This window comes from Apilactobacillus apinorum (assembly GCF_001281175.1).
Taxonomy (GTDB): domain Bacteria; phylum Bacillota; class Bacilli; order Lactobacillales; family Lactobacillaceae; genus Apilactobacillus; species Apilactobacillus apinorum.
On the sequence record NZ_KQ440395.1, the window covers coordinates 563,312 to 620,982 of the forward strand.

At 33.1% G+C, this 57,671-nt stretch carries 59 protein-coding genes and 2 other annotated features (1 of these 61 cut by a window edge); of the genes, 53 read left to right on the forward strand and 6 right to left on the reverse strand.

The genetic code is table 11. From position 1 onward, the window contains the following. The 9 genes from RZ74_RS02305 to RZ74_RS02345 all read left to right on the forward strand — a co-directional run. A partial coding sequence (locus RZ74_RS02305; RefSeq protein ID WP_413813625.1) for a methionine ABC transporter ATP-binding protein occupies positions 1-1,008 on the forward strand: 1,008 nt, incomplete at its 5' end. 49 nt (positions 1,009-1,057) lie between these two features. Beyond that, on the forward strand, positions 1,058-1,693 hold the full coding sequence (locus RZ74_RS02310) for a methionine ABC transporter permease (RefSeq protein ID WP_187291390.1): 636 nt from the start codon (positions 1,058-1,060) through the stop codon (positions 1,691-1,693). Positions 1,694-1,705: 12 nt separating this feature from the next. Continuing rightward, positions 1,706-2,530 (forward strand): MetQ/NlpA family ABC transporter substrate-binding protein, encoded by an 825-nt coding sequence (locus tag RZ74_RS02315; RefSeq protein ID WP_053949839.1) that lies wholly within the window; start codon positions 1,706-1,708, stop codon positions 2,528-2,530. A gap of 100 nt (positions 2,531-2,630) precedes the next feature. After that, positions 2,631-3,014 (forward strand): GntR family transcriptional regulator, encoded by a 384-nt coding sequence (locus tag RZ74_RS02320; RefSeq protein WP_053949840.1) that lies wholly within the window; start codon positions 2,631-2,633, stop codon positions 3,012-3,014. After that, positions 2,995-3,861 (forward strand): ATP-binding cassette domain-containing protein, encoded by an 867-nt coding sequence (locus RZ74_RS02325; RefSeq protein WP_053949841.1) that lies wholly within the window; start codon positions 2,995-2,997, stop codon positions 3,859-3,861. Before RZ74_RS02320 ends, RZ74_RS02325 begins: the two co-directional genes overlap by 20 nt. Continuing rightward, on the forward strand, positions 3,861-4,631 hold the full coding sequence (locus RZ74_RS02330) for a hypothetical protein (protein WP_053949842.1): 771 nt from the start codon (positions 3,861-3,863) through the stop codon (positions 4,629-4,631). The genes RZ74_RS02325 and RZ74_RS02330 overlap by 1 nt, the downstream gene beginning before the upstream one ends. Positions 4,632-4,705: 74 nt before the next feature. Next, the gene (locus RZ74_RS02335) at positions 4,706-5,803 is read left to right on the forward strand and encodes a D-alanine--D-alanine ligase family protein (RefSeq protein ID WP_053949843.1); all 1,098 of its coding nucleotides are present in this window, start codon (positions 4,706-4,708) and stop codon (positions 5,801-5,803) included. Positions 5,804-5,979: 176 nt separating this feature from the next. Then, entirely contained in the window at positions 5,980-6,525 is a 546-nt protein-coding gene (locus RZ74_RS02340; RefSeq protein ID WP_053949844.1) for a DNA-3-methyladenine glycosylase I, read from the forward strand. A gap of 32 nt (positions 6,526-6,557) precedes the next feature. Beyond that, on the forward strand, positions 6,558-7,370 hold the full coding sequence (locus RZ74_RS02345) for a helix-turn-helix transcriptional regulator (RefSeq protein ID WP_053949845.1): 813 nt from the start codon (positions 6,558-6,560) through the stop codon (positions 7,368-7,370). Positions 7,371-7,407: 37 nt separating this feature from the next. Here RZ74_RS02345 and RZ74_RS02350 read toward each other — a convergent pair whose 3' ends face one another. The 5 genes from RZ74_RS02350 to RZ74_RS02375 form a co-directional block, all read right to left on the reverse strand. Then, a complete protein-coding gene (locus tag RZ74_RS02350) occupies positions 7,408-7,869 on the reverse strand; it encodes a universal stress protein (protein WP_053949846.1) in 462 nt (153 codons plus the stop codon). A 313-nt stretch (positions 7,870-8,182) separates the two neighbouring features. After that, positions 8,183-9,436 (reverse strand): replication-associated recombination protein A, encoded by a 1,254-nt coding sequence (locus RZ74_RS02360; RefSeq protein ID WP_053949922.1) that lies wholly within the window; start codon positions 9,434-9,436, stop codon positions 8,183-8,185. A 33-nt stretch (positions 9,437-9,469) separates the two neighbouring features. Continuing rightward, a complete protein-coding gene (locus RZ74_RS02365) occupies positions 9,470-9,940 on the reverse strand; it encodes a YueI family protein (protein ID WP_053949848.1) in 471 nt (156 codons plus the stop codon). A gap of 117 nt (positions 9,941-10,057) precedes the next feature. After that, complete coding sequence (rpsD, locus tag RZ74_RS02370; RefSeq protein WP_053949849.1) at positions 10,058-10,666, reverse strand: 30S ribosomal protein S4; 609 nt, start codon at positions 10,664-10,666, stop codon at positions 10,058-10,060. 197 nt (positions 10,667-10,863) lie between these two features. Continuing rightward, positions 10,864-11,328: a GAF domain-containing protein gene (locus RZ74_RS02375; RefSeq protein WP_053949850.1), complete on the reverse strand. Its 465-nt coding sequence runs from the start codon at positions 11,326-11,328 to the stop codon at positions 10,864-10,866. 158 nt (positions 11,329-11,486) lie between these two features. Here RZ74_RS02375 and RZ74_RS02380 point away from each other — a divergent pair, with 158 nt between their 5' ends. From RZ74_RS02380 to trxA, 37 genes are all read left to right on the forward strand, one after another. Continuing rightward, positions 11,487-13,196 (forward strand): septation ring formation regulator EzrA, encoded by a 1,710-nt coding sequence (locus tag RZ74_RS02380; RefSeq protein WP_053949851.1) that lies wholly within the window; start codon positions 11,487-11,489, stop codon positions 13,194-13,196. Positions 13,197-13,295: 99 nt separating this feature from the next. Continuing rightward, complete coding sequence (locus tag RZ74_RS02385) at positions 13,296-14,444, forward strand: cysteine desulfurase family protein (protein WP_053949852.1); 1,149 nt, start codon at positions 13,296-13,298, stop codon at positions 14,442-14,444. Positions 14,445-14,459: 15 nt separating this feature from the next. After that, entirely contained in the window at positions 14,460-15,677 is a 1,218-nt protein-coding gene (gene thiI / locus RZ74_RS02390) for a tRNA uracil 4-sulfurtransferase ThiI (protein ID WP_053949853.1), read from the forward strand. Between the two features lie 105 nt (positions 15,678-15,782). Next, positions 15,783-16,280: a peroxiredoxin gene (locus RZ74_RS02395; protein WP_053949854.1), complete on the forward strand. Its 498-nt coding sequence runs from the start codon at positions 15,783-15,785 to the stop codon at positions 16,278-16,280. A gap of 45 nt (positions 16,281-16,325) precedes the next feature. Beyond that, positions 16,326-16,538: a binding site (T-box leader), on the forward strand. 38 nt (positions 16,539-16,576) lie between these two features. Continuing rightward, positions 16,577-19,237 carry a valine--tRNA ligase gene (locus tag RZ74_RS02400; protein ID WP_053949855.1) on the forward strand — a complete coding sequence of 887 codons (2,661 nt, stop codon included), beginning with the start codon at positions 16,577-16,579 and terminating at the stop codon, positions 19,235-19,237. A 63-nt stretch (positions 19,238-19,300) separates the two neighbouring features. Continuing rightward, positions 19,301-20,611 carry a bifunctional folylpolyglutamate synthase/dihydrofolate synthase gene (locus tag RZ74_RS02405; protein ID WP_053949856.1) on the forward strand — a complete coding sequence of 437 codons (1,311 nt, stop codon included), beginning with the start codon at positions 19,301-19,303 and terminating at the stop codon, positions 20,609-20,611. 179 nt (positions 20,612-20,790) lie between these two features. Then, entirely contained in the window at positions 20,791-21,792 is a 1,002-nt protein-coding gene (locus RZ74_RS02410) for a rod shape-determining protein (RefSeq protein WP_053949857.1), read from the forward strand. Positions 21,793-21,849: 57 nt separating this feature from the next. Continuing rightward, entirely contained in the window at positions 21,850-22,695 is an 846-nt protein-coding gene (gene mreC / locus RZ74_RS02415) for a rod shape-determining protein MreC (protein ID WP_053949858.1), read from the forward strand. Between the two features lie 17 nt (positions 22,696-22,712). Continuing rightward, on the forward strand, positions 22,713-23,231 hold the full coding sequence (gene mreD / locus RZ74_RS02420; RefSeq protein ID WP_053949859.1) for a rod shape-determining protein MreD: 519 nt from the start codon (positions 22,713-22,715) through the stop codon (positions 23,229-23,231). Positions 23,232-23,264: 33 nt separating this feature from the next. Beyond that, the gene (locus RZ74_RS02425; RefSeq protein WP_053949860.1) at positions 23,265-23,936 is read left to right on the forward strand and encodes a septum site-determining protein MinC; all 672 of its coding nucleotides are present in this window, start codon (positions 23,265-23,267) and stop codon (positions 23,934-23,936) included. Next, positions 23,936-24,739: a septum site-determining protein MinD gene (gene minD, locus RZ74_RS02430; protein WP_053949861.1), complete on the forward strand. Its 804-nt coding sequence runs from the start codon at positions 23,936-23,938 to the stop codon at positions 24,737-24,739. Before RZ74_RS02425 ends, minD begins: the two co-directional genes overlap by 1 nt. 43 nt (positions 24,740-24,782) lie before the next feature. Next, positions 24,783-25,006 (forward strand) — a binding site (T-box leader). 43 nt (positions 25,007-25,049) lie between these two features. Next, a complete protein-coding gene (locus RZ74_RS02435; protein WP_053949862.1) occupies positions 25,050-25,688 on the forward strand; it encodes an amino acid ABC transporter permease in 639 nt (212 codons plus the stop codon). Positions 25,689-25,703: 15 nt separating this feature from the next. Next, positions 25,704-26,342 carry an amino acid ABC transporter ATP-binding protein gene (locus RZ74_RS02440; RefSeq protein ID WP_053949863.1) on the forward strand — a complete coding sequence of 213 codons (639 nt, stop codon included), beginning with the start codon at positions 25,704-25,706 and terminating at the stop codon, positions 26,340-26,342. Positions 26,343-26,346: 4 nt separating this feature from the next. Beyond that, positions 26,347-27,207 (forward strand): amino acid ABC transporter substrate-binding protein, encoded by an 861-nt coding sequence (locus RZ74_RS02445; protein ID WP_053949864.1) that lies wholly within the window; start codon positions 26,347-26,349, stop codon positions 27,205-27,207. An 11-nt stretch (positions 27,208-27,218) separates the two neighbouring features. Beyond that, on the forward strand, positions 27,219-28,493 hold the full coding sequence (yfmF, locus tag RZ74_RS02450; RefSeq protein ID WP_053949865.1) for an EF-P 5-aminopentanol modification-associated protein YfmF: 1,275 nt from the start codon (positions 27,219-27,221) through the stop codon (positions 28,491-28,493). Beyond that, positions 28,483-29,739 carry an EF-P 5-aminopentanol modification-associated protein YfmH gene (gene yfmH / locus RZ74_RS02455; protein WP_053949866.1) on the forward strand — a complete coding sequence of 419 codons (1,257 nt, stop codon included), beginning with the start codon at positions 28,483-28,485 and terminating at the stop codon, positions 29,737-29,739. The genes yfmF and yfmH overlap by 11 nt, the downstream gene beginning before the upstream one ends. Before the next feature lie 78 nt (positions 29,740-29,817). Continuing rightward, positions 29,818-30,663 (forward strand): helix-turn-helix domain-containing protein, encoded by an 846-nt coding sequence (locus RZ74_RS02460; RefSeq protein WP_053949867.1) that lies wholly within the window; start codon positions 29,818-29,820, stop codon positions 30,661-30,663. A 49-nt stretch (positions 30,664-30,712) separates the two neighbouring features. Further along, positions 30,713-31,300, forward strand: a complete 588-nt coding sequence (gene pgsA, locus RZ74_RS02465; protein ID WP_053949868.1) for a CDP-diacylglycerol--glycerol-3-phosphate 3-phosphatidyltransferase — start codon at positions 30,713-30,715, stop codon at positions 31,298-31,300. 44 nt (positions 31,301-31,344) lie between these two features. After that, positions 31,345-31,809, forward strand: coding sequence for a nicotinamide-nucleotide amidohydrolase family protein (locus tag RZ74_RS02470; protein WP_053949869.1), 465 nt, complete (start codon positions 31,345-31,347; stop codon positions 31,807-31,809). A 92-nt stretch (positions 31,810-31,901) separates the two neighbouring features. After that, positions 31,902-32,954, forward strand: a complete 1,053-nt coding sequence (recA, locus tag RZ74_RS02475) for a recombinase RecA (RefSeq protein ID WP_053949870.1) — start codon at positions 31,902-31,904, stop codon at positions 32,952-32,954. Between the two features lie 149 nt (positions 32,955-33,103). Continuing rightward, a complete protein-coding gene (rny, locus tag RZ74_RS02480; protein ID WP_053949871.1) occupies positions 33,104-34,669 on the forward strand; it encodes a ribonuclease Y in 1,566 nt (521 codons plus the stop codon). A 78-nt stretch (positions 34,670-34,747) separates the two neighbouring features. Further along, on the forward strand, positions 34,748-35,548 hold the full coding sequence (locus tag RZ74_RS02485) for a TIGR00282 family metallophosphoesterase (protein WP_053949872.1): 801 nt from the start codon (positions 34,748-34,750) through the stop codon (positions 35,546-35,548). Between the two features lie 11 nt (positions 35,549-35,559). Next, complete coding sequence (gene mutS / locus RZ74_RS02490) at positions 35,560-38,172, forward strand: DNA mismatch repair protein MutS (RefSeq protein ID WP_053949873.1); 2,613 nt, start codon at positions 35,560-35,562, stop codon at positions 38,170-38,172. Between the two features lie 15 nt (positions 38,173-38,187). Further along, complete coding sequence (mutL, locus tag RZ74_RS02495) at positions 38,188-40,110, forward strand: DNA mismatch repair endonuclease MutL (RefSeq protein WP_053949874.1); 1,923 nt, start codon at positions 38,188-38,190, stop codon at positions 40,108-40,110. Positions 40,111-40,122: 12 nt separating this feature from the next. Beyond that, entirely contained in the window at positions 40,123-40,737 is a 615-nt protein-coding gene (gene ruvA / locus RZ74_RS02500) for a Holliday junction branch migration protein RuvA (RefSeq protein ID WP_053949875.1), read from the forward strand. A 15-nt stretch (positions 40,738-40,752) separates the two neighbouring features. Then, positions 40,753-41,763, forward strand: a complete 1,011-nt coding sequence (gene ruvB, locus RZ74_RS02505; protein WP_053949876.1) for a Holliday junction branch migration DNA helicase RuvB — start codon at positions 40,753-40,755, stop codon at positions 41,761-41,763. A 65-nt stretch (positions 41,764-41,828) separates the two neighbouring features. Beyond that, entirely contained in the window at positions 41,829-42,146 is a 318-nt protein-coding gene (gene yajC / locus RZ74_RS02510; protein ID WP_083437137.1) for a preprotein translocase subunit YajC, read from the forward strand. 160 nt (positions 42,147-42,306) lie between these two features. After that, positions 42,307-43,257, forward strand: coding sequence for a DHH family phosphoesterase (locus tag RZ74_RS02515; RefSeq protein ID WP_053949924.1), 951 nt, complete (start codon positions 42,307-42,309; stop codon positions 43,255-43,257). Position 43,258: 1 nt separating this feature from the next. Then, on the forward strand, positions 43,259-44,620 hold the full coding sequence (locus RZ74_RS02520) for a DEAD/DEAH box helicase (RefSeq protein WP_053949877.1): 1,362 nt from the start codon (positions 43,259-43,261) through the stop codon (positions 44,618-44,620). 268 nt (positions 44,621-44,888) lie between these two features. After that, complete coding sequence (alaS, locus tag RZ74_RS02525) at positions 44,889-47,531, forward strand: alanine--tRNA ligase (RefSeq protein ID WP_053949878.1); 2,643 nt, start codon at positions 44,889-44,891, stop codon at positions 47,529-47,531. 78 nt (positions 47,532-47,609) lie between these two features. Next, positions 47,610-47,882, forward strand: a complete 273-nt coding sequence (locus tag RZ74_RS02530; RefSeq protein WP_053949879.1) for an IreB family regulatory phosphoprotein — start codon at positions 47,610-47,612, stop codon at positions 47,880-47,882. Between the two features lie 3 nt (positions 47,883-47,885). Further along, positions 47,886-48,317 (forward strand): Holliday junction resolvase RuvX, encoded by a 432-nt coding sequence (gene ruvX / locus RZ74_RS02535; RefSeq protein ID WP_053949880.1) that lies wholly within the window; start codon positions 47,886-47,888, stop codon positions 48,315-48,317. 19 nt (positions 48,318-48,336) lie between these two features. Then, positions 48,337-48,645 (forward strand): DUF1292 domain-containing protein, encoded by a 309-nt coding sequence (locus RZ74_RS02540; protein ID WP_053949881.1) that lies wholly within the window; start codon positions 48,337-48,339, stop codon positions 48,643-48,645. Between the two features lie 111 nt (positions 48,646-48,756). Then, the gene (locus RZ74_RS02545) at positions 48,757-49,026 is read left to right on the forward strand and encodes a cell division protein ZapA (protein ID WP_053949882.1); all 270 of its coding nucleotides are present in this window, start codon (positions 48,757-48,759) and stop codon (positions 49,024-49,026) included. After that, positions 49,026-49,511, forward strand: a complete 486-nt coding sequence (locus RZ74_RS02550) for a CvpA family protein (protein ID WP_053949883.1) — start codon at positions 49,026-49,028, stop codon at positions 49,509-49,511. Before RZ74_RS02545 ends, RZ74_RS02550 begins: the two co-directional genes overlap by 1 nt. Before the next feature lie 12 nt (positions 49,512-49,523). Then, on the forward strand, positions 49,524-51,881 hold the full coding sequence (locus tag RZ74_RS02555) for an endonuclease MutS2 (protein WP_053949884.1): 2,358 nt from the start codon (positions 49,524-49,526) through the stop codon (positions 51,879-51,881). 90 nt (positions 51,882-51,971) lie between these two features. Beyond that, a complete protein-coding gene (trxA, locus tag RZ74_RS02560; RefSeq protein ID WP_053949885.1) occupies positions 51,972-52,283 on the forward strand; it encodes a thioredoxin in 312 nt (103 codons plus the stop codon). 40 nt (positions 52,284-52,323) lie between these two features. Here trxA and RZ74_RS02565 read toward each other — a convergent pair whose 3' ends face one another. Continuing rightward, a complete protein-coding gene (locus RZ74_RS02565; RefSeq protein WP_053949886.1) occupies positions 52,324-52,812 on the reverse strand; it encodes a YslB family protein in 489 nt (162 codons plus the stop codon). Positions 52,813-52,975: 163 nt separating this feature from the next. On the opposite strand from RZ74_RS02565, the gene racE reads away from it, so the two are divergent. The 7 genes from racE to comGA form a co-directional block, all read left to right on the forward strand. Continuing rightward, on the forward strand, positions 52,976-53,788 hold the full coding sequence (gene racE, locus RZ74_RS02570; RefSeq protein ID WP_237756913.1) for a glutamate racemase: 813 nt from the start codon (positions 52,976-52,978) through the stop codon (positions 53,786-53,788). Next, the gene (locus RZ74_RS02575; protein WP_083437139.1) at positions 53,781-54,380 is read left to right on the forward strand and encodes an XTP/dITP diphosphatase; all 600 of its coding nucleotides are present in this window, start codon (positions 53,781-53,783) and stop codon (positions 54,378-54,380) included. The genes racE and RZ74_RS02575 overlap by 8 nt, the downstream gene beginning before the upstream one ends. 80 nt (positions 54,381-54,460) lie before the next feature. Then, positions 54,461-54,838, forward strand: a complete 378-nt coding sequence (locus RZ74_RS02580) for a DUF948 domain-containing protein (protein ID WP_053949888.1) — start codon at positions 54,461-54,463, stop codon at positions 54,836-54,838. A gap of 15 nt (positions 54,839-54,853) precedes the next feature. Continuing rightward, a complete protein-coding gene (locus tag RZ74_RS02585; protein WP_053949889.1) occupies positions 54,854-55,273 on the forward strand; it encodes a YtxH domain-containing protein in 420 nt (139 codons plus the stop codon). Between the two features lie 152 nt (positions 55,274-55,425). Continuing rightward, positions 55,426-56,427 carry a catabolite control protein A gene (gene ccpA, locus RZ74_RS02590; RefSeq protein WP_053949890.1) on the forward strand — a complete coding sequence of 334 codons (1,002 nt, stop codon included), beginning with the start codon at positions 55,426-55,428 and terminating at the stop codon, positions 56,425-56,427. A gap of 99 nt (positions 56,428-56,526) precedes the next feature. Continuing rightward, complete coding sequence (locus tag RZ74_RS02595) at positions 56,527-57,261, forward strand: YebC/PmpR family DNA-binding transcriptional regulator (RefSeq protein WP_053949891.1); 735 nt, start codon at positions 56,527-56,529, stop codon at positions 57,259-57,261. 86 nt (positions 57,262-57,347) lie between these two features. Next, positions 57,348-57,671, forward strand: partial view of a competence type IV pilus ATPase ComGA gene (comGA, locus tag RZ74_RS02600; RefSeq protein ID WP_053949892.1) — the 5' end (the start) only. 525 nt of this gene lie beyond the right edge of the window; the window shows 324 of its 849 coding nt (coding positions 1-324); the start codon lies at positions 57,348-57,350; its stop codon lies off the right edge, out of view.

The window sequence follows — 57,671 nt, forward strand, 5'->3', positions numbered from 1 at the left end:
AAGTACAAGCTGGACAAGAGTATATTAACCGCCGTAAAGGATGTTAACTTAGAAGTTAACGATGGGGAAATTTACGGAATTATCGGATACTCAGGTGCTGGTAAGAGTACATTAGTTAGAATGCTAGATGGTTTGGAAGCTCCAACATCTGGTTCAATTGAAATTAATGGTAAGGATATTGCTAAGTTAAGCAATAGAGAATTACGTGAACAACGTAAAAAGGTTGGAATGATTTTCCAACACTTCAACCTATTATGGTCTAGAACCATTCTAGAAAACGTTGAATTACCTTTAGAAATCGCTGGAGTAAGTAAAAGTGATCGTCGTGAAAAAGCAACTAAGTTAATTGAACTTGTTGGTTTACATGGACGTGAAAATGATTACCCATCAGAATTATCAGGTGGTCAAAAACAAAGAGTTGGAATTGCTAGAGCACTTGCTAACGACCCAGAAATTTTAATTTCTGATGAAGCAACTAGTGCTTTGGATCCACAAACAACTGATGAAATTCTTGATTTATTATTAGAAATAAACCAAAAACTAAACTTAACTATTATGCTAATTACTCATGAAATGCATGCAATTAGAAAAGTAGCTCAAAAAGTTGCTGTTATGCAAGAAGGTCAAGTTGTTGAAACTGGAAACGTATATGACATTTTCCAAAACCCACAACAAGCTATCACTAAACGTTTCGTTAATGAAGACGGTGCTCCTAATGCTAAGGATCTAAGTATGACTGTTGATGAAATTATTAAGAACTATCCAAATGGAATGGTAATTAAGCTATTGTTTAAGGGAACTCAATCTCAAAAACCAGTGGTTTCTCAACTAATTAGAGAATTCGATTCATTAGAATTAAACATCGTTGAAGGAAGTATTCATCAAACTCAAGGTGGTTCAATTGGATCACTAGTTCTTCAACTTCTAGGTACTGCTGAAGATCAAAATAAAGCAGTTGAATACTTGAAATCATTAAACGTGGAAGCAGAGGTGATTAACCGTGGCTAATCAAGGAATTCAATCGTACTTCCAATTTAACAACGTTAATTGGGATGCAATGAGACAAGCAACATGGGAAACAGTTTGGATGACAGCATTATCAATGATTATTGTTTCCGTATTAGGAATTATTTTGGGACTATTATTATTCGAAAGTAGAAATAAATCTGGTTTCGGTTGGAAATTAGTTAACTGGATTGTGTCACTATTAGTTAACATTTTTAGATCAATTCCATTTATTATTTTAATCGTATTATTATTACCATTTACTAAGGACATCGTTGGTACCATTATTGGTCCAAAAGCTGCGATTCCTTCACTAGTTATTTCTGCTGCACCATTCTATGCAAGAATGGTTGAAGCTGACTTTAGAGAAGTTGATAGTGGAGTAATTGAAGCCGTTAAATCAATGGGTGGAACTAACTGGGATGTTATCTTTAAAGTACTATTACCTGAAAGTACACCTGCATTAATTGCTGGTGCAACAGTTACAGCTATTTCATTGATTTCATACACTGCTATGGCTGGTGCTATTGGTTCAGGTGGTCTAGGTTACTTAGCATACCTAGATGGTTTCCAATCAAATAACAACACTGTTACTTTAGTAGCGACTGTAATTATTTTAATTATCGTGTTAATTGTTCAAACAGTTGGAGACTTATTAGTTAAAAGAATTGATAAACGAACACTATAAGGAGGATTTAAAATGAAAAAAGTATTATCCTTTGGTGGTATCGTAGTATTATTCATCGTTCTATTATTATTAGGACCTGGTAATTATAAGGCTAAGAATACTATTAGAATTGGTGCTTCAAATATTCCACATGCGGAAATTTTGAGACATATCGAACCAGAATTAAGAAAAAAAGGAATTAAGTTAGATATCGTAACTTTCCAAGATTATGTGTTACCTAACCGTGCACTAGCTGGTAAGCAATTGGATGCCAATTACTTCCAAACTCCTGCATTTTTAGATCAATGGAATAAGGAATATGATGGTCATCTAGTAAACGTTGGTGCCGTTCATTTGGAACCAATTGGTATTTACTCAAAGAAGTACAAAAAGCTATCTGATTTGAAAGATGGGGCTCATATCCTAGTAAGTAGTAATACACCTGACTACGGTCGTATTCTTCAATTATTCCAACAAAATGGATTAATTAAGATTAAGAAGGGTGTTAATATTACTCAAGCTAACTTTAGTGATATCGCTTCTAATCCTAAACACTTGGTCTTCCAAACTGGTTATGAACCAAAGATTATGCCTTTGATTTATAACAACGGCGAAGGGGATGCAGTTGCAATTAACTCTAACTACGCTGTTCAAGGTGGATTGCAACCTGATAAGCAAGCAATTGCGCTACAAAAGCCAGAAAAGAATTCACCATACTTTAATATCGTTGCCGTTAGAAACGGTGATCAAAACCGTAAGGATATTAAAGAGCTAGTAAAAGTATTACAATCAAAATCCACACAAGAATGGATTAAAAAACATTATAAAGGATCAGTATTACCAGCAATGGATTACTAATAAAAAGGCGTTTTTAAACGCCTTTTTTTGTTGACATTTTTTATAATTACAAGTATAGTTAGTTGCATAAGTAATTAACCTAAAACAAGGTGGTGAAAAAATGCAATTTGATTTCAACAGTCCGGAACCAATTTTTATTCAAGTTGCAACTCAATTAGAAGATGCGATTTTCACGGGAGCTTTCCAAGAAGGAACACAAATTCCTTCAACAACCGAAATATCAAAACAATTTAAGATTAATCCTGCAACAGTATTAAAAGGGATGAACATGTTAGTTGATAATGATCTATTGGAAAAGCGTCGAGGAAGAGGCACCTTTGTTTCTAATGGAGCTCAAGAAGCCATCATTAAGAAACGTCAAGAGCATTTCTATAATGATTACATTTTAAACTTAATTAACGAATCTAAAAAATTACAATTATCAGAAGACGATATACTAACACTTGTAAAGAGAGGGTACGATAATGAGCAAAATAGAAATTAAACATTTAAAAAAGCGATTTAAGTTTTCAAAAGAACCTCTATTTACTGATATCAACATTACGTTTGAAGAAAATCAAATTTATGGATTATTTGGTGAAAATGGAGCTGGAAAATCAACATTAATGAGTTTGATTGCAGATTATAATTTTGTTACTGCTGGTGAAGTATTATACGATGGCGAACCTGTTCACGATAATTCTAAGGCATTACAAAATATCTATTACATGAGTCAAAATAATATGTATAACAAGAATGATAAAGTGAAGAAAATATTCGACTTTGTTAGTAAGTTATATGTAGACTATGATGTTGAACTACAAAATCGATTAGTTAAGAAGTTCAGATTAGATGAAAGTCAAAAGTTTAATAAACTATCCACAGGATACAAATCAATTGTCCGAATTATTATTTCATTGTGTGTACCTTGTAAGTTTATTTTTATGGATGAACCAACACTTGGTTTAGATGCTCGTAATAGGGAAGTTTTTTACACTAGCTTAATTGAAACTTACAGTGAAAATCCAAGAACTTTTGTACTATCAACTCATATCATTGAAGAAATTGATCAAATCATTAATCATTTCATATTATTACAAGATGGTGAAATTAAGATGGATAGTTCTATTGATGATATTTCAGAAAAATCATACAGTATTTCTGGGCCTAGTGAAGATGTGGATAAATACATTCAAGGAATCAATGTTTTAGATTCTGATCAATTAGGAAGATATAAGACAGTTCATTTTATGGATGAACTTCCAAATAGAGAAAAACCAGAATCAGTGGATATTGAAAAAATGAAATTACAAAAATTACTAATCTACGTTATGGAAAAGGAGGGTAAATAATGAGAACTAAAGAACTAGTTAAAATGTATGTAAAAGAATTTTTACCATTCCTGGAATACGCGTTAATTGTTTCAGTGGTCTTATTATTATTCTCTGTCCTTGAAAGTGAACAGAAGTTTAGATTGAATGATTTCCAAAACCAATTTATTTCTATTCCATATATTTTTGATTTCTTTGCTTTGTTATGCGTAAGCATGAACCACAATCGTTTTAAATTAGCAATTCAACATGGAATTGATCGAAAAGATTTCTGGAAGGCTAAGCTAATGCTTATGGCTAAAGCCAGTTTAGTGGTAAACGTAATTAACTTGGTATTTGTATTAATTATCATGAAAATGCACGGGATGAATTCTCTAGCGTATACTAGTACGTATTTTGGATTTTTCCATAGTTACTTTATTGACGTTATTTTTATGTTTATTACTGATTATATAGCGTTGTTATTATTGATGGTATGCGTCAATTGTTTTGGAACATTTGCTTCCTTATTTAATCGTTACGGTAAAATTTGTTTTTACTTAATTTTAGCAGCAATGTACTTTTTCGTCGGCTCAATTTTGGCTAAATACAGTGTTGTTGCTTCATTTACACATTTCTTGGGTAGAATTCATACTGAAGTGTTTTTAAACCTTGTTTTTGGTTTATATGAAAATCAAAAGCTTCACCCATATAGCAATCCGATTCATATAATCATTTCGATGCTAATTATGTTAGCAATAGCAGCAGCTTTCAATCTATTGTTTACTAAATTAGTTCAAGTAAAAAGATAAAAAAGCATCATGTAAATAATAAAAACATGTTATAATGTAGTTTCTAAGTTTTATTGATAGGACGGTATAAAAAGATGAAAAAGACTCATTTAGCTTTACTTTTTGGTGGAGATTCATCAGAACATGATGTTTCAAAACGTTCAGCTCATAACATTTATGACGCAATGGACAAAGATAAGTATGATATTAGTTTGTTTTTAATCACAAAGACAGGAATTATCTTAGATGACGAAGCATCTCATCGTGTCTTTGATGGTGAACCTGAAGACCAAGTCGTTGAAGAAGTTGTTAAGGATTTAGATTTCTCAGATCCATTAGCACCTATTAAGAACCTTTCAAAGACTAAGAATATTGACGTATTCTTCCCAATCGTTCACGGTAATTTGGGTGAAGATGGAACTATTCAAGGTTTACTACGTTTAATGCACAAGCCTTATGTAGGTAGTGGTATCCTAGAATCTGCTATGGGATTTGATAAGGATATTACTAAGAAGATGTTGAATTTAGCTGGTGTTAGAAACACTAACTATTACTTAATTACTCCTGATAACAAGGATGAATTTAGTTACGCTAAGTTACAAGCTGAATTTGGTGATGTTATCTTCTTGAAGCCTGCTAACCAAGGTTCTTCAGTTGGTATTCACAAGGTTACTAACGAACAAGAATTTGAAGAAGGTCTAAAAGACGCATTCAGATATGATTACAAGATTTTAGCTGAACAAGCAATCAACGGTCCAGAAGAACTAGAAATTTCTATTTTAGGCAATGAAAAACCAATTGCATCACAAGTTGGTGCCATTAGAGTTCCTAAAGAAGATAAATTCTATACTTACGATAATAAATTCGTTGATGCTAGTCAAGTTCAATTTGATATTCCTGTGGATATTCCACAATCATTATCAGATGAAATTACTGACCTAGCTCTCCGTGGATACAAAGCATTGGGTCTAAAAGGACTTGCTCGTATCGACTTCTTGGTATCTAAGGAAGGTGTTCCTTACCTAGGGGAAGTTAATACTTTACCAGGTTTTACTAACATTAGTCTATACCCACAATTATGGGAAGCTTCAGGTATTAGTTACACTGAACTAATTGATAGATTAATTGACCTAGCATACAAAGAATTTGATCGTAGAAACAACATCATTCACGATTTCAAACCATTATCATAATTTTTAAAAGACGATAGCCTTTAATTAGGTTATCGTCTTTTTTTGATGAAAAGGTTAAGAAATTATTAAGAAAGGCTTCTCAATTTGGTTTTTTTAAAGTTTGTAATATTCTAGTAAGTAACAAACACCATTTTGCGTATGTAATATTGTATGAGAAATGAAAGGAATTTATAAAGATGAATAGATGTAGCTGGGCTAATGAAGATACTAATATGTTAATTTATCACGATAATGAATGGGGAGTTAAGAAATTCGATGTAAATGATTTATTCGAAAGTTTAACATTAGAAATATTTCAAGCTGGATTATCTTGGCAGACGGTTTTAAATAAGAGAGATGCTTTTAGGAAATCATTTTGTAATTTTGATATTGAATCAATTAGTAAGTTTAATGATGAAGATATTGAAAGGTTATTGCAAAATCCAAAAATAATAAGAAATCGTGCAAAAATAATTGCTACGATTGAAAACGCTAAATGCTGTCTTGAAAATGATTTGTGTCAGTTAACATGGCAACCGTTTGAATTTCAATCCCTAGATGGTTTAAATAATGGAGATAAAATTGGAACTCCTGATTTTGTAAACGATTATGTTAAATCATTTAAAAAGATTGGATTTAAAAGAGTAGGACCTACTACTATGTATTCATATTTACAGTCTGTAGGGGTTGTAAATGACCATGATATGAATTGCTTTAGACATGATCAATTAATAGAAGAATAGATTTGGGATAATCTTAAAAAGGGGGGATAATGATGAAGTTTAATAGTAATTTGATTAAGAAAAGACGAAAAGAACTAAAATTAACACAAGCAGATTTAGCCAGAATGGTTAATTGTAGTCAACCAATTATCTGTCAAATGGAAAAAAACAATTATAAGCATGATATTGATGAATCAATCATTAAATCAATTTGTGATGTTTTACAATTAAAAATTGATGATGTGATTGAACAATATAATGATCCCGATATCATGGATGTTGATATTTTCGAAACGATTGTTGAAGCTTCAACATCAATTGACTCCCTTGATAGATATAAACCATTCTTAGATAGTGCAGATTCTTATATCCGCTTTTATATTTTAAACTCAATAAAAAAATGGAAATTGTCATATCACGAAGAAGCAATTCATGATCTTGAAATAGCCAACAAACTATCAATTAATAATGACAACAAGATTACTTTAGATAGAATGTTTCTTTTAACGTTATTATCACTTGAATATTGTGAGGTCAATGAGTATCAATTTGGATTCGATGCAATGATGGAATTAATAAGGTTATACTATGAGTTTAACTTTAAAGATAAAAATTTTAAGTATTGTACATTGTTATGGGATGAATTGTTGGATATTTGCATACAGGAGAGCAATACTTGCCTTTATAAACATTTATTCAGAATTAGATATGTTACAATATATTACGCATCTTATAAGAATTATAACGGGATGCCAAGTTATGAAAAGCTCATGGAAATGATCGAGGATGACAATATTTTCGCAGCACAAGATAACTATGAAAGAAAAATGGTTGATGAGTATATAAAAAAGAGACATTGGAAATAACCAATGTCTCCAAAGGATTCTTTAATTAGAATCCTTTTTATTTTTGTACTTTATTTTCTAGGTCTGATTTTACGATTAACACGTCACATTCAGCAACTCTAGTTACGTATGAAGCAACTGAACCGATTAGAAGTCTTTCAGCTGCACTTTGACCGTTAGCACCGATAATAATTAAATCAGTATCAAAACGATCAACAAGATCTCTTGAGATGATTGATTTAGGTGCACCGTATTCAATAGTGTAATCAACATTTGTTAATCCGCTGTCCTTAGCTTTTTGTAGATACTTTTCTAAGGAATTTTTGACTCTAGCTGTTACATCATCAAGCATAGATGAGTCAAAGTTAGCAAGGTTAGTGAATGATCTAGTATCGATTACGTGAACGATGTGTAAGTCAGCTTCGTTATGTTTAGCGACTTCCAAAGCTTTTTCAAAAGCTAATTTAGAATTTTTTGAACCATCGATTGGAATCATAATTTGATTGTAATCTTTTAACATATTCTGCCACCTCAAACTATTTTTTTGTAATGAAAGTAACTAATAATAGTTCCATTACCAATATCATTATACAACTTATTACCATGATGATTGTAACAAAAATTAACGTGGTTAAGAAAACTGCTACCGCAGCTAGTAAAGCGAGAACTAAATATACAATACCAAAAAACTTAACAATCTTGGATAAAGCGGTATTGTTTTCTGGGTGTAAAAGCATGAATGGCTTATCAGTATGCTTTAGTAAATAGGTACCAATAACGAATAAGATAATGGTAGCTAAAATTAAAAGAACTTTTATTAACATTGTGTGCTCCTATTTATCACGTTGAGCGTGAATTAGTTTTTCATATTGTTGTTTAAAACTGGCTTCGATTTTTCCGTTAGTTTTAGGTTCATAGTAGCTATCAGATTTAATTTTATCAGGTAGATACTGTTGTTTAACCCAATCGTTAGGATAATTATGAGCGTACTTATAATCAACACCATGGCCCAATTTTTTAGCGCCCGAATAGTGGCTATCTTTAAGATGATTAGGTATTTCCCCATAGTTACCAGTTCTAATTCGACTAATTGCTGCGTCAATGGCTTTCATTGCAGAGTTAGATTTAGGGGATAAGCATAGCTCAATAATCGCATTTGCAAGAGGGATGCGTGCTTCTGGGAAGCCAACCTTATTTGCAGCTTCAATTGCAGATACAGTTCTTGAACAAGCTGCAGGATTTGCTAATCCAATGTCTTCATATGCGATAACCATTAATCTACGACTGAGGGAATTTAAATCACCGGATTCAATTAGTCTTCCAGCATAATGAAGTGCAGCATTTACATCTGATCCTCGAATTGATTTTTGGAATGCCGAGACAACATCATAATGAGCATCACCGTTTTTATCTTGAGTTAGTGCTTTTCGTTGTAAACAAGATTCGACGTCTTCTAATTTCAAATGAATTAAACCATCTTTATCTGGTTCGGTGGAATTAGCTGCTAGTTCAAGTGCATTTAATGCGCTTCGTAAATCACCGTTAGTGCTTGTAGATAAGAAATCAATAGCATTGTCATTGATTTTAATATCCATGTTTCCTAAGCCATTTTCTTTATCATCTAATGCTCTTTGAACAGCAGTTTGAATGTCATCTTGACTAAGTGGATGAACCTCAAAAATTTGAGTACGACTTCTGATGGCCGGATTAATATTGATATATGGGTTCTCAGTTGTAGCACCAATTAGAATAATGTTTCCACTTTCTAAAAGGGGAAGTAAGAAGTCTTGTTTAGTTTTATCTAATCGATGAATTTCATCCAGTAATAGGACAACCGTTCCAGACATCTTTGCTTCTTCAGCGACGATTTGTAAATCTTTCTTGGTATCGGTAGCAGCATTTAGTTGTCTAAATGCATATTTAGTGGATCCAGCAATAGCACTTGCGATACTAGTTTTACCAGTACCGGGTGGTCCGTATAAAATCATTGAAGATAGTATTTTTGCTTTAACCATTCGATTAATGATCTTACCAGAACCGACTAAGTCTTGTTGTCCTACAATATCTTCGATTTTTTTGGGCCTCATACGATATGCGAGAGGTTGCAAATTATCACTCCCTTATTTGAATAAATTTTTTAGCTTAGATAGTACGGATGAACTTTGTGTATTATCTTCTGTTGTGCTTTCTGTGTTTGAAACTTGACTGTATTTATCTTCAAAATCAATTTGTTCTACATTGATAGATTGATTGTTAGCATAAACGATTCCGTAATCATCATCGGATGTGCGATAGAAAGAATCGGTTCTAATAATGAATTTGACGTTATTAGAAGATGCGGTCTTTAAGTAGGGGGCAATCAAGTCATGATCCAGATTTCCATTAATAATAACTTGATAGTCATGATTTTTATCTATTTCAGTTTGTAATGCTTTTATAGCTTCAGGATTTTTTAAATCTTTAATCTTAATACATAGTGCAACGCGTTCTTTAAATGTTCCTAGATATTCACGTTGTTCGTCCGGATTCACTTTAGGGGTTCCGCCCATAGTAGACTGTTCTAAACGGCTACTAACATCATCTTGACTCATAATTAACACTCCTTAAAATGATTTTAATTCTATTTTATCATTAATTACAGTAGGGTAGAAAAAAAGCGTTTTGCAAATGCAAAACGCTTTTGGATTCCAACAGGCAATAATCAGAAATTATAGCTTGTTGTAGTATTCAACGATTAGTGAAGCATCAATATCAGCATTCATTTCGTCACGTTGAGGTAATCTAGTTAAAGAACCTTCTAGCTTGTCAGCATCGAATGATACGTATTGTGGACGACCAACAACAGCATCAACTGATTCTTTAATAATTTGTAGGTCTTTTGATTTTTCGCGAACTGAAATCACTTGACCGATTTTAACTTCGTATGAAGGAATGTCAACACGTTTACCATCAACAGTAATGTGACCGTGGTTAACTAATTGACGAGCTTGACGACGAGTAGTTGCTAAACCTAAACGGTAAACAACGTTGTCTAGTCTACGTTCTAGTAATACCATGAAGTTATCACCGTGACGACCTTCTCTAATTTTACCCGCACGAGTAAATAGCTTTGAGAATTGACGTTCAGTTAAACCGTACATGAAACGTAGCTTTTGCTTTTCCTTCAATTGGATACCGTATTCTGAAAGCTTACCGCGACGACCTTGACCGTGGTCACCAGGTGCGTATGGGCGACGAGCTAATTCTTTACCAGTACCTGAAAGTGAAATACCAAGACGACGAGAAATTCTCCAACTTGGACCTGTATATCTAGACATAAAAATATCCTCCAATAAAAATAATTATTTGGAGTAAAATAATCACTGTATACTTAGTATTCGTGCATATTGCTTTGCAATTTTCACCTCAGCAGCCGTGAGGGTACTAGTTGAACCTAATAGGCATCAATATGTTGACGAGCTTACCGTATACTGCTGCATTATTTTACACAAAGACTATTTTATGATTAATAGTCTTAATTGTCAATTGTTATATGGTTTTCAAAGACTTTTATGAACTCTTCTAATAGTTTTTGATCATCTTCTGAAAAACGATTCAAAATAGGAGCATCGATGTCTAATACACCAAAGGAAATTCCATCTTTAGAGATTGGAATAACGATTTCAGACTTGCTGTTTGAATCACATGCGATGTGACCAGGGAATTGATTAACGTCTTCCACTCTAATTGTTTTGTTTTCTTTGAATGATGTACCACAGACACCATTTCCAACAGGGATGTGAACACAAGCGACTTTACCTTGAAAAGGGCCAAGAATTAATTCGTTCTTATCATCTACGTATGTATAAAAGCCTGCCCAACTAACATTTTCAAGTTCTTGCATAAGTAATGCTGAAGCATTTGCCATGTTGGCGACATTATTATGTTCATCGGTTAATAATGCGTCTAATTGTTGTGCTAACATTGAATTGATTTCCATCTCTGAAAAACTCCTTTATATATTGGTAATAGGTATTTTAATAATTATCACGTATGATATAATTAAGTAATGTAAATTAGTTTATTATTAAAACATTAAAAATTCAAACAATTAATATAAAAAATACGATAATAAAAAATAAGGGGATAGATATAAAGATGATTGATTTAGTAATTCTGGGGATAGTAGTTGTCTTAATTATAGTAGTAGCTTCATTTATATACAAAAATAGTCTAATTAAAAAAATAGATGATGTTGAATCACGTAAAAATCTTATTGCTGAATCAACAGTAGGTGATTCACTTGAAGCTACCTCTAAAATCAAGCTTAATGGTGAATCATACAATCATTTTAATCAGTATAAAGATGAATACAATAAAATTTTTAATACTGAATTATTATCTATTCAACGTGATTTAGATGAAGCAAGAAGAAGTGCAAGCAGTTTTAAGTTACTATCCGCAAACGTATTATTAAGCGACATTGATGAAGATCTTAAACGAACAGAACAAGTTCTTGAAAATGTTGAAAAAGGATTAGTACAACTACAAACTCTTGATTCTGAACACAGAGAAGCTGTTGATAACATTGAATCAACTTTAAGAGAAGTTAATCAACAATTATTAGCACAAAATTATTCATTTGGTCCAAGTAGTGAAAAGCTTGAAGATAAGTTAAACTCAATCAAACAAGTATATGATGAATTTGTTGAATCCACTGAAAATGGTGATCAAGATAAGTCTGAAAAATTACTAGATCAAATTAATGCTTCAATTAAAGAATTAGCCGAGTTAATGAAGTTAATCCCTGATACATACGCTGCTTTATCAAAGGAATTCCCTAGACAGTTGGATGAAATTGATCGTGGACATAGTACTATGATTCAAACAGATTACAACTTTATTGATGATGAATTTGATGAAACACTAACAGCACTTAAGGAAGCTTGCCAAGATGGATTAAATTCTCTAAGTACGTTAGATATTCCTGAAACTAAGAAAACTAGTAGATATATTGAAGATACAATTGATTCATTATATGAAATCATGGAAAAGGAAATTGTTTCAAAGCGTAAAGTTAAAAAGAATCTTAGTTTAATTCATGACTATATTTTCCATGCTAAGAATCAAAATAGAATCTTGCTAGAAGAATTAGATGGATTAAGTAAGAACTACAATCTAGAACATAACGAACTAGAAGATGCTAATGAGCTATCTGATAAGATTGAAAAGATTGAAAGTATCTACAATGAAGATGCTGAAACAATTACTAACAAGAAAGCAGTTTATTCAGTCATTCAAAGACATCAACAAGATGCTAAGCAAGAATTAAGTGCAATTGAAAAACGTCAAAAAGACATTAACGATTCTGTTGCTGACTTGAGCGAGGAAGAAAGAGTGGCTAGAGATAGCTTACAAAAATTTGATTTACAGTTATTAACAATCAGAAGAAGAATTGATAATTTAAATCTTCCAGGTTTAACAGAAGATTTTCTAGAACGTTATGACTATGTATATAATGATGTTCAAAAGTTATCTTCATCAATTAACCAAGTTAAAATTAGCATGGATGAAATTAACCAAAAGCTTGCTAACATTTCTGACTCAATGAATGATTTAATTCGTGATACAGATAATATTGTAGACAGTGCTATGCTGGCCGAAAGACTTATGCAATATGCTAATAGATATCGTAATGATAATGCAGAAATTGATGAAGCTTGTGCTAAAGCGAAAGAATATTTTGATATTCGTTATCAATATGAAAAGAGTTTAGCAACAATTGCTGCTGCAATTGAAAAAGTTAATCCAGGTGCATATAAGCAAATTGAAACAGAATATTACGATGAAAAGAGTAATACTAAATAAGAAGAAGTAACGCGTTTAGATTTAAACGTTACTTCTTTTTTTCTGTTATAATGTCTAATATAGCTAAGTCGGACAAATAGAAAATGAGGAAGGGTAATAATGATATACTTTGACAATAGTGCAACTACTAAACCAGATGATTCTGTAGTAGCTACTTATGATAAAGTAAGTAAGGATTTTTGGGGAAATCCATCTAGTTTACATCAATTTGGTGAACAATCATTTAACTTATTGGAACAATCTAGATCACAAATTGCTAAGTTACTAGGGGTATTACCAAGTGAAATATTATTCACGAGTGGTGGTACTGAAGGTGATAACTGGGCCATTAAGGGAACCGCAATGGAAAAAAGAGCATACGGTAATCACATTATCACTAGTTCAGTTGAACATCCTGCCGTCAAAAATTCCATTGAGCAATTAACACAATTAGGGTTTGAAGCAACTTACTTACCCGTTGACGATGAAGGTAGAATATCAGTAGAGGATTTACGAAATGCAATTAGACCTTCAACCATTTTAGTAAGTATTATGGCTGTTAATAATGAAATTGGAACAATTCAACCAATCAAAGAGGTTGCTGAACTCTTAAAAGATTACCCTAATATCAGTTATCATATTGATGCTGTGCAGGGAATTGGTAAGGGTATTCATGACTTAATCTTTAATGATCGTGTAGATTTTGCTACCTTTTCTGGCCATAAGTTCCATGCTCCTAGAGGAGTCGGCTTTATGTACAAGAGAAGCGGCAAGAAGATTGCGCCACTTATTACTGGTGGTGGTCAAGAAAGAAACTTAAGAAGTAGTACTGAAAACTTGCCTGCAATTGCTGCAATGGCAAGAGCGGTTCGTTTACTACTAGATGATCAAGATAAAAAGGTTGCAAAACAACTTGAAATCAAGCAAAATATTCTAAGTCATATTTCTCAATTTGATAAAGTAAAAATATTCTCAAAAGATAACGATGGATTCGCTCCGCACATTCTCTGCTTTGCAATCTTAGGTGTTCGTGGTGAAACCGTAGTTCACGCATTTGAAAGTTTTGGAATTTATATTTCAACTACGAGTGCTTGTTCTTCTAAAAGACATGTTGCTTCAGGTACCTTATCAGCTATGAAAGTTGATGAGGATGAATCAACAAGCGCTGTTAGAATATCTTTGGATGAACATAATTCGTTAGAAGAAGCTAATAAATTTAACGAAGTATTTGATGAATTATATGAAAGATTTAAAAAGATTAACTCTTAGAAAGGAAATCCGTTAATGCAATACACTGAAATAATGGTTAGATACGGTGAATTATCCACAAAGGGTAAAAACCGTAAAGACTTTATTAAGCAATTAGGTAAAAACGTTGACAGAGTATTACATGATTTTGAAAACTTGAAGGTTTCAGCTAAACGAGATCGTTTACATGTTACTTTAAACGGGGATGACTCTGATAAAGTAATTGAAAGATTAAAAGACGTGTTTGGAATTGAAAACTTCTCACCATCAATTAAAGTTGATAAAGACATTGAAGCTGTTAAGGAAATGGCTGTAAAGATGATTAGTAATCAATTTAAGGATGGGATGACATTCAAGATTGATACTCGTCGTCAAGACAAGCATTTTCCTATGGATACTCATGACATCAATGATGCCTTGGGTGGATATATTTTAGAAAATGTTAAGGGAATTAAAGTACAAATGAAAGATCCTGACATTAAGCTTCGAGTTGAAGTTAGAATGAATGGAATCTTCTTATCAAGTGAAACAATTCCCGGAGCAGGAGGTCTTCCAGTAGGTACTGGTGGACGTGCGACAATGATGCTTTCTGGGGGGATTGATTCTCCAGTTGCAGCTTACATGGGGATGAAACGTGGAGTTAAATTAGACATGATTCATTTCTACAGTCCTCCATATACTAGTGAACAAGCACTAGCAAAGGCAAAAGAATTAGCTGGTAAGTTAACTCGCTTTGGCGGAAATATTCAATTTATTCAAGTTCCTTTTACTGAAATTCAAGAAGAAATTAAAGAAAAGGTTCCTGAAGGTTACTTGATGACCATTCAAAGAAGAATGATGCTAAGATTAGCTGCTAAGCTAACTTTAGATAGACATTGTAAAGGTGTCTTCACTGGTGAATCACTTGGTCAAGTGGCTTCACAAACATTGGAAAGCATGATGGCTATTAATGACGTTACAACTGTACCAGTATTAAAACCATTAATTTCAATGGATAAGACTGAAATCATCAAGATTGCTGAAAAAATTGATACTTATGATTTATCAATTATGCCTTTTGAAGATTGTTGTACTGTCTTTACACCACCTGCACCAAAAACTAAACCTGATTTGGAAAAAACCAGAGCTTGTGAAAAGTTAATTGATGTTGAAGCATTAATGCAAAGATCATTAGAAAAAGTACAAATCATTGATATTAAACCAGGCGAAGAATTCTTGAATGCTCAAGAAGATGTGTTCGCTGAACTACTATAATTAATAAAAAGCTATCTAAATCTTTAGATAGCTTTTTTGCTTGCAATTTAATCGTGTAAGTTGTATTTTATTTAACTAGTAAGTCATAACTAAGGAGAATTTAAAATGGAATTAAAATTTTTAGAAAAACCAGTTCAAACAATTAAAGAACCAATGGCAAAAGGGGAAGCGTTACCAGAATTTACTGTATTAGATGCAAAGGGTAACTCATTTACTAATGTTGATTTTAAGGGTAAACCAGCATTGATTTTAACTGTTCCTGATGTGAACTCACGTGCATGTAGTTTAGAAGCAAAGAAATTTAACAGAAAATCAGATAAGTACGAAAACGTTGATTTTTATACTATTTCAAAAAACACTGTTGAAGAACAAAGCGAATGGTGTGCCGCTAAAGGTGTAGAAAGCATGCATTTACTTTCAGATGCTGACAACAACTTTGGAATGGTTTCAGGAACATACGTTAAGGATATCGACGCACTTGCAAGAATGATTTTTGCAATCGATGAAAATGGTGAAATCGTATACCGTCAAGTTGTAGAAGAAATTGGTTCACAACCTGATTTTAACGAAGCACTTGATGTAGTTGAAAATTTAAATAAATAGAGTTGACGGTTGGCTAAAAATTGTCTAATATAATCAGTATAGAGTTTAAATGCGAAGATCAAGAGAGTAATCTAAGTTCTGTGATTTAGAGAAAAGATGATTAGGTGAAACATCTTTCCAGTAATTTAGATGAAGGTAACTTGTGAGCATTCATATTGATTTTGATAATTTAGATATGAACGGGCCATCGTTAACTGGTTAAGAGAAAGTATGTAAATACTTTAAATTAGGTGGTACCGCGAGCACTTCGTCCTATTGGGATGAGGTGCTCTTTTTATTTACTGGAGGGAAAGAAAATGGCAAAAGAAACAGAAATGTCAACTAAATATGACCATAATGACGTTGAAACTGGACGTTATGAAAAGTGGTTAGAACAAGATGTCTTTAAACCAAGTGGTGATAAAAAGGCTAAACCATATTCAATTGTTTTACCACCACCAAACGTTACTGGTAAGCTACATTTAGGACATGCTTGGGATACTACATTACAAGATATGTTAATTAGACAAAAGAGAATGTTAGGATATGACACTCTTTGGGTTCCTGGTATGGATCATGCTGGTATCGCTACACAAGCTAAGGTTGAAGCTAAGCTAAGAGAACAAGGAGTTTCACGTTACGACTTAGGCCGTGAAAAGTTTGTTGATAAAGTATGGGAATGGAAAGATGAATATGCTGCAACTATCAAGAAACAATGGGCTAAAATGGGATTATCACTAGACTATTCTCGTGAAAGATTTACTTTAGACGACGGTTTATCAGACGCCGTTCGTAAAGTCTTTGTTGATTTATATAACCAAGGTTTAATTTACCGTGGTGAATATATCATCAACTGGGATCCACAAGCTCAAACAGCTTTATCAGATATCGAAGTTATTCATAAGGATGACCAAGGTGCCTTTTACCATGTTAAATACCCATTTGTTGATGGAACTACTTTTGACGGTAAAGACTACATTGAAATTGCTACTACACGTCCTGAAACTATGTTTGGTGACGTTGCAGTTGCAGTTAACCCTAGTGATGAAAGATATAAAGATATTGTTGGTAAGAAGATTATGGTTCCTCTAGTTAAGAGAGAAATTCCAATTATTGCTGACCAATACGTTGATCCTGAATTTGGAACAGGGATGGTTAAGATTACACCAGCTCATGATCCTAATGACTTCAAGGTTGGAAATCGTCATGACTTGAAACGCATTAACACCATGAACGGTGACGCGACAATGAACGAAAATGCCGGTAAGTATGTAGGTATGGACCGTTTTGATGCCAGAAAAGCAATGGTAGCTGACCTAGAAGATGAAGGATTTATGCTAAAGATTGACCCAATTGTTCACTCTGTTGGTCACTCAGAAAGAACCGGAGTTCAAGTTGAATCAAGACTATCAACTCAATGGTTTGTTAAAATGCAACCACTTGCTGATAAAGCAGTTAAAAATCAATCAACAGATGACAAGGTTAGCTTTGTTCCTGAAAGATTTGAAAATACATTTACCCAATGGATGGACAATATTCATGATTGGGTAATTTCTAGACAATTATGGTGGGGTCACCGTATTCCAGCTTGGTATCACAAAGAAACTGGTGAAATGTACGTTGGAATGGAAGCTCCTAAAGACGCTGAAAATTGGGAACAAGATCCTGATGTATTAGATACTTGGTTCTCATCAGCGCTATGGCCATTCTCAACTTTAGGTTGGCCAGATGAAAATTCAGAAGATTTCAAACGTTACTTCCCAACTAATACTTTAGTTACTGGATATGACATTATCTTCTTCTGGGTATCAAGAATGATTTTCCAAAGTCTTACATTTACTGACCGTAGACCATTTAAGGATGTTTTACTTCACGGATTAATGCGTGATGCTCAAGGTCGTAAGATGAGTAAGTCTCTAGGTAATGGTATTGACCCTATGGACGTTATCGACAAGTATGGTGTTGATGCTTTACGTTGGTTCCTAGCAACTGGTAACACAGCAGGTCAAGACGTAAGATTTAGTTACGAAAAGATTGAATCTGCTTGGAACTTCATTAACAAGTTATGGAACGCTAGTCGTTATGTAATTATGAATTTAGGAGATATGGAAAAACCAGAACTTCCAGATTCATCAGAATGGAACTTAGCAGACAAATGGATTTTAAGTAAGTTAAATAGTGTTGTAAACCAAGTTACTGACCAATTTGAAAAGTACAACTTTGGTGAAGCAGGACGTGCACTATATGACTTCATTTGGAATGACTTCTGTGATTGGTACATTGAAATGAGTAAGGAAACACTTACTGGTGATGATGCCAAAGCTAAGGACAACACTAGAAACATTCTTGCATACACATTAGACAAGATTCTTAAGTTAATGCACCCAATGATGCCATTTGTTACTGAAAAGATTTGGTTAACAATGCCTCATGAAGGTGAATCAATCGTGGTTTCACAATACCCCGTAACCCATGATGAATTTAATGATGCAAAAGCTGAAAAGGATATGTCTGCTTTGATTGAATTAATTAAGGTGGTAAGAAATATCAGATCACAAGCTAATGCACCAATGTCATCATCAATTGACTTATTAATCAAGACTGATAACGAAGACTTGAAGAATATTTTCAATGAAAACAAGCATTACATTGATAGATTTTGTCATCCAAAGGAATTATCAATTGGATCAGATATCGTTGCTCCTAAGTTAGCGATGACTGGTATTATTACAGATGCTGAAATCAGTATTCCTTTAGCAGAACTAGTTGATCTTGATGAAGAAATCGCTAGAATTGAAAAGGAAATCGAAACTTATACTTTTGAAGTACAACGTGCTGAAAAGAAATTATCAAACAAAAAATTTGTTGATAACGCACCAGAAGATGTTGTTAATGCTGAAAAAGAAAAGCAATCTGATAACCAATCTAAGCTTGAAGCTGCAAAACAAAGACTAGAAGAAATTAAAAGTCAAAAATAGAAAAATAGAAAAGAGCCGGGAAGATTAATGCCCGGCTTTTTTTGAAAGAATGGTGAGTTAAAAATGGATTATGAATCTGCATTGGATTTTATTCATGGAAGATATAAGTTTAAAAAACATGCTAATTTGGATACTATTAAACGACTTTTAAAGGAACTTGGTAATCCAGAGAAAAGCTTAAAAATTATTCATGTTGGCGGAACTAATGGTAAAGGTTCAACTGTGTCTTATTTAAAAAACATTTTTATGGCAGAAGGTAAGACAGTTGGAACATTTACATCACCATTTATAACTAGGTTTAATGAACGAATTAGTGTTAACGGTCAACCAATTTCAGATGATGATTTGGTTGAGTTAGTGACAACGATTAAGCCAATTGTTGATAAACTTGACCTGGAACTAGCAGAAGATGGGCCAACAGAGTTTGAAATAATTACTGCAATGATGTTTTTATTCTTTTCACAACAACCAATCGATGTAGCGATTGTGGAAGTTGGAATAGGTGGGATTCTTGATTCAACAAATGTTTTAACTCCGGTTGTTTCAGTTATAACGACCATTGGAATGGATCATATGAAACTTTTAGGTAATACAACCCAAGAGATTGCTACACAAAAAGCTGGAATCATTAAAGACAAGCGTGATGTTGTTATTGGTAATGTTAACGATGAAGCAATGGAAGTTTTTATTGCAGAAACTAAGGCCAAAAAATCAGCATTGTATGCTTTTGACAATCAATTCACCATTAGTAATTTAAAAAATACCAATAGATGGACACAGACATTTGATTATGAAGATGATCAGGTTGTGATTAGAAAACTTGAATCACAATTATTGGGCGAGTATCAATCTCATAATGCTGCTTGCGCGATTAAAGCATATCTCTTGTATAAAAAATTTGAGAATGAAGATGCAAGTAGGGATGCAATCGTTGATGGTATTAAGAAGACTACTTGGCCAGGACGATTTGAAAAGGTAAATGAATTACCATTAGTTGTTTTAGACGGTGCACATAATGTTGATGCAATGAATCAACTTAAAAAACTAATCAAAAATTACTTCAGTGGAACAGAGATATACATTATCATTGGGATTTTATCTGATAAGAACTACATGGAAATGCTAAATATTATCGGATCAATAAACAATGTACATTTGGTTTTAACCAAGTTTGAAGCGTATGGAAGTAGACAAAGTGCAGATGTTGATCAAATTGCTTCTTCAATTAAGTCCAAAAACGATGTTCAAGTGATTGATGATTGGCGTGAAGCGATTGCAAATGTTGCATCCGAAATATCTGATGACGACATGATATTAGTAACAGGATCTCTTTATTTCATATCTGATGTTAGAAAGTTGTTTACAAATGGATAAAAAAATCATTAAAATTGCAAAAGTTTAATGATAAATCTTGCAAAATCGTATACACTAGAGGATGTTATTAAAATAAAGAAATAACTATGGTATACTAATAAAGTGAATTTAAATATGTATATTTAAAAAGGTGAAATTAAAAATAGCCAGCCAAATGTATTATGAAGGGATGAAAAACTGTGTTTGGATTTGGAACTAAAAACATTGGTATCGATTTAGGTACTGCTAACACAATCGTCTACGTAGATGGTAAAGAAATCGTGTTAAGAGAACCTTCAGTTGTTGCTAAAAACACTAAAACTGGAGAAATTGTTGCAGTTGGACAAGAAGCTAGAGATATGATTGGTCGTACTCCAGCAAGTATTTCAGCTATTAGACCTATGAAAGATGGTGTAATTGCTGATTACGAAACAACTGTTACAATGCTAAAATATTACATTAATAAAGCTGTTGGTAACTCAGGTAAGCCATATGTAATGGTTTGTGTGCCTAGTGGAATTACAGCTGTTGAAAAGAGAGCCGTTATTGATGCTACTCGTGTAGCCGGTGCAAAGGATGCTTACGTAATTGAAGAACCATTTGCTGCTGCTATCGGTGCTGGTCTTCCTATTATGGATCCAAAAGGTAGCATGGTAGTTGATATAGGTGGTGGAACTACTGATGTTGCAACAATTTCATTAGGTGGAATTGTTTCAAGTAGATCATTACGTGTTGCCGGTGACCGTTTGAATGATGCAATTGCTGCATACATTCGTAAGAACTACAATCTTTTGATTGGTGAAAGAACTGCTGAAAGATTGAAATGGGAAATCGGTTCAGCTTCAGTTGAAGAAGCTAAGAACATCGAAAATGTTACTATTAGAGGTAGATACCTATTAACTGGATTACCAAAGAGTATCGAAATTACTGCAGAAGATGTTGCTCGAGCAATTGCTGAACCAATTCAAGAAATTATTGGTACAGTAAAGGAAACCCTTGAAGAAACATCACCAGAAATTTCTGCTGATGTTATTGATCATGGAATTGTTTTAACTGGTGGTGGAGCTTTACTAAAGAACTTACCACAAGTTATCTCAGAAGCTACTAAGGTTCCTGTTTCAATTGCTAATAACCCGCTTGATTGTGTTGCAATCGGAACTGGTGAATCATTAAAGAGCATCGATATTATGAAGAGAAAATAGTTTAGATAAGCGGGGAGAATATCTTCCCGCTTATTTGCTAGTTCGGAGGACTTTATTATGCGAAAATTTTTCTCCAATCGAAAATGGATGACCTTTGCTGTGATTTTTATTATCTGTTTAGCATTTATTTCATTTTCTGTATCAACTAGAAATAAGAAATCAATGCCACCATTTATTCAAAGATTCGGCAATGATGTGGTTGGAATTGTGGGATGGACTGTCTCAGGACCATCTAACGCTTTAAGACATGCTGGTGAAACCGTTAATAATTTAATTAACACATACAAGGAAAATCAAAGACTAAAAGCACAAGTGGAAACTGTCACTGCTACTAAAGTTAGAGATCAAGCGTTACAAAAGGAAAATACTCAGTTAAAACGTGAATTAGATATCAAGGACGGTTTAACTGACTATAATCCAATTGTTGCTGAAGTATTGGTAAGAACACCATCTGCATGGCAAAATCAATTTGTAATCAACAAAGGTAAATCTGCAGGAATTCAAAAAAACATGTCTGTATTAGGTGCTAAAGGATTAATCGGAAGAGTAATCGAGGTTAATAACACTAACAGTAAAGTGGAATTGGTTTCTGACACAGTTGATTCTGATGACAAATTTTCCGTTGAAATAACTAACTCAAATGGTCAGGTAGTAAACGGAATTATCAACGGATATGATAGAAAAACAGGTCAACTAATAATTGGTCATTTAAATACTAAAGTTAAACTTAAGGCGAACGATAAAGTTTCTACTAACGGTTTAGGTGGTTTAACTCCAAAGGGAATTTACATTGGTAAAGTCTCAAAGGTAGCAAGTGATGATTTTGGATCTGCTACTAAGGTGTATGTAAAAACACCAGCTGATATGAATGATTTAGAAGTAGTTACCGTTGTTAATAAATAAATTTGAGGTGATTAAGTATGAAAAAGCATTATCCAATTAGGTATGTATTTATAATTGGTTTATTCATCGCTTTTTTTCTTGATGGATCAATTTCTTTAATTTTTAGTCATCATTTATTCGGTAATTTTGTGTTTATACCAAACATAACTTTTATCTGGTTATTTTTGGGAATGTATTTTATAAATAGAACCAATGAGCATATTGAGATGTGGGCAGCCATAATCGGATTAGTTTTTGATCTTTACTACACCGGTATTATTGGAGTTAATGTTATAATTTTCCCACTTGCTATATATGTTGGGAAAAAGCTATATCAATATCTTCCAACAAACGTATTGATGGGGATTGTATCATTTGGTATTAATATAGTTTTGATTAATATGCTTTCATTTTGGTTAAATAGATTAATGCATGTAACTAATTATTCAGGTAGTTATTTCATAGTTCATGCGATGATTCCTACTTTAATATTCAATCTGATTATTTTTATGATTTTATTTATTCCAGTGGGAGTATTATTCGATAGAATTGAATAATTAAACATGATATAAGAGGGAGTATCTAATTAAATGCAATCAGTAGTACTTAAGGGAACAAAAGATGGATATGAGTTAATTTTAAAAGAAACAGCCAGTATTAGAGATATACTTGTTGATTTAAAACAACTTCTAGAGGATCTTAGTGAAGAGAGTAAGAAAAGCAGTAATAAACTTAGTTTAAATGTTCAATTAGGTAATAGATTAATGTCAGACATTGCAAAAAATGATATTATTAAGTTAGTTGATGAATTTGACAATTTAGAAATTGGCAGTTTTTTAACTAATGTTATTACTAAAGAAGAATCTCAAAAGATTATGGCGAAAAATAATGTTGATGTGATGAGTAGAACCATAAGAAATGGTCAAGAAGTCAACGTTGAGGGAGACGTGCTATTTTTTGGTAAGATACATGAAGGTGGTAAGTTATTTGCTACTGGAAACATCTATAACATGGGAATCGTTGAAGGAATTGTTCAAGCTGGATTCCCTGATGATGAAAGTAAACTGATTATTGGTAATTTACATACTGCTCAGCAAGTACGTGTGGGTGAACAATATGACATCGTTTCAGATAAACCAATTGAAGATTCTGAAAAGACAGTCGTATATGTAAATGACCTACATGTTTTAAGCTATGGTAAAATAAAGAATCTAAAAGAGATTAATCCTAAGTTCTTTAATCGAATTGGAGGTATTGAGTAATGGGAAAAGCCATTGTAATTACATCAGGTAAAGGTGGAGTTGGAAAAACAACTTCAAGTGCAAATGTCGGAATTGCTTTAGCAATGATGGGTAAAAGAGTTTGTTTAATCGATTTAGATATCGGTTTAAGAAATCTAGATGTTGTAATGGGATTAGATAATCGTGTTATGTACGATATCGTTGATGTAGCAACTGGAAGAGTTAAACTAGTTCAAGCAATGGTAAAAGACAAACGTTTCGATGATCTTTTATACCTATTACCAGCAGCACAAAATACTGATAAGACTGCGTTAAATGAAGAACAAGTTAAAAGTATCGTTGATGAATTAAAACCTGATTTTGATTATGTTTTCATTGATTGTCCTGCCGGTATCGAACAAGGATTTATCAATGCCGTCTCAGGTGCTGATGGTGCGATTGTTGTTACCACACCAGAAATCTCAGCTGTACGAGATGCTGATAGAGTTATTGGACTATTGGAACAACATCCATTAAAAGAAACACCTAAGTTAATTATCAACCGTATTAGAAAGTCACTAATGAACGATGATAATTATATGGATGTTGATGAAATTACTACTCATTTAGGAATTGATTTATTAGGAATCATTTTAGATGATGATAAAGTAATTAGTACTTCTAACCATGGTGAATCAATCGTTATGAATCCTGATAACCCAACTGCTCAAGGTTACAGAAACGTAGCTAGAAGACTTGAAGGAGAAACGGTTCCTTTAATGAAAATTGATGCATCAAAAGAAAGTACATGGGATAAATTTAAGCACTTATTTAAACGTAGCTAAGATAATTATTGATTAAATAGTAATTATAAGTTATTCTATTAACAATAAAACATTGATCAGGAATTCGTTTATGGATGAATTTTAGAGAGCCTATGTAGCTGTGATATAGGCATTCAAATTAAACGTTCACGCCTGTGAGTTGTTATTCTGAACGTAATTAGGAATAAACCGGTGCAACCGTTATCTGCGAGTCTTATGACTCATTGAGCTATTTTGTGTGAACAAAGTAGGAAATTAGGTGGAACCACGTTTTCAAACGTCCTTTTGGCAATTGCCAAGAGGGCGTTTTTTTTATTAGGGAGGATTAAACATGCAATATATATTAGAAATATTACCTTCATTATTTTCTGGGGTAGTAACTACTTTAGAAATTTTTTCTTTAACAATTGTACTATCAATTCCGTTGGGAATTATCGTTTCATTAGCATTGACTGGAAAGAATATTATTAAGCTAATCTTTGAATTTTACGTTTGGATTATGCGTGGGACACCACTATTATTACAACTTATTTTTATTTTCTACGGTTTACCTATTATCGGAATTGTTTTCCCAAGATTTGAAGCAGCCTTATTCGCATTTACATTAAACTATGCCGCATACTTTGCTGAAATATTTAGGGGGGGGTTTCAATCTATTCCTAACAATCAATTTGAAAGTGCAAAGATGCTTAGATTAAGTCGTTGGCAAACTTTACGAAAAGTGATTATTCCACAAGTTGTAAAAATTGTGCTACCTTCCATCGGAAATGAAGTAATTAACTTAGTTAAAGATTCTTCATTGGTATATGTAATTGGAATTGGTGACTTATTACAAGCAGGGAATATTGCAACAGCAAGAGATGTTACTTTAGTACCTTTAATTTTAGTTGCTATTTTCTATTTAGCACTAACTGCTGTGTTAACTATTATTTTACGTAAATTAGAACAACACTTTGACTATTGGAGATAGAAAGGGGGAATAATCATGTTTCAAGTAAGTAAATTAAACAAAAGTTTTCAAGGTAAGACTATTATCAAGGATATGGACTTATCAGTTGATGATGATGAAATATTGAGTATTGTTGGTCCTTCTGGGGCAGGAAAAACAACTTTGCTTAGATGTATCACAGGATTAGAACAACCGGATTCTGGTAAATTTATATTAGATGGCAAAGAAATTGATCCAACAGATCCGACTCAATCTGTTATTGGTGTGGTATTCCAAGATTTTGGATTATTCCCTAATCTAACTGTGATGGAAAACATCATCTTAGCTCCACAATTAGTTTTGAAAAAGAGTAAAGATGAATCTAAGAAAGAAGCGCAAGAATTAATTGATAAATTAGATTTAACCGGAAAAGAATCATTATATCCATACCAATTATCAGGTGGACAAAAACAAAGAGTTGCGATTGTTAGAACTTTAGCAATGCATCCTAAAATTATTTGTTACGATGAACCTACTTCAGCACTGGATCCAAAGCTTAGTGAAGAAGTTGGAAAAATCATCTTAGATTTAAAACAACAAAAAATAACACAGCTTGTGGTGACACATGATATGTCATTTGCTCAACAAGTTGCTGATAAAGTGAAAGAAGTAAAACCGTTTAAAGAGGAGGAATAGTAAAATGTCAAAAAAGATAAAGTATAGTGGCATATTCACAATTCTTCTCTTAACTCTTTTCATATTAACTGGCTGTTCATCTGTTACTAATAGAGCTGATCATTATGATAATTGGAATAGAATCAAGCAAAGTAAAAAGGTTACAATTGGTTTAGATGTTACTTTTGTACCAATGGGATTCGAAAACAAAAGTGGTCAAATTACTGGATTTGATATTGATTTAGCGAAAGCCGTTTTTAAACAATACGGAATAAAACCAGTATTTCAACCAATAGATTGGTCAATGAACGTAACAGAACTTAGAAATACAACTATTGATCTTATTTGGAATGGTTTTTCAATTACTCCGGAGAGAGAAAAAGTGGTAAACTTTAGTACACCATATTTGTCTAATGATCAGGAATTAGTATCTCTAAAATCTTCAAAAATTAATAAATTTATTGATATGAAGGGCAAGTATTTGGGAGTACAAAGTGGTTCATCTGGATTAAATGATATAAATGATCAACCTAACGTGCTAAAAAAATATATTAAGAACCAATCACCAATTTTATACAATTCTTTTACCAATGCATTTATCGATTTAAATCACGGTAGAATTAGTGGTCTATTAATTGACAGTACTTATGCTAATTACTATATTGCTCACCAACCTAACCCAGATTCCTACAAGGTAGTGACTGGAAGTTTTCCAAGGGAAGAATTCGGTGTAGGAATTAGAAAGGGCGATAAAACATTAAAGAATAAAATTAATGTCGCTTTAAATAAATTGGCTAAAACTGGAGAACTTAAAAAGATTTGCGAAAAATGGTTTGGTAAGAACTATAGAACACCACTTTTAAAATTAATCAATCAAACTAAGTAGGGGTGAATTTGATGAATAAAACAATAACCGATGGAGTAGAATTAAATGTTATTCCGGAGCAAAAATTTAAAACAATCTCTTTTACCGTAGATCTAATTACTGAGAATAAAAAAGAAAACCTAGCGAAACGTGCTGTTTTAGCTGAATTAATGGAAATCAGTAATCAAGATTATCCAACGCAATCTAAATTAGCTAAAAAACTATCATCAATGTATGGAGCTACATTTGGCACTAACGTTTTGAGATATGGTAATTTATCAGTTTTAAGAATTTCATTGAGCATTCCTAATCCAAAATTTGTTGATTCATCAGAAAATATTCTAAAAGAAGCGATTGAATTTTTAAAAGGGGTATTATTTCGCCCTCTAGCTAGTGAAAAGAAATATGATGAAAATACATTTAATCTTCAACGAAAAAATATGAAAAAGTACGTCTCATCTATTTCAGATAATAAGCGCTTTTTCGCTTCAACTAATTTAAAAGAACTATTTTATAAAAATCATATAAATCGTGGAATATTTTTGTATGGTCGTGAAAATGATTATGAGAGTATCTCAGCTAAAGAAGAATATGATTATTATAAAGACGTTATGAAAAATGATAATGTTAAAATATCCGTTATTGGCGATGTTAATGAATCAGATATGTATAATTTATTTAACTCATTTGAATTCGGCAAGAAGACCAAATTAAGAAAAGTTAGAGCATTATCTGATTTTACTGTAAATGAAGAAGTTGAAGTTGTTAAACAACAGATCAATTCATCACAAAGCTATTTAAATATGGGATATAGACTCCCGTTTTTTTACAATGACAATGACTTTATGTCTGCAATCTTATTTAATGCTGTTTTTGGTGGGACGCCACAATCAAAATTATTTAAGAACGTGAGAGAAAAAAACAGTTTAGCTTATAGTGCAAGTAGTAGTTATAGCTCTATTAATGGCTTTTTAATGGTTTCTACAGGAATAAATGCTAAAAATTATCAACAGGTTATTGATATAGTTGAAGAACAACTGAATGAAATAATTGATGAAAATATTGATTTAAATACATTAAACAATATTAAGGCCGAAATGATTAATGCTAAGAAATCCGTCTTAGACAGTCCTAGACAAAATATAGAACAAGAATTTACTAATAGCCTATTAAACAGAAGTATATCTTTTGAAGAATGGGAAAAATTAGTTTTATCAGTTAGTATTTCGGATATAGCTAAAGTAGCTAGAAAGTTAAAATTAAATTCAATTTTCTTTTTAGAAGGGCGGATTACAAGTGGAGATTAAAAATTATCAACAATATGGCGATAAAGTATACATTGATGAACTAGATAACGGTTTATCCGTAGTGATGATTCCTAAGTCTGGATATCATAAAACGTATGCTACTTTTTCAGTGAATTATGGTTCGATTGATACCACTATTAACGGGAAAAAATATCCTGCGGGTATCGCACATTTTTTAGAACATAAAATGTTTGATAAAAAGGATCATGATGCAATGGATGTTTTTTCTAAGTATGGTGCATCATCAAACGCATTCACGAATTTTAATAAAACTAGTTATTTATTTGCGACAACGGATAATGTGCATGACAACTTAATAGAACTTTTGGATTTTGTTCAAGAACCTTATTTCGATGAACAAAAAGTGGAAAAAGAAAAAGGGATTATTGGTCAAGAAATCAGTATGTATGATGATAATCCTGGATCTGTATTGTTTTTCAAGACAATTCAAAATATGTACCCAGATACACCACTTAATGTGGATATTGCAGGAAGCCAAGATTCTATTAATAAAATTACTAAAGATGACTTGTATGATTCATATAATTATTTCTATCAACCTAGTAATATGCAACTTACAATTGTTGGTGATATTAATCCAGAAGAAACATTAAAATGGGTTATTGATAATCAAAATAGTAAGAAATTACCAACTGCGAAGACTATTGATAAAACAATTATTGAGTCCAATGATTTAGTTAGAGAAACAACACAAAGAATGGACGTCAAAATACCTAAAGTAGCAATTGGAATTAAAGGTAACAATCAATTCAATAATGACATCAAGTATGAATTGTCAATTTCATTATTGTTGCAAATGTTACTTTCTGAAGGTTCAGAAGTATACGAGAAACTTTATAATGATGGAATTATTGATGACTCATTTGGATTTGATTTTGATTGTGAAGATCAATTTAACTATGCAATATTTGCTGGTGAAACTGATGATGTAGATAGTTTTTATCAAGCAATTACAAAAGTTCTATTTGGATTTGAAGACATTGTTAAAGGATTGAACGAAGAATTTGAACTTATTAAAAGAGAAGAGATTGGTCAACATATTTCAATGATGAATTCAATTGAAGCGGTCTCTAATAGTGTTAATGATAAAGATCATAATTATCGCAATTTGTATGATGAAATAGATATTATTAAATCTTTGCAACTAAATGATGTAATTTACTATGGAAAAATGTTATTAAAAGAAGAATTTATGGTGAAAAATATCATTTTACCGCAAAAATAAATAACAACGCGGTTTAGATTATTGGGTATGGTATGATATACTATAAATATAAAATAATAAATAAGTGGAGTAATACCTATGCAAAATAATAATGGAAAACAAGTAGAAATTGGTAAATCACTACAAGAAGCTCGTATTGCAAAAGATATGTCTATTGATGACATTCAAAAGATTACCAAAATCCAAAAACATTATCTAGAAGCTATTGAGCAAGGTAACTTTGAAGAACTACCTGGTGAATTTTACGTTAGAGCTTTTATCAAACAATTCGCTGATACTGTTGGAATTGATGGTATCGAATTATTGAATGAACATGATGAAAGCTTACCTGATACTCAAAGCGAAGAATATGCTGAAAAAGTTTCAAAAGACGATGTAAACAAGAAAGTTGCTCGTCGTAGCAAAGTTGAAAGAAAATCATCTTTCCGTAAACTATTGCCAACTTTTGGTATCATTGTTGCTATTTTGGTAGTTGTTTTTGGAGTATGGGCCGTGGTTGTTCATACTAACAATTCTTCACAAACAAGTATTAGTAGTAGCTCTGTTTCAGTAACAGGTTCTTCAGAATCTTCTAGTTCATCAAGCAAAAAGGCTAACAAGTCAAAAGATGATCAAGCAAATGAAACTAAAGTTAAAGAAGTAAGCACTACAAAATATGAAGTCACTGGACAAAAGACCAACAAAATTACTCTTGAAGCTTCTGCTAGAGCATGGTCATCAATCACAGCTGATAACAAGTCATTATTCCAAGGGATTCAAAACTCTGGCGAAAAGAAGACCGTTGAAGTTCCAGAAAATACTTCTAGCGTTGTAATTTCACTTGGTAACGTAAAAGGATCAATGATTAAGATTAATGGAACAACTGTTAAGCTTGATGAAAAGATACCATTAACAACTCAAATTACATTTACTTTTAAGAAATAAAAAAGGGGCTTATTAAAGCCTTTTTTTATTTAAAAAATGGGGGATAAAAATGAATTTACCTAATAAATTAACTATTGTAAGAATATTATTAATTCCGATTTTTATAATTTTATTATCATGCTCAATTAACATGGGTACTGTAATCTGGTTAGGAACAACTATCCAGGTAACAAGAATTATTGCTGCTTTAGTATTCGCAGGTGCATGTATTACTGATTTTCTAGATGGTCAAATTGCAAGAAGACAACATTTAGTAACCAACTTTGGTAAATTTGCTGATCCACTTGCAGATAAGATGATTGTTATGTCAGCTTTCATTATTTTAGTTTCATTTGGATTTGTTCCAGCGTGGGTTGCTGCGATTATTGTTTGTCGAGAATTATCGGTAACTGGATTAAGATTAATTGTAGTTGAAAATAATGGTGAAGTAATTGCTGCTGCTTGGCCAGGTAAGATAAAGACATTCAGTCAAATGATCTCAATTATCTTGTTATTATTAAATGACTTCCTATACGTTCCATTTACAACAGTTGGATTTGGAACTGTTATTCTATACATTTGTTTGATTTTCACTGTTTATTCTGGTGTTGAATACTTTATAAAGAGTAAATTTATTTTTGAAGATTCATTCAAATAAACCTGATATTTTAACGTATCTTTATAAAGAAAGGTCGTATTGTTATGCAATTTGACACATCTGTAATTAATAGTTTGATTGAACAGAACAAGTCTATTACTGCTGCAGAAAGTCTAACAGCTGGATTATTTCAAGCAACCCTTGGGGAAGTATCAGGAGTATCTAAAATATTTCCTGGTGGATTTGTTACTTATTCCAATGAGGCTAAAGCAAAGCTATTGCAAATTCCTGAACCTATAATTCAAGCTTGTGGTGTTGTTTCAAGTGAAGTGGCTATTTGGATGGCACAACAATCTAGACAAATAATGAATACTAATATTGGTGTTTCTTTTACGGGTGTAGCTGGTCCGGATGGAATTGAAGGACATTCAGCAGGAACGGTTTTTATTGGGTTAGACTATGATGGAATGCAATCTGTAAAGCAATGTCACTTCGAAGGAACAAGACAAGAGGTTAGAGAGCAGTCCGTTGCAGAAGCACTTGAATTGTTAAAATTACACTTAAAATAAAAATGCGAACTTTTGTTCTTTTTTACTTGCTTTTTTAAAGATAGATTAGTATAGTATAAATATCGAATAGTTATTAAAGGGAGGTCAAATTAATGGCTGATGAACGAAAAGCAGCTCTAGATGGTGCCTTAAAACGAATTGAAAAAGAATTCGGTAAAGGTTCTATTATGAGAATGGGTGATAGAGGGGATACAAGAATCTCAACTATTCCTACCGGATCTTTAGCATTAGACAATGCTTTAGGTGTAGGTGGATTCCCACGAGGAAGAATTGTTGAAATCTATGGACCAGAAAGTTCTGGTAAAACTACTATTGCGCTTCAAGCAGTTGCTGAAGTACAAAAACAAGGTGGTACAGCAGCTTATATCGATGCTGAAAATGCTTTGGATCCAGTATATGCAACTAACCTGGGTGTTAATATTGATGACTTACTATTATCACAACCAGATACTGGTGAACAAGGTTTACAAATTTGTGACGCCTTAGTATCAAGTGGAGCAATCGACATCGTAGTTGTCGATTCAGTTGCTGCTTTAGTTCCTAGAGCTGAAATTGAAGGTGAAATGGGTGACGCGCATGTTGGTCTACAAGCTAGATTAATGTCACAAGCACTTCGTAAACTTTCAGGTTCTATTAATAAAACTAAAACCATTGCACTCTTTATTAACCAAATTAGAGAAAAAGTTGGGGTTATGTTTGGTAACCCAGAAACCACTCCTGGTGGACGTGCTCTTAAGTTCTACTCAACTATAAGACTAGAAATCAGAAGAGCTGAACAAATTAAAGATGGTACTGATATTATTGGTAACAGAACCAAGATTAAAGTTGCTAAGAATAAGGTAGCTCCTCCATTCAAACGTGCTGAAGTTGATATCATGTATGGTGAAGGTGTTTCTCAAACTGGTGAACTTGTTGACATGGCCGTTGAACAAGATATTATTAATAAGTCTGGTTCATGGTACTCATATGGTGATGAAAGAATTGGACAAGGACGTGAAAACGCTAAGCAATTCTTGAAAGAAAACCCAGATAAAATGGAAGAAATTAACCTAAAGGTTCGTGCTGCATATGGAATGGGTGAAGATATTCCAGAAACTAGCGATGAATCTGCTGAACAAACTAGTTTAGATACTGGTGAAGAATAAAAAGCTGCGAGGCTTTTTTATTTTTGCCAAAAACAAATATGATGTGTTGACACTTCACTAAGTAAAATTTAAAATATAGTAGTGCACACGTATATGCACTTATAAAAAAATTTAATTAACATTAGATGATGTGGAGGTGTAATAAGCCTATGACTTATTTGTTACCTATAATCCTCGCAATCATCGCTGCTTTTGTGGTGGGAACTACTGTTGGTATCTTTTTTAACAAGAAGATTGTTGATAAGAAATTAACTAAGGCTCACATGAGTGCACAAGATATTTTGGAAGATGCTAAACGACAAGCTCAAACATCTGCTAAGGAAGCAATTCTGGAAGCAAGAGAAAAGAGTAATCATTATCGTTCTAACATTGAAAAAGAAATTAAGCAAAGACGCATTGAAGTTCAACGACAAGAAAATCGTCTAATTCAACGTGAAGATTCTTTAGATCGAAAAGATGACGCTTTTGACAAGCGTGAAGATTCATTGAACAAACGTGAAGAAAAGCTTAACTTAAACCAAAAGAAGCTTGAACAAAAGCAACAGCAAGCTGATATGCTAGTTAAACAACGTCAGGCTGAGTTAGAACATATTTCTACGCTATCTCAAGAAGAAGCACAAGAGCTAATTATTAATGAAACTAAGCAAGAATTAGCAGATGAACGTGCCAAGATGGTTAAGGATAGTTATAATTTAGCTCGTAAGGAATCATCTGAAAACGCTAAAAATTTAGTTATTGAAGCAATTCAACAAAGTGCTGCTGATATTGTTTCTGAAACTACTGTTTCTGTTGTTAATCTACCTAACGATGATATGAAGGGTAGAATTATCGGTAGAGAAGGAAGAAATATTAGAACCTTTGAAACTTTAACAGGAATTGATTTAGTTATTGATGATACCCCTGAAGCTGTAGTATTAAGTGGATTCGATCCAATTAGACGTGAAGTAGCCAAAATGGCACTAGAAAGTCTAATTAAAGATGGAAGAATTCATCCCGCTAGAATCGAAGAAATGGTTGAAAAGAGTCGCCGAGAACTTGATGAAAAGATTCAAGAAATTGGTGAAGAAACAGTATTCGATTTAGGCATTCATTCAATGAGTCCTGAAATGATTATGATGATTGGTAAGTTGAAATTTAAGATTTATCATGGTCGTAACGTTTTAAGTCATTCTATCGAAGTTGCCAAGCTAGCTGGTGTATTAGCCGCAGAACTAGGTGAAGATGTCGTTTTAGCTAAGCGCGCAGGATTATTGCACGAAATTGGTCGCTCTGCTGATAATGATAATGAAGGTTCTCATATTGACCTTGGTGTTGATTTAGCCAAGAAGTTTAAGGAAAGTCCAGTAGTAATTGATTCTATTGCATCCGATAACGAAGATAACGAACCTAAGTTTATTATTTCTGAATTAGTAAATATCGCAAATAAAATTGCGATTGCTAGACCAGGTGCCAAGAGTAAATCTCTTGAAAGTTTTGTTCATCGTCTTGAAAGTTTGGAAACAATTAGTGATAGCTTTGATGAAGTTAAGAAGAGTTATGCTATTCAAGCCGGACGTGAGATCAGAGTGATTGTTAAACCAGAGAAAGTTTCTGATACTCAAGCTGTAGTATTAGCAAGAGATATTAAAAATAAAATTGAAGAGGATATGGAATATCCTGGACATATCAAGGTTACAATTATAGGAGAAGTAAGATCAATTGAATATGCAAAATAAAAAAGGCGATAAGCCTTTTTTATTTTGGTTAAAACGGTGTAAAATTGTACATATATAATAACGGAATTGAGGATAGAGATGAGAATACTATTTTTAGGTGATGTAGTCGGTAGTTTAGGAGTAGATATGGTTGATCAATATTTACCTAAATTGAAACACGACTTTAAACCACAAGTAACAATTGTCAATGGAGAAAATTCAACACCGGTGGGTAGAGGAATTAGCTACAAGATTTATAAACAGTTAATGAATGATGGAGCTGATGTCATTACTTTAGGAAACCATGCTTGGAACAATGAAGAAATTTATGATTTCATTGATGATAGTAAAAATTTAGTACGACCATTGAATTACCCAGGAAAAGATGTTCCGGGCTCTGGATACACAGTAATCAATGTGAACGGAAAGAAGCTAGCGGTTGTTAACTTACAAGGAAGAATCTTCATAGACCCGATTGATGATCCTTTTCAAAAAATTGATGAATTATTAAATAAGATTGAAAAAGAAGTCGATTACGTTTTTGTAGATTTTCACGCTGAAACAACAAGCGAAAAAAAGGCAATGGGATTATTCTTAACAGGAAGAGCTTCTGCGGTTGTGGGAACTCATACTCATGTTCAAACAAATGACAATCAAATTTTAAATAATCAAACAGCGTACATAACTGATGTAGGAATGTGTGGTCCTTTTAATAGTGTTTTAGGGATGAAATATGATAGTATTATTCATCGTTTCTTAACGCAAAGACCAACTAGATTTGAAGTACAAAATGAAGGTGACCAAATCTTATCAGGATGTTTAATTGATTTGAGGGATGACGGAACTGCTAGATCAATCAAAACAATCTTAATTGATCCAAGTCATCCATATAACAGATAGGGGGATTACAAATGGCTAGTAAAGCTAAACAAACACCAATGATGGAACAATATCAAAAAGTGAAAGATCAATACCCAGATGCTTTTGTTTTTTACCGTCTTGGTGACTTTTATGAAATGTTTAACGAAGATGCCGTTAAAGGTGCCCAAATTCTAGAATTAACACTTACATCTAGAAGTAAAAATGCAGACAACCCAATTCCAATGTGTGGAGTTCCTCATAAGGCGGTTGAGGCTTATATTGATACATTAATCGATAAGGGTTATAAAGTTGCTATTTGTGAACAAATGGAAGACCCTAAAACTGCTAAGGGAATGGTCAAAAGAGCGGTAACACAATTAATTACGCCTGGGACCAGAACTGCAATGGGTGCGGAAAATGCGAAAGAAAACAACTACTTAACTTCAATTGAATATGTTGATGGTAAGTATGGCTTTGCTTATGCTGAACTATCCACAGGTGAATTAAAAACAACCGTCTTAAGTAGTATGGATAGTGTGGTTAATGAGTTAATGACATTACAAACAAAAGAAGTAATCGTTAATGCAGATTTACCACAAGATGATATTGATATTATAAATAAGCTAGGTATTTTAGTGTCTTATCAAAATAACATGCAATTATCAGAAGACATGGAATATCTAGTAGTTAGTCTCTTAAATGAAATTGAAAAACAAGTTGTTAGTAGATTAATTACTTACATTACAGATACTCAAAAACGTAGTTTGTCCCATATGAAACCAGCGATTGCTTATCAACCTGCTGAGTTTTTGAAAATGGATCATAATTCGCAATACAATCTAGAATTAACCAAAAACTTAAGAACGAACAAAAAGTCCGGTAGTTTATTATGGCTATTAGATGAAACTAAAACTGCAATGGGTGGAAGAAAATTAAAGGAATGGATTGATCATCCTTTAATTAATCAACAATCAATTGAAAATAGACAAAACCAAGTTAATGATTTATTAGATCATTACTATGAACGCAGTGAAATTAAAGATTTATTGGTAAAAGTATATGATCTTGAACGATTGGCAGGGAAAGTCTCTTTTGGCTCAGTTAACGGGAGAGATTTAGTTCAACTAAAAACATCATTACAACAGATTCCAAAAATTAAATATATTTTGGATGAAATGGAAACAACATCATTCGATAAAATCGATAAAGACTTAGATCCAGTCGAAGAAGTTGCCGAATTAATCGAAAAGGCCATCATTAACGAACCACCTATTTCAGTAACAGAGGGTGGCATTATCAATGAAGGATACAACGATGTGTTGGATCAATACCGTGATGCAATGAATAATGGAAAACAATGGATTGCGGAACTTGAAAATAAAGAACGTGAACTAACTGGTATTAACAACTTAAAAATCGGTTATAACCATGTATTCGGCTATTACATTGAAGTGTCTAAAGCTAATTTAGCCAAGTTACCAGAGGATAGATACGAACGTAAGCAAACCTTAACGAATGCTGAAAGATTTTCTACACCTGAATTAAAGGAAAAAGAAAAATTAATCATTGAAGCACAAGAAAAATCTAAAACATTGGAATACGATTTATTTAGTGAAGTTAGAGCAGTAGTTAAAACAGCAATTCAAAGGTTACAAAAACTAGCTAATGCAGTTTCCAGTTTAGATGTTTTACAAAGTTTCGCTTCAATTTCAGATGAATACCGTTTAGTTCGTCCAACTCTAAATGACAATCATACATTAGAAATTATTGATGGAAGACATCCAGTTGTTGAAAAAGTAATGGGCCATCAATCATATGTTCCAAACGATGTGATTATGAAACCTGATACAAACGTCTTATTGATAACAGGTCCTAACATGTCTGGTAAAAGTACCTACATGAGACAATTAGCATTGACTGTTATAATGACGCAAATAGGATGTTTTGTTCCTGCTAAATCTGCAAATATGCCAATTTTTGATCAGATTTTTACTAGAATTGGTGCTGCTGATGATTTAATTTCAGGACAAAGTACATTTATGGTGGAAATGAAAGAATCCAATCAAGCAATTCAAAATGCTACTGATAATAGTTTGATTTTATTCGATGAAATTGGAAGAGGAACAGCCACATATGATGGAATGGCTTTGGCTCAATCAATTATCGAATATGTTCACAACAATATTCATGCTAAGACATTATTCTCAACTCATTATCATGAATTAACGGAACTATCCGATTCATTAAAACAACTAAAAAATGTGCATGTTGGAGCTGTAGAGAAAGACGGAGAACTAGTTTTCTTACACAAAGTGCAAGCAGGTGCTGCTGATAAATCATATGGGATTCATGTTGCTAAATTAGCTGGCTTACCAGAATCATTATTAACTAGAGCAGATGTTATCTTAACTGACTTAGAACAAGGCGATACTACTAAACCTGTCGTTATGGCAGAAGACGCTTCTCCTATGAAAGATACAGTTGAAGTAAGTACTGATGATGACTTACAACTATCACTATTTGGTGATGATAGTAAATCAACACCAAAAGAGACTGAAAATGATAAAATTATTAAGGCAATTAAGAACCTTGATTTAATGTCTAAAACACCTATGGACATTATGAATGAAGTATATAAATGGAAACGAGAAATTGATAAGTAATAGAGGTGAATAATCTTGCATAAAATTCATGAATTGTCTGCTATTTTAGCCGATCAAATTGCAGCTGGGGAAGTTGTCGAACGTCCTGCCTCAGTTGTAAAGGAATTAGTAGAAAACGCGATCGACGCACAAAGTACACAAATTGATATCAATATTGAAGATGCAGGATTAAAGAAAATCGAAATCATTGATGATGGAATTGGGATTGAACATGATGATGTGCAAATTGCATTTAAACGTCATGCTACTAGCAAAATTAATGATCAAAAAGATTTATTTATGGTGCGTTCACTCGGTTTTAGAGGGGAAGCGCTACCTTCTATCGCTTCGGTTTCAGATGTTTATTTAAAGACGTCTACAGGAGATGAAGGAACCCAGATTCACATTAAGGGTGGAAAGATTGAAGATATCAAACCTTCTGATTCAAGACGTGGAACCAGTATTTGTGTTGAAAACTTATTTTTTAATACCCCAGCTAGACTAAAATATATGAAATCACTTCGGACTGAATTATCGCAAATTTCAGACATCGTTGATCGTCTAGCAATTGGTCATCCTGATATTGCATTCTCCCTGGTTCATAATCATAAAGAAATATTACGAACCTCTGGACGAGGACAATTAAAGCAGGTGATTGGTGATATTTATGGAGCCAAAAATTTAAAAAAGATTATTAAGATAAGTAATTCTGATAATGATTTTACGATTAATGGATACGTCAGTTTGCCTGAGTTAACCAGATCTGCCCGTAGTCATATTACGATTAATTTGAACGGTAGATATATTAAGAACTATTCTTTATTTAAGGCAATTACTGATGGCTATGGTTCAAAGTTAATGGTTGGACGATATCCAATTGCTGTTTTAAATATTGAATTAAATCCAATTTTAACTGATGTTAATGTTCATCCAACTAAGCAAACAGTTAGGATAAGCAAAGAAGAACAATTATGTAATTTGGTTGCTAAGACCATTTATGATACGATTTATAAAGAAAATCTAATTCCAGATGTGATGACAAGAGACAGAGCTGTTAAGCCCAAATATACTAATCAACAATTACAAATGGAAATTAATCAATATAGTGTTGCCAATCACGCTGAACCTAGTAAAGAGGACATAGATCCGCAAAATATTACTAGGGATGTTAAAGATGATCAAAAAAATGAAGTTGATTTAAAAGTTTCGAATATTGATTCCATTTTTATCACAAATAGAAATCAGTTAAATGATGATAATGTGATTGAATTTGCTAAAAAATATTCAGAACCGGCCTCACCATTTGATGAGGATGAAAATATTTTAGTGGAAAGCAAACCTGCTGAAGTAAGATTTCCTAAGTTGTTATATATCGGTCAATTGCATGGAACTTATTTAATTTGTGAATCTGATGATGGCATGTATATTGTTGACCAACATGCAGCCCAAGAAAGAATTAACTACGAAAGATTAAGAGAAGAGATTGGTGAGGTTTCAGATGACCAACAAAACTTATTAGTCCCACTAGTTTTAAATTATCCAAATAGGGATGCATTGATTATTTCTGAAAAATTGGAGACCCTAAAAAAAGTTGGCTTAGACATTGAATCATTTGGTAATAATAGTTTCATCATTAAACAACATCCAACATGGATTTCTGAGGGAACTGAAGAAGAGACAATTAGAGAAATGATTGATTGGGTCTTATCACATAAGGATATATCAGTGGCAGATTTCAGAGCTGATACAGCCATTATGATGAGTTGTAAACAAGCGATTAAAGCTAATCACCACTTAGATAGAAAACAAGCGGTTCATTTGCTTGAGGAGTTAGCGACTGTTAATAATCCATTCAATTGTCCTCACGGTAGACCCGTTCTGGTTTCTTTCTCAAATACTGATATGGAAAAAATGTTTAAACGAATTCAAGATCCACATGGACAAGATAAATTTATGTAAGCGAGGAAAACAATGTTCGAATATTTAAATGGAACTATTCAAGATGTACAACCGGGTTTCATAGTAATAGATGTTAATGGAGTTGGGTACTTAGTTTATACTTCTAATCCTTATGTCTATACAGTAGACAATACCGAAAAAGTAAAAGTATTTATTCACCAATCTGTTACTGATACTTCTCAAACTCTTTATGGCTTTTCAAGTAGAGAGTTAAAATCTATCTTTGAGAAATTATTAAATGTTTCTGGAATCGGTCCTAAGAGTGCACTTGCAATCATTGCCGGAAACGATCCCCAATCATTACTAAATGCGATTAATACTGAAAACGTTACTTACTTAACTAAGTTTCCTGGTGTTGGTCAAAAGACGGCTAAGCAAATCATTCTTGATTTAAAAGGCAAGCTTGATGATATCGCTCCAACCTTGTTTGATGATGTTGATGATAGTGTACCAACTGGTAATCAAACATCTGATAATCAAGAATTAGAAGATGCACTTGAAGCACTTAAAGAATTAGGATATACAGCAAAGGATATTAAGAAGGCTCGTAAAGCATTAGAAGAAATTCCTGCTACAAGCACCGAAGAATATCTAAGACAAGGACTAACAGCAGTTACCAAATTATAAAGGGAGGATTCATAAATGAATGATGACCGCATCGTCTCTGGTGATATTGAGGGACAAATGGAAGATTCTTTTGAAAAATCATTACGACCACAGTTCCTATCTGAATATATTGGTCAAGATGATTTAAAGAAAGAATTGTCTGTATATATCAAAGCAGCTAAACAGAGAGAAGAAACGTTGGATCATGTATTACTATATGGACCTCCGGGACTTGGTAAAACCACATTAGCAATGGTTATTGCTAATGAAATGAATACTAATATTAAAACTACCAGTGGGCCAGCAATTGAAAAGACTGGTGATTTGGCAGCGCTATTAAACGAACTTCAACCAGGTGATATTTTATTTATTGATGAAATTCACCGACTACCTAAAACGGTTGAAGAAATGTTATATTCTGCAATGGAAGATTTCAGTGTCGATATTGTTGTTGGGCAAGGTCCAACCGCACATCCGGTTCATTTACCATTGCCACCATTCACATTGATTGGTGCGACCACAAGAGCAGGGTTATTATCAGCACCTTTTAGAGATCGTTTTGGAATTGTCGAACATATGAAATACTACAATGTAGAAGACTTACAAGACATTGTAATTAGATCAGCCGATATATTTGAAACAGAAATTGTAGATCAAGGTGCACATGAAATTGCGCGTAGATCTAGAGGAACACCTCGAATTGCCAATCGTTTGTTAAAAAGAGTTCGTGATTTCGCTCAAGTTGATGAGAAAGAAAACGTGGATGTTGAGATTGTTGATAAGGCTTTAACCATGTTGGGCGTCGATAATAAAGGTCTTGATGCGACTGATATTAAGCTATTAAAAACCATGATTGAGTTTTATAATGGTGGTCCGGTTGGAGTTTCTACTCTAGCAGCAAACATTGGAGAAGAAGTTAACACGATAGAAGAAATGTATGAACCATATCTACTACAAATTGGATTTATTAAGAGAACTGCAAGGGGAAGAGTTGTTACCCAAGAGGGATATACGCACTTGAATTACCCATATAATCTTGATAAGTAAAACTGGACTAAGTAGATAATCTTTGGTAACATATATACTAAATTATAGAAGGTACGGTGAGTTAAATGATTCAAAACTACAGTGGATTTATTATTTTAATCGTTTTATTTGCGATTATGTATTTCTTGGTTATCAGACCACAAAAGAAACAACAACAAAAACATGCTGAAACTCTAAAGCAACTTCAAAAGGGTGACCACGTTGTTACAATTGGTCGTTTACACGGAATCGTTGATGATATCAATGAAGAAGAAAAAACAGTTACTTTAGATTGTGATGGTATTTACCTAGTATTTGATTTAACTGCTGTTGCTAAAGTTACAGAACGTGTAGCAGAAGCTAAGTCTGAAGAAACTTCAGAAGTTAAAGAAGACAAAGAATAATTTAATAGTATTTTTAAAGACAGTTATCAGCATTGCTGGTGATTGTCTTTTTGTTTTCAAAGACTTTAACAACCAGTCAACGCGTATGATATAATTATGGTATTGATAAATAATGAGGTTAGTAGGGACAAAAATGAACAAAATTTTAAATCTTTTGAATATTTCACCACAAAGAAAAATAATTAAAGCGATTTGTGACTTCGATACAATTATTATTCATAGACATCAACGTCCAGATCCAGATGCATATGGTTCACAAATGGGATTAGCTGAAATCATAAAGACATCTTTTCCAAATAAAAAGGTTTATTGTGTTGGTAAGCAATATAACAGCTTTGATTGGTTAGGAAAAACTGATGAAATTGATGATGAAGTATATAAAAACGCTTTGGTTATTGTTGTAGATACAGCAAACCAACCAAGAGTAGACGATGATAGATATACTCAGGGTAAGATGATGATTAAGATTGATCATCATCCCAATGACGATCAATTTGGTGACATTATGTGGGTCGTTCCGGAAGCATCAAGTACTTCCGAATTGATTTATGATTTATTTGAATCATCACATCGATTAAAAATAAGTAGCAATGCTGGTCGACTATTATATGCTGGTATCGTTGGAGATACTGGTCGTTTTAAATACCCATCAACATCAGCAAACACATTTAGAGTAGCATCAAAATTAGCTCAATTAGACTTTTCAACAACAGAAGTAAATACAATTGAATCATCAATTGATTTACCAATGGCTAGATTATCCGCATATGTTTATGAAAACCTAGACATTACAGATAATGGTGCTGCTTCAATTGTTTTAACTGATGAAATTTTGAAGAAATATGAACTTATTAATGAAAGTACATCTGCAGTTGTACCGTTACCAGGTAATATCAATCAAGTAATGTCTTGGGCTGTATTTATTCAAAAAGAAGATGGTACTTTTAAAATCAGTTTACGTTCTAAGGGCCCTGCAATTAATGAGCTAGCCAAACAATTTGGCGGTGGCGGACATGATTTAGCTAGTGGTGCTGCTGCACAAAATGAAGATGAAATTAAGTCTGTGATTAGTAAATTAGATGAAATCGTAGCTAGTTACAAAGGAGAATAGAATGCCAAGTACATTTAAGCAATACAACTTAAAGCCATTTTTATATGATGCTTTAGACGAATTAAACTTTAGAGAACCAACGGCAATTCAGGAAAAGATTATTCCTGAAATTAGAAAGAATAGAAGCGTTGTCGGACAATCTGCAACAGGAAGTGGTAAAACTCATGCTTTCTTGTTACCAATTTTCGATCAACTTAATGTTGATAAACTTGAAGTGCAAGCAGTTATAACAACACCTAGTCGTGAACTTGCATATCAAATCTATAATAATGCTAAGCAATTAGCTAAACATTCTGACAAAACTATTCACATCGTTAACTATGTGGGTGGAACTGATAAGTCTAGACAAATCGAAAAATTAAAGAATGAACAACCACAAATCGTTATTGGAACTCCAGGTCGTATTAACGATTTAATCAAGGGACAATATTTACAAGTTCATACCGCAACACAACTAGTAATTGATGAAGCTGATATGACCTTAGATTTAGGATTTTTAGCTGATATTGATAATATTGCGGCTAGTTTTGGAAAAGATGTTCAAATGATGGTCTTTTCTGCTACTATTCCACAAAAGTTAAAACCATTTTTAAAGAAATATTTGGAAAATCCTTATGTTGAAAATATCCCTAATCAAGCAGTTATTAGTCCAACAATTGATAATTGGCTAATCTCTACCAAGGGACAAAACAAGAATGAATTAATTCATAAGTTAATCACATTAGGTGAACCATATCTTGTTTTAATTTTCGCCAACACAAGAAAACGTGTGGAAGAAATTTATGATTATCTAAGAAACCAAGGCCTAAAAGTCGGAATTGTTTCAGGTGATTTAAATCCACGTGAAAGAAAACGTACTATGAAGCAAATTCAAAATCTTGAATTCCAATATGTTGTAGCAACTGATTTAGCTGCCCGTGGAATTGATATTGAAGGGGTTTCAGACGTTATTAATGACGATATTCCAGATGATTTAGAATACTTTATTCATCGTGTCGGAAGAACTGGTAGAAATAATATGCCAGGAACAGCCGTAACCTTATATTCACCTGATGAAGAAGACGAAATTGATGCATTAGAAAAAATGGGAATTACATTTAAGCCTAAGGCAATCAAGAATGATCGCGTTGAAGATACTTATGATCGTAATCGTCGTAAGACACATCGTCGAGGTCATGATAAGCTAGAACCAACTATGATTGGTATGATTAAGAAGAAAAAGAAAAATGTAAAACCTGGTTACAAGAACAAGATTAAACAAGAACTAAAGAGAAACGATGAAATGAATCGTCGTATCCAACAAAGAGAAGAAGGACGTCGTAAGAGAAAGTCCAAGAAGAGTAGTTCACAACGTTACAGATAACGTTTGACAGGGGTTTTAATAAACCATATAATTTAATTATATAAAAGAGAACATACTAGACTATTGGTGAATTTATAGAGACATCTTGGTTGGTGAAAAAGGTGATGACCTTTAGTGTGGTGCTATCTCGAATTTGTTATATTAATCGCTTCTCAGCGTTATTGAGACTAAAGAGGTATACGAAAGAACATCGTTGCAAGTAAAGTGGTACCGCGCGTGAGCGTCTTTACTAGCAACGGTGTTTTTGTGCTTATAGGAGGGTATTTCTATGAAAAAATTAGATAGTAGTCAAATTCGTGCTATGTATTTGGAATTTTTCAAACAACATGGTCACACAATTGAACCAAGTGCATCACTAGTTCCAAAGGATGATCCATCATTACTATGGATTAACTCTGGTGTTGCAACTATGAAAAAATATTTTGATGGTAGTGTAGTACCAAAGAACCATCGTTTAACAAGTTCACAAAAAAGTATTAGAACTAACGATATTGAAAATGTTGGTAAGACAGCTCGTCACCATACATTATTTGAAATGCTAGGAAACTTTTCTGTAGGTGATTACTTTAAAGAAGAAGCCATTAAATGGGCTTTTGAGTTACTAACATCACCTGATTGGTTTGGATGGGACAAAGAAAAACTATACATGACTGTTTATCCAGAAGATACAGATGCTAAAAAGTTCTGGCAAGAAGCTGGTGTAGCTCCAGATCATTTAATCGATATGGATGATAACTTCTGGGATATTGGTCAAGGACCTTCAGGACCAGATACCGAAATTTTCTATGATCGTGGAGAAAAATATGATGATTTAGCTCCAGATGATCCTGAAAACTATCCTGGTGGAGAAAACGAACGTTATCTAGAAGTATGGAACATTGTTTTCTCACAATTTAACCACAAACCTGACGACACATACGAACCACTTCCTAGAAAAAACATTGATACGGGGATGGGACTAGAACGTGTTGTATCAATTTTCGAAGATGCACCAACAAACTTCGAAACTGATTTGTTCATGCCAATTATTGAAAAAACTCAATCATTTAGTGGCGACAAGAAGTACGGCGTTGATGCTAAAGACGATATCGACTTTAAGATTATTGCTGACCATGCGAGAGCTATTACTTTTGCAATCGGTGATGGAGCACTACCTTCAAATGTGGGTAGAGGATACGTTATTCGTCGTTTAATTAGAAGAGCGATTGTTTCAGGACATCGTTTAGGAATTAAGGATGACTTCTTATACAAATTAGTACCTGTTGTGGGTGAAATTATGAAGTCATACTACCCAGAAGTATTAGAACAAAAAGATTACCTAGAAAAGGTTATTCATTCAGAAGAAAAACGTTTCAATGAAACACTTTCAGATGGATTACAACTACTAGGTGACTTAATGGATGATTTAAAATCAAACAATCAAAGTGTTGTTGAAGGAAAAGATGCCTTCAAACTATACGATACTTATGGTTTCCCTCTTGAAATGACAAAGGAATACCTAGAAGATGCTGGTTACTCAGTTGATGAAGTTGGTTTTAAAGCAGAAATGCAAAAACAAAAAGACCGTGCCAGAAATGCTCGTGGTAACGACAAATCAATGGGAGTTCAAAGAGACCTATTAATCGATATTAAAACTCCTAGTGAATATGTTGGATACACACAACTTGAAGTAAAAAATGCTAAGTTGATTGACTTAATCGTTGATGAAAAATTAGTGGATCAAGCTGGTGAAGGTGAAGCTGAAGTAATTTTTGATAAAACACCATTCTACGCTGAAATGGGTGGACAAGTTGCTGATCAAGGAACCATTATTGATGAAAATGGTAATGTTTGTGCTAATGTTGTTGATGTTCAACATGCTCCAAACGGTCAAAACTTACACACTGTAGAAATTATTACAAGCTTATCAAAAGACCATTCATATGAATTACAAGTTGATCGTAAGTTCCATGCGCTAGTTGAACACAACCATACTGCTACTCATTTACTTGATCAATCACTTAGAAATGTTCTAGGAGATCATACTCAACAAGCTGGATCATTAGTTGAACCAAATTACTTAAGATTTGACTTTACTCACTTTGGTTCAGTTACTAAGGAAGACCTACAAAAAGTTGAAGACTTAGTTAATGCTGAAATCTTTAAAGCTGATCCAGTTAATACTGTTGAAACTGATCAAGAAACAGGTAAAAAGATGGGAGCCATCGCCTTATTTGATAGCAAATATGGAGACAAGGTTCGTGTTGTTTCTGCTGGAGATTATTCAATTGAATTCTGTGGTGGTAACCACGTTTCAAACACTAGTGAAATTGGTTTATTCAAGATTGTCTCTGAATCAGGTGTTGGTGCCGGTGTCAGAAGAATTGAAGCCGTTACTTCAAAGGCAGCTTTTGATTATCTAAATAATGAAGAATCATTATTAAAACAAGTTGCTGAACAAGTTAAGACTAGTCAAATTAAAGAAGTGCCTAACAAAGTTGCTCAACTTCAAGAACAAGTTAAGCAATTACAACAAAAACAAGAAAAACTAGAATCAAAATTAGCCAGTCAACAAGCTGATTCAGTATTTGATGACATCAAAGAAGTTAATGGTAAATCTATTATTACTGGTGTCTTAAACGTTTCAGGTATGGATCAACTTAGACAATTAGCTGATACTTGGAGATCAAAGAACTTATCTGATGTTTTAGTATTAGGAACCCAAAGTGGCGATAAAGCCAACTTAATCGTTGCTGTTAGTGACGAACAAGTTAAAAATGGTCTAAAAGCTGGCGACATTATCAAAGCTATTTCTAGCGAAATTAACGGAGGCGGAGGCGGACGTCCAAACATGGCTCAAGCTGGTGGTTCTAAGCCAGAAGGTCTTCCTGCAGCAATGAGCGCAGCTGTTGATTGGTTAGAAAAATTATAAAATTAGTTATGTTTAAGTTTTAATTTTGACTAAGTAGAATTATAATGAACCTACGTCATATATTTAGAGGTGTTATAAATGAGTGCTTCAGATAAAACAATGTATTTTGATTTGAATAACAATTCTCCTAAAAATGTTCATGACACACTTTTAGTTGTGTTTAATGCTTTAGAGGAAAAGGGATACGATCCATATAATCAAATCGTCGGTTACTTAATATCCGGAGATCCAGCATATATTCCTCGATTTAATGATGCTCGTAATTTAATTCGTCGATATGAAAGAGATGAAATTATCGAAGAACTAGTAAGATTTTACTTGGATAAGAATAACGATCGTGAGGGTAAATAATATATGAGATTAATGGGGATGGATGTTGGTTCTAGAACAGTTGGAATTTCAGTCAGTGATTTATTAGGATGGACTGCACAAGGTGTTGAAATCATAACAATCAATGAGGATGAAGAACAATTTGGACTAGAACGAGTAGCCGAATTAGTCGAAAAATATCAAGTTACTGGTTTTGTTCTGGGATTGCCAAAGAACATGAACAATACTTCAGGTCCAAGAGTTGAAGCTGCTAAACGATATGGTGATATGCTAATTGAAAAGTTTAATCTCCCTGTGGATTTTGTCGATGAACGACTAACTACAGTTGAAGCTGAAAGAATGCTGATCGAAAAAGCTGATACTTCACGAAAGAAACGCAAAAAAGTAATTGATAAGATTGCTTCCGAGTTAATTTTACAAACATATCTTGATAAAAAGGGTAAACTAACTCAATAAACTAGAAGAGGTGTATACAATGAACAACGAACAAGAAAAACAACAAATTTCATTAGTTGATGAAAAAGGTAACGAAGAATTATATGATGTCTTATTCACATTTGAATCAGATGATTACGGTAAATCATACATCTTAGTTTACCCAGCAGGTAAAGCAGATGATGAAGAAGTAAATATTGAAGCATATGCATTACCAGCAGGTGATGATCCTATGGATCCTCAAGGTGGAGATTTACAATTAATCGAAACTGATGAAGAATGGGAAATGGTTGAATCTGTTTTAAATACACTATTAAACACAGATGAAGACAGTGATTCAGAAGAATAATTAGTTTTTTCTAAAAAAGATGCCTAAGGGCATCTTTTTTTATATCCATTACTGGAGTTAAAAGTCGTTTTCATGCTAAAATGGACTAGTATTAATGGAGGTTTTCGAACTATGAACGAATCAAATCAACGCTTTAAGGCAGTCATCGGCAAGAAGGATTACACTTTTGTCGGTAAAAGCTCTGCTGAACATATGAAAACAGTTACTGAACTAATGAATAGACAACTTGTGCAATTAAAAGAAATGGCACCAGACATTAATGATGAAGATGCTGCAATCTTATTAGCATTTAATGCTTTTTCTGAACAATTAAAATTGCAAGATAAAATTAATGAATTAACACATAATGATGATTACAATCAAGAAGGAAACTGGAAATAATGCTATTCAATATTATTATTATTTTATTATTCGTGTATGGTATTTACGATGGATATCGTCGCGGATTAGTGAATGAGATTTTACGAATTGTTGGATTTATGTTTAGCTTACTATTTTCTCTTTACTATGCACGAGACTTAAGTCAGGCTATTTTTGGTCATTCAAGTATGATTAACGATCAGATATTAAGCAATAGTATTAGTTTTTTTATTCTTTTTATGCTATCTGGTATTATTGTCAGAATCGTTATATCCATTGTTGATAAATTAACTCATATCCCGGTAATTCATCAAATTAATTCAATTGGTGGAACTGTTATAGGACTTGTAATTGCATACTTAACAATTTTATTTATTTTGAATGTGATTTCTGTTTTACCTGACAATCAAATTACACAACAGTATGAAAAATCAAGTATAGCCAATTTTATGGTTAATAAGACACCAGTTTTATCTCATGATTTATATGAAAAATGGTTAAGATAAGGTGATTAAATAATGAATGATAAAGTATTAAATACTTTAGAATATAAGAAAATAAAACAGTCAATTGAACAATATTTAACCACTAAAAACGGACAAAAAGAATTATCCGAATTATATCCGGTGGATAATCCTAATACTATTCAAACGTGGTTAGATGAAACCGATGATGGTGCTCATATTCTTAGATTAGATAAGGAAATATCAATTCCAAAGCTAGAGGATGTATCTCCATATATTAAACGTCTAAAGATTGATGCATCATTAAACGGAAGTGAACTTGCTAAGATTAATAAGGTGTTAAAGACCTCAAATTATTTAGTGAGATTTTTCGATAATTTGAAAGCCGATGATGTTTCTTTAAATCGACTATATAAATTAATTAACGAAGTTCAATCAGTTCCAACAATTTCAAAACAATTATCTGATTCAATCGATGACGATGGTCGAGTTTTAAGCACGGCCTCTTCTGAATTAAATTCAATTAGAAGAAGAATGGATGTAATCAAGAGCCAAGTTCGTTCTATTATGAATCAATATACTCAAAAAAACAGTAAAGATTTAACGGAACCGATTGTAACAATTAGAGAAGATCGAATGGTTTTACCTGTTAAGGCTGAAAATAAGAATAAATTTGGTGGAATTGTTCATGATAGAAGTTCATCTGGACAAACTTTATATATTGAACCAGCTTCAACTGTCGGCTTAAATACGGAACTACGTCAAAAAGAAGTCGAAGAAAGAGTTGAAGAGAGAAGAATTTTAGCAGAGTTGTCAGACTTAATTCGACCTTATCAATATGAAATTATTAACAACGCAAAGTTGTTAGGTCATTTTGATTTAATTAATGCGAAGGCTAAGTATGCTAGAAGTTTAAAGGCAACTAGACCCACAATTTCAAAGGAAAATATTGTTAACTTAAAGCAAGCAAGGCATCCGATGATTAGTTTGGATAAGGTAGTTGCTAACGATTTATATATCGGTGGTGAAAACAAATCAATTATCATCACTGGTCCTAATACAGGTGGTAAGACAATTACTATTAAAACAATTGGATTACTTCAATTAATGGCACAGTCAGGATTATTTGTTACTGCTAATGAAGGCTCAAGTGTAGCTGTATTTGATAATGTATTTGCAGATATTGGTGATGAACAATCAATCGAGCAAAATTTGAGTACATTTTCATCACATATGGATAATATCGTTGATATTTTAAATAGTACAACCAAGAAAAGCTTAGTTATTTTAGATGAATTGGGAGCTGGTACTGATCCAAAAGAAGGAGCAGCGCTTGCAATGTCTATTTTAGATAAATTGTCTGAACAAGGTTGTGATGTAGTTGCTACTACTCATTATCCTGAACTGAAAGTATTTGCATATAATCGACCTGAAACGATTAATGCTTCCATGGAATTTGATAGCGAAACACTACAACCCACATATCATTTGTTGATGGGAATTCCTGGACAAAGTAATGGTTTAAATATTGCTTCTCGCCTTGGATTAGACGAAAGTATCATTGTTGAAGCTAGATCATTAGTTGATCAAGAAAGCCAAGACCTTAATAACATGATTGTTGAATTGACTGAACAAACTAAGCGAGCACGTGAAAATGCTGACGAATTATCTGTTCAGTTGAATGATGCAACTCAATTGCATTCTGATTTATCAGAAGAGTTTACTAAGTATAAGAATCAAAAAGATAAATTAGTATTAGCAGCTAAGCAAAAAGCTAATGAGATCGCTGACGCAGCTAAGCAAAAAGCTGACGCAATCATTAAAGATTTGCGTGAAAAGCAAAAGCAAATTGGAGAAGTTAGTGTTAAGGAAAATGAGTTAATTGACGCACAAGGTCAATTAAATTCACTACGTCACGATGTTGATTTAGTGCATAATCGTGTTTTAAAGAAGGCTAAAGCTAAGCATGACTTCCATAAAGGTGACGATGTTATGGTTAAGTCTTATGGTCAAAGAGGGGTTCTTATGCAAAAACTTGCACCAACTGAATGGGAAGTTCAATTGGGAATTTTGAAAATGAGAATCGATGAGTCCGATATGGAAAAAATTAATGTTAAAAACGATGAAACTAGATTTAACTCTAAGGTAAAACGGACCTCCTCAAAAGGACTATCAGCTAAGCTTGATTTAAGAGGGCATCGATATGAAGAAGCAATGCATGAAGTTGATCAATACTTAGATTCCGCAGTATTAGCCGGATATCCTTCAGTTACAATTATTCATGGAAAAGGAACAGGTGCTTTGCGTCAAGGGGTCACAGAACTATTACAAAGTGATCGAAGAGTGGCTTCGTTTAATTATTCACCAGCGAATGCTGGAGGAGACGGTTCAACCGTGGTAGAATTAAAGTAGAATATTAAATCGTATAAGACATATTCGTTGCAATTAAAATTAAAAATGATAAACTTACTTTCAGTAAGAGAAATAAGGAGGCATATTATTATGGTTTCAGAAACAACTGATAAGACATTTGAAAAAGATACTTCTGAAGGTGTTACATTAACTGACTTTTGGGCAACTTGGTGTGGTCCTTGTCGTATGCAATCACCTGTTGTTGATCAACTAGCAGAAGAAATGGGTGATCAAGTTACATTCAACAAGATGGATGTTGATCAAAACCCAGAAACTCCACAAAAGTTTGGAATTATGAGTATCCCAACTTTACTTGTTAAGAAAGATGGAGAAGTTGTAGATAGCATTGTTGGTTATCACAGCAAAGAACAATTAGCTAAAATTTTAGGTCAATACCTATAATAAAAAAAGAACCTGATGAATTAATCATCAGGTTCTTTTTTTATTGTTTTAAGTCAAAGTTTTTAATTTCTTCTTCAATAACTGGAGCAGGGTTCTTAGGATCCATGTGAACACGAATTAAAACGGTACCGTTCTTTTCTTCTTTAGGATTCATTTCTGCTTCAGAGATTACTTTAAATTGTTGTTGAGCAATTTGAGCTAGAAAACCAGCTTCAAACATGAAATCAGCATCTGGATTAGCTTCGATTCTCTTAGCAACAATATCTCCGCTAAGAGTCCATTTTATTTCATATTTGTTTTCAGATTCAATAGTTAAATCTCCAAGACCAGCTTGTTTAAAGAATAAAACGATGTCTAAAGCATCCTTTAGTGGGTATTTTCTAGCAATTTTTTTACCAGCCCAGTACATAATGCTATGAGTGTCATTACCTAGTAAATCATTAAGTAAGACATCTCTTAATAATTCTTGTCCCCAAAAAGGACGAGTAGAATTATCTTCCATTATTTTATTGTAAAGATTGTTATCCATACTGTTTACCTCAATTCCTTATATACAAGTTTATTATATTATAAATTAAACTTAATTTACACAGGTTGAGAAAATTTAGTTCATTTATGTATTAATATTCATGATAGTTTGCCTTAAACATGATAATATTAATTATGTGGAATTGCGAAAGAAGGTTAAACTATTGAATAAAAAAGCGATTGGATTTATGGATTCTGGAGTAGGTGGATTAACAATCGCCAAAGTCGCAATGCAAAAACTACCAAAAGAAAACATAATTTATTTTGGCGATGAAGCAAGATTGCCATATGGTGAGAAGACTCCCGAACAAATAAAAAGCTATGCATTACAAATATCAAAATTTTTAATATCTAAGGAAATTAAGATGTTAGTGATTGCTTGCAATACTGCAACTGCACTAGCATTACCTTTTTTAAAGGAACAATTATCAATCCCAGTGATTGGAGTTATTAATCCCGGAAGTCTAGCAGCTGTAAAAGCTACTAACAATAATCATGTTGGAGTGATTGCCACTAACGGAACCGTCAAAAGTGGCAAATATGAAAATGAAATTAAAAGCGTAGACGCAAACATTGATGTTGTAAGCCTAGGTTGTCCTAGTTTCGTAACAATGGTAGAAAGTCAAGGATATAAAGAGTCCTCAAATCAATCAAATGTTGATGAAGTACTAGAAAAAATTAAATCAGATAACATTGATACGTTGGTTATGGGATGCACTCATTTTCCAATTATGCGTTCAATGATTCAACAATCAATGGGGGATAATGTTCAATTAATTGATCCAGGTGTAGAAACAATTAAGCAAGTGGAATCAATTTTAAAAGAGAATGATATTTACAATGATTGTGAAGATAAACCGCAATATGATTTTTATACTACTGGGGATGTTAATCAGTTTAAATCAATTGCCAAAGAGTGGTTGAATCAAGATATAAATGTAAAACATATTGACGTGAAAGAATTGGAGGATTATTAAGGTGGATACAATTGTAATTGCTACAAATAACCCAAATAAAGCTAGAGAGTTTAGAGAAATGTTTGCAGATAAAAACATTCAATTTAAAACATTAGCAGATTTTCCAGACATTAAGGAGATTAATGAAAACGGTAGTTCATTTGAAGAAAATGCGACTATTAAAGCCGAAGCAGTAAGTAATCTTACTAATTTACCAGTTTTAGCTGATGATTCAGGATTGGAAGTACATTCAATTAATGATGAACCAGGAATTAAGTCTGCTAGATATGCTGGTGATCATGATGATGCTGCAAATAATAAAAAGTTATTAGATAAATTAAAAGGTATGCAAGATAAATCTGCTAGTTTCGTAACCTGTTTGGTGTTACTAAATCCAGAAGGTAAGAAATTAGTGGTTTATGGAACTGTTGATGGTGAAATATTAGATGCACCAAAAGGTAACAATGGATTTGGATACGATCCATTGTTTTATGTTCCATCGAAGCATAAATCAATGGCCGAAATGACTGATGATGAAAAGAATGAAATTAGTCATAGAGGTAATGCAATTAGAAATTTATACCAAAAGTTCGATGAATGGTGGAAGGTTTAATAATTAATTAAGTAGATACTAATTGTAAATTTATAAGTTAAATGCTATTCTAAACATATCTAGTTAAGAGGAGGGGTTGCATGACAATTGGAGAATTAGCAGGTTTAATTGCCGCAATTGCTTTTTTCATTATTGCAATTAGTGTTGCTGTGCTTCTTATTAAGCTATCAAAGACGGTAGATCAAGTTAATAAAAATATTAGTTCCATTTCTCAAGATATTGATGTAATATCTAAGCAAGCGGAAGATATATTAGCTAGCTCAAACTCATTAGTTAAGGACATTAATGAAAAAATCAATATCTTAGACCCAGTTTATCAAGCTGCCGCCGATGTTGGTCAAAGTGTTAGTGATTTAAATACCGCAACAAAAAACTTAACCAAAAAATTCCAAAACAGAAATAAGAAGTCATTTATGGAAAAAGCTGCTGGAGTAGGTTTAAGAATGTTTAAAAAATAAGAAGGAGTGTTTTTTATGAAAAAGACAGGACTATTTTTATTAGGATTAACCACTGGTGCAGCCGCTGCTGCATACTTCGCTTACCGTAAGATGGATGATGAAAAAACCAAAGAATTAGTAGACAAAACTGTTAAAACAGCTAACGATCTAAAGGATAGAGCATTAGACTATGCATTCTATGCCTTAGATTCAGTTGATGATGTTAAGGAATCATTACAATACAAGACATCAGATGCTACATCAAAGATTAAAGATGCTGCTGGTAAAGTTAATGACAATGTTGTTAACAAAGCACAATACTATTATGATGAAGGTAGCACACAATTTCATAAAGCTGCCGATAGTTTAAGAAATCAAGTTCGTAAAGCTAACGATTCTGAAGATGACGTAGTTATTGAACCAGATTTCTTAAAACATTCAGATGAAGAAAAATAAATAGAAATTAAAGAAGCCTAGATTTTATCTAGGCTTTTTTATTGCTTTATAAGTTAGTAGTCTTGTTAATTTCTCATATTTCTGATATATTTGTAAACATATTGAAAGCGCTATGAAAACATATTCGGCGAGCTTAAAGAGGAGTTTGAGGGATGGACAAGCAAAATGTGACAATTTATGATGTTGCAAGAGAAGCTGGTGTTTCCATGGCTACGGTTTCCAGAGTTTTGAACGGTAACAGTAACGTAAGACAAACCACTAAAGAAAAGGTTTTGCAGGTTATAGATAATCTGGACTATCGCCCTAATGCTGTAGCAAGGGGACTTGCAAGCAAGAAAACTACAACAGTAGGTGTAATTATTCCAGATGTTACGGATGGTTACTTTTCTTCTTTAGCTAGGGGAATTGATGATATTGCGACAATGTACAATTACAATATTATTTTAGCCAATTCGGATGACAATCCGGGAAAAGAAGCATCGGTTCTTAATACATTATTAGGAAAACAAGTTGATGGAATCATTTTTATGGGTAATGAAATCGACGATCACTTAAGAGATGAATTTAAGAGATCTGACTGCCCAATTGTTTTAGCTGGTTCAGTTGATATTAATAATTCAGTTCCTAGTGTCAACATTGATTATGTTGATGCTGTAATGAATGAAACTAACAGATTGATACAACACGGTAATCAAAAAATTGCTTTTGTATCAGGACCACTAAAACAAGCAATTAATAAGGACTATCGTCTAAAAGGATATAAGAAAGCGCTAAATAGTAATAACATTTCATTTAGTGATGATTTAGTTTTTGAAACTACTAGTACTTATGAAGATGGCTATAATTTAGCTGATGAAGTAATCAAAAAGAATATTACCGCAGCGGTTGTTACTAATGATGAATTAGCAGCTGGTCTATTGAACGCTATGACTGATAGAGGAGTAGTCGTTCCTGATGATTTTGAGATTTTTACTAGCAATAATACAAAATTAGCTAAGATGTTGAGACCACAATTGTCATCCATAACACAACCACTATATGATATTGGTGCCGTTGCTATGAGACTACTAACTAAGATCATGAATCAGGAAAAAATTGATGATAAGTATGTAGTCTTAGGATATGAAATTGAAGAAAGACAATCTACTAAATAGCCATGGTTGTAAACTTGATTAATTATATCCTGATTGATATAATTGATATGTTTGTAAACTAAAAGAAAACAATAGATATTCGAGAGGAGTGCTGTGATTATGTCAGGACATTCAAAATGGCATAACATTCAAGGACGTAAGGGTGCCCAAGATAAGAAACGTGGTAAGATTTTCCAAAAATTATCTCGTGATTTATACCAAGCTGCAAAAGCTGGTGGCCCAGAACCAGATGGTAACCCACAATTACGTCTTGTGATTGATAAAGCCCATGCTGCCAACATGCCTAAAGATAACATTCAACGTGCTATTGATAAGGCTTCTGGTCAAGGTGGAGCAAACTACGAAGAAATTACTTACGAAGGATATGGACCTGCTGGTACAGCAATCATGGTTTCTTGTTTAACTGATAACAAAAACCGTACTGCTGCTGCCGTTCGTTCAGCATTCAGTCACCATGGTGGTTCTCTAGGTTCAAACGGTTCAGTTTCATACATGTTTGATCGTAAAGGATACATCGTTATCTTACGTGACGGTTTAGACGTTGACGAAGATAGTATGCTAATGGATGTTTTAGATGCTGGTGGAGAAGATATGAGAGCTGATGAAGATCAATTTGAAATCTTTACTCAACCATCTGACTTAACTTCTGTAAGAGATGCACTTCAAGATAAATATGATTTAGATACTGCTGAAGTTACAATGTTCCCTCAAAACAAGACTGCTGTACCAAGTGATAAAGTATCACAATACACTGGCTTAATTGATGAACTTGATGAAAACGATGACGTTCAAGACGTCTACGAAGCAGCTGAATTACCAGAATCTGCTGAATAATTATTAAAGATGCACATTTTATGTGCATTTTTTTTATAAAAAAATTTAAACCTCCATTCTACGAATATATGAATGGAGGTTTTTTTATGGACATACAATTATATTTTAAGAAGTTAATATCTACTTCATGTGATAAAAGAATTGAAGACATTTATATACTACCTGAGGATAATCAATATGTTTTAAAAGCCAAAAGCGGGTATGGAATTATATTCCAGGAATTTTTAAAAATAGATACGGCATTAAAGCTAATTAATTATTGTAAGTATGTTAGTGGGATGAGTATAAGTGAGAAAAGAAGACCTCAAGTTGGTTCTATTGGTGCTCACTCAGATTTCTTTTTAAGAATTTCCACAGTTGGAAACTTTAAGAATGAAGATACAATGGTAATTAGGATTATTTATGCACTT

Excerpts from the sequence above, each read along its gene's own strand:
- RZ74_RS02310 (WP_187291390.1), top strand. The coding sequence starts at position 1,058 with ATGAGACAAGCAACATGGGAAACAGTTTGGATGACAGCATTATCAATG.
- RZ74_RS02345 (WP_053949845.1), top strand. The coding sequence starts at position 6,558 with ATGAAGTTTAATAGTAATTTGATTAAGAAAAGACGAAAAGAACTAAAA.
- mutS (WP_053949873.1), top strand. The coding sequence starts at position 35,560 with ATGGCTAGTAAAGCTAAACAAACACCAATGATGGAACAATATCAAAAA.
- RZ74_RS02400 (WP_053949855.1), top strand. The coding sequence starts at position 16,577 with ATGGCAAAAGAAACAGAAATGTCAACTAAATATGACCATAATGACGTT.
- trxA (WP_053949885.1), top strand. The coding sequence starts at position 51,972 with ATGGTTTCAGAAACAACTGATAAGACATTTGAAAAAGATACTTCTGAA.
- RZ74_RS02565 (WP_053949886.1), bottom strand. The coding sequence starts at position 52,812 with ATGGATAACAATCTTTACAATAAAATAATGGAAGATAATTCTACTCGT.
- ruvX (WP_053949880.1), top strand. The coding sequence starts at position 47,886 with ATGAGATTAATGGGGATGGATGTTGGTTCTAGAACAGTTGGAATTTCA.
- RZ74_RS02340 (WP_053949844.1), top strand. The coding sequence starts at position 5,980 with ATGAATAGATGTAGCTGGGCTAATGAAGATACTAATATGTTAATTTAT.
- yajC (WP_083437137.1), top strand. The coding sequence starts at position 41,829 with ATGATTCAAAACTACAGTGGATTTATTATTTTAATCGTTTTATTTGCG.
- RZ74_RS02320 (WP_053949840.1), top strand. The coding sequence starts at position 2,631 with ATGCAATTTGATTTCAACAGTCCGGAACCAATTTTTATTCAAGTTGCA.
- yfmF (WP_053949865.1), top strand. The coding sequence starts at position 27,219 with ATGAATAAAACAATAACCGATGGAGTAGAATTAAATGTTATTCCGGAG.
- alaS (WP_053949878.1), top strand. The coding sequence starts at position 44,889 with ATGAAAAAATTAGATAGTAGTCAAATTCGTGCTATGTATTTGGAATTT.
- RZ74_RS02530 (WP_053949879.1), top strand. The coding sequence starts at position 47,610 with ATGAGTGCTTCAGATAAAACAATGTATTTTGATTTGAATAACAATTCT.
- minD (WP_053949861.1), top strand. The coding sequence starts at position 23,936 with ATGGGAAAAGCCATTGTAATTACATCAGGTAAAGGTGGAGTTGGAAAA.
- RZ74_RS02545 (WP_053949882.1), top strand. The coding sequence starts at position 48,757 with ATGAACGAATCAAATCAACGCTTTAAGGCAGTCATCGGCAAGAAGGAT.
- RZ74_RS02460 (WP_053949867.1), top strand. The coding sequence starts at position 29,818 with ATGCAAAATAATAATGGAAAACAAGTAGAAATTGGTAAATCACTACAA.
- mreD (WP_053949859.1), top strand. The coding sequence starts at position 22,713 with ATGAAAAAGCATTATCCAATTAGGTATGTATTTATAATTGGTTTATTC.
- RZ74_RS02550 (WP_053949883.1), top strand. The coding sequence starts at position 49,026 with ATGCTATTCAATATTATTATTATTTTATTATTCGTGTATGGTATTTAC.
- RZ74_RS02435 (WP_053949862.1), top strand. The coding sequence starts at position 25,050 with ATGCAATATATATTAGAAATATTACCTTCATTATTTTCTGGGGTAGTA.
- RZ74_RS02440 (WP_053949863.1), top strand. The coding sequence starts at position 25,704 with ATGTTTCAAGTAAGTAAATTAAACAAAAGTTTTCAAGGTAAGACTATT.
- RZ74_RS02520 (WP_053949877.1), top strand. The coding sequence starts at position 43,259 with ATGCCAAGTACATTTAAGCAATACAACTTAAAGCCATTTTTATATGAT.
- ruvB (WP_053949876.1), top strand. The coding sequence starts at position 40,753 with ATGAATGATGACCGCATCGTCTCTGGTGATATTGAGGGACAAATGGAA.
- RZ74_RS02380 (WP_053949851.1), top strand. The coding sequence starts at position 11,487 with ATGATTGATTTAGTAATTCTGGGGATAGTAGTTGTCTTAATTATAGTA.
- RZ74_RS02485 (WP_053949872.1), top strand. The coding sequence starts at position 34,748 with ATGAGAATACTATTTTTAGGTGATGTAGTCGGTAGTTTAGGAGTAGAT.
- RZ74_RS02350 (WP_053949846.1), bottom strand. The coding sequence starts at position 7,869 with ATGTTAAAAGATTACAATCAAATTATGATTCCAATCGATGGTTCAAAA.
- RZ74_RS02395 (WP_053949854.1), top strand. The coding sequence starts at position 15,783 with ATGGAATTAAAATTTTTAGAAAAACCAGTTCAAACAATTAAAGAACCA.
- rny (WP_053949871.1), top strand. The coding sequence starts at position 33,104 with ATGACTTATTTGTTACCTATAATCCTCGCAATCATCGCTGCTTTTGTG.
- RZ74_RS02470 (WP_053949869.1), top strand. The coding sequence starts at position 31,345 with ATGCAATTTGACACATCTGTAATTAATAGTTTGATTGAACAGAACAAG.
- RZ74_RS02325 (WP_053949841.1), top strand. The coding sequence starts at position 2,995 with ATGAGCAAAATAGAAATTAAACATTTAAAAAAGCGATTTAAGTTTTCA.
- RZ74_RS02425 (WP_053949860.1), top strand. The coding sequence starts at position 23,265 with ATGCAATCAGTAGTACTTAAGGGAACAAAAGATGGATATGAGTTAATT.
- RZ74_RS02335 (WP_053949843.1), top strand. The coding sequence starts at position 4,706 with ATGAAAAAGACTCATTTAGCTTTACTTTTTGGTGGAGATTCATCAGAA.
- thiI (WP_053949853.1), top strand. The coding sequence starts at position 14,460 with ATGCAATACACTGAAATAATGGTTAGATACGGTGAATTATCCACAAAG.
- RZ74_RS02360 (WP_053949922.1), bottom strand. The coding sequence starts at position 9,436 with ATGAGGCCCAAAAAAATCGAAGATATTGTAGGACAACAAGACTTAGTC.
- RZ74_RS02385 (WP_053949852.1), top strand. The coding sequence starts at position 13,296 with ATGATATACTTTGACAATAGTGCAACTACTAAACCAGATGATTCTGTA.
- RZ74_RS02405 (WP_053949856.1), top strand. The coding sequence starts at position 19,301 with ATGGATTATGAATCTGCATTGGATTTTATTCATGGAAGATATAAGTTT.
- rpsD (WP_053949849.1), bottom strand. The coding sequence starts at position 10,666 with ATGTCTAGATATACAGGTCCAAGTTGGAGAATTTCTCGTCGTCTTGGT.
- RZ74_RS02580 (WP_053949888.1), top strand. The coding sequence starts at position 54,461 with ATGACAATTGGAGAATTAGCAGGTTTAATTGCCGCAATTGCTTTTTTC.
- RZ74_RS02540 (WP_053949881.1), top strand. The coding sequence starts at position 48,337 with ATGAACAACGAACAAGAAAAACAACAAATTTCATTAGTTGATGAAAAA.
- RZ74_RS02555 (WP_053949884.1), top strand. The coding sequence starts at position 49,524 with ATGAATGATAAAGTATTAAATACTTTAGAATATAAGAAAATAAAACAG.
- RZ74_RS02365 (WP_053949848.1), bottom strand. The coding sequence starts at position 9,940 with ATGAGTCAAGATGATGTTAGTAGCCGTTTAGAACAGTCTACTATGGGC.
- RZ74_RS02315 (WP_053949839.1), top strand. The coding sequence starts at position 1,706 with ATGAAAAAAGTATTATCCTTTGGTGGTATCGTAGTATTATTCATCGTT.
- ruvA (WP_053949875.1), top strand. The coding sequence starts at position 40,123 with ATGTTCGAATATTTAAATGGAACTATTCAAGATGTACAACCGGGTTTC.
- mreC (WP_053949858.1), top strand. The coding sequence starts at position 21,850 with ATGCGAAAATTTTTCTCCAATCGAAAATGGATGACCTTTGCTGTGATT.
- RZ74_RS02330 (WP_053949842.1), top strand. The coding sequence starts at position 3,861 with ATGAGAACTAAAGAACTAGTTAAAATGTATGTAAAAGAATTTTTACCA.
- ccpA (WP_053949890.1), top strand. The coding sequence starts at position 55,426 with ATGGACAAGCAAAATGTGACAATTTATGATGTTGCAAGAGAAGCTGGT.
- RZ74_RS02445 (WP_053949864.1), top strand. The coding sequence starts at position 26,347 with ATGTCAAAAAAGATAAAGTATAGTGGCATATTCACAATTCTTCTCTTA.
- RZ74_RS02595 (WP_053949891.1), top strand. The coding sequence starts at position 56,527 with ATGTCAGGACATTCAAAATGGCATAACATTCAAGGACGTAAGGGTGCC.
- RZ74_RS02585 (WP_053949889.1), top strand. The coding sequence starts at position 54,854 with ATGAAAAAGACAGGACTATTTTTATTAGGATTAACCACTGGTGCAGCC.
- pgsA (WP_053949868.1), top strand. The coding sequence starts at position 30,713 with ATGAATTTACCTAATAAATTAACTATTGTAAGAATATTATTAATTCCG.
- recA (WP_053949870.1), top strand. The coding sequence starts at position 31,902 with ATGGCTGATGAACGAAAAGCAGCTCTAGATGGTGCCTTAAAACGAATT.
- RZ74_RS02375 (WP_053949850.1), bottom strand. The coding sequence starts at position 11,328 with ATGGAAATCAATTCAATGTTAGCACAACAATTAGACGCATTATTAACC.